This is a genomic window from Streptomyces sp. NPDC031418, assembly GCF_055581605.1.
Genome location: NZ_JBVIJC010000005.1, coordinates 1 through 56,829 on the forward strand (window position 1 = coordinate 1; position 56,829 = coordinate 56,829).

Sequence of the window (56,829 nt, forward strand, 5' to 3'; positions counted from 1 at the left end):
CTCCTCCTCCCCCCCCCCCCCCCCCCCCCCCCCCCCCCCCCCCCCCCCCCCCCCCCCCCCCCCCCCCCCCCCCCCCCCCCCCCCCCCCCCCCCCCGGCCCTCGGCGTGTGCACGCTGAGAGCGTCACGGACCGGCTTGGTGAACCCGGCGGGCCGGCGCCACGGACGGAGAAAGAGACATGAGCGCACAGACCTACCTCGCGTACGACTATCCGCTGCTGAGCGCCTTCTGGACCATGCTGGTGTTCTTCCTGTGGATCATGTGGTTCATCCTGCTGTTCCGGATCATCGTCGACATCTTCCGCGACGACGACCTGAGCGGCTGGGCCAAGGCCGGCTGGACGCTCTTCGTGATCGTGCTGCCCTTCCTGGGCGTCTTCGTCTACCTGATCGCCCGCGGCAAGGGCATGGGCGCCCGGGAGATCAACGAGGCGCGGACCCGGCAGGAGGCCTTCGACTCCTACGTCCGGGAGACCGCCCGGGGCGGCCCCAGCAGCGCCGACGAACTCAGCAAGCTCTCCGACATGCGCTCCCGCGGTGACATCACCGACGAGGAGTTCCGCAGGGCGAAGGAACTCGTCCTCAGCGGCGCCGGACCGCAGCAGCGGTAGTCCGTTTCCCACCCCTCACGGGCGCTGACCCGCGCCCCGTGTGAATCGAGGCATGCACATGGCTACGACGCACCACACCCACGGCCACACCTCCTCCGCCAAGCAGGCGTGGGCGGGCGGGCTCACGATGTTCGCGGGCGTCATGCTGATGGTCGCCGGGATGCTCGGTGTGTTCCGCGGCATCATGGCGATCGCGCAGGACGACGTCTTCGTCACGACACCCAACTACGTCTTCAAGTTCGACCTCACCAGCTGGGGCTGGATCCATCTGGTGCTGGGCGTGATCGCCCTGGTGGTCAGCTTCGGGCTGTTCCAGCCGTCGCTGTGGGCACGCGTCGGCGGCATCACCATCGCCGGGCTGGTCATCATCGCCAACTTCCTCTCCCTGCCGTACTACCCGGTGTGGTCCGTGGTGATGATCGCCCTGTCCGGCTTCATCATCTGGGCCCTGTGCGTGGTCCAGCGGGACGAGTTCGCCGAGAGCCCGTAGCGGCACGAGCAGCTCCGGCACCGTCGCCCCGCGCCGGCGGGCCCCGAAAGGGGCCTGCCGGCCGCCGACGTTTTCAGGCCGCTCCGCCGCCGACGCCCTGGCCCGACCGCTGCTGGGGGATCACCACCGCTCCCTGCTGGAGGGAGACCGAACGGGTCGGGGCCGGGACGGAGATGCCCTCCTGCTGGAAGCGCCGGTGCAGACGCTTGATGAACTCGTGCTTGATCCGGTACTGGTCGCTGAACTCGCCGACGCCCAGGACCACCGTGAAGCCGATGCGGGAGTCGCCGAAGGTGTGGAAGCGGATCGCGGGCTCGTGCTCCGCGACGGCGCCCTCGACCTCGCGCATGGTCTCCGCGACGACCTCCGCCGTGACCCGCTCCACGTGCTCCAGATCGGCGTCGTAGCCCACGCCCGCCTGGACCAGCACCGTCAACCGCTGTTCGGGGCGGGTGTAGTTGGTCATGTTGGCCTTCGCCAGCTGGCCGTTGGGGATGACCACGAGGTTGTTGGAGAGCTGGCGGACCGTCGTCTGGCGCCAGTTGATGTCCACCACATAGCCCTCCTCCCCGCTGCTCAGCCGGATGTAGTCGCCCGGCTGGACGGTCCGGGAGGCGAGGATGTGGACGCCCGCGAAGAGGTTGGCGAGCGTGTCCTGGAGGGCCAGCGCGACGGCCAGACCGCCCACGCCGAGGGCGGTCAGCAGCGGCGCTATGGAGATGCCGAGGGTTTGCAGCACCACCAGGAAGCCGATGGCGAGGACCAGCACCCGGGTGATGTTGACGAAGATGGTCGCCGAACCGGCCACGCCGGAGCGGGACTGGGTGACCGTCTGCACCAGACCGGCGATGACCCGGGCGGCGGACAGGGTCACCACGAAGATGACCCCGACCTCGAGGATCTGGTTCACATGGTGCTGGACGGGCCGGGTGAGCGGCAGCACGGCCGCGGCCGCCGCCGCGCCGCCCGCGATCGCCGCCCACGGCACGACCGAGCGCAGCGCGTCCACGATGACGTCGTCGCCGCTCCAGCGGGTCCGCTTGGCGTGCTTGGCGAGCCACCGCAGCACCGCCCGGGAGAGGAAGGCGAGCAGCAGGCCCGCGGCCAGGGCGATGCCGGCGAGGACCAGGTCGTCCAGGGTCAGGGCGCGGTTCACCGGTCACCTCCGAGGCGCGGAGCGGCTGCGGGGAGCCTGGTGTGAAGTCTCGTCACGGTGTCACCTGCTCGATGTCCGGGATGTGCGATCGCGCCGGCCCGGAACTCCGGTGACCGGCGCGATCGCTCATCCTGCCGTATCCGGCACACCAGTTCGCACCCGGACCGGCGCTTGCCGGACAGCCGCTCAGATGATGCCCTCCGCGAGTTCCTCCTGGTCGCGGCCGCTGCCATAGGCGGCGGTGGGGGTGCCGTACGACCGGCGGGCCACGTACCACCAGACGCTGGCGAGGACCAGGACCACGGCGAGCGCCAGCGACGCGTAGTTCATCGTGTCGACCGTGACCGGCGAGGACTGCGGCAGACAGAACAGCACCGTCACACACGCCACCCAGACCACGGCGATCCAGCCGACCGGCCGGCTCCAGCGGCCCAGGTGCCACGGACCCGGCCGGAACCGGTCCCCGGCGCGCAGCCGCAGCAGTACCGGGATGGCGTAGGCGGGGGTGATGCCGATGACGTTGATGGCGGTCACCGCGTTGTACGCGGTCGACGAGTACAGCGACGGCAGCGCGAGGACGCCGGCCACGACCACCGACAGCCATACGGCGGCCACCGGGGTCTGGGTGCGGCCGCTGACCGTGCGCCACAGGTGGGAGCCGGGCAGCGCGCGGTCCCGGCTGAACGCGAACACCATCCGGCTGGCCGCGGCGACTTCGGCGTTCCCGCAGAACAGCTGGGCGATGATCACGACGAGCAGCAGCGCGCTCGCGCCGTTCGTGCCGAGGCCGTCGAGCAGGATCTGCGCGGGCGGCACCCCGGTGGCGGTGGTGCGGGTGGCGTCGTAGTCCTGGATGGCGAAGGTCAGCCCGGCGAGCAGGACGAAGCCCGCGAGCCAGGAGACCCAGATGGACCGGACGATGCCGCGCGCGGCGGCCACCGAGGCACGCGAGGTCTCCTCGGACAGATGGGCGGAGGCGTCGTAGCCGGAGAAGGTGTACTGCGCGAGCAGCAGCCCGATCGCCGCCACGTAGAGGGGGTTGTGCCAGCCGGTCTCGTTGGCGAACTTCCCGAAGACGAAGGACGGCGACTGGTGGTGGTCGGGGACGATGGCGAGCGCGCCGACGATCAGGGCGACACCCGCCAGATGCCACCACACGCTGACCGAGTTGAGCAGGCTGACCAGGCGGACCCCGAACAGGTTCAGCACGGCGTGCAGCAGCAGGATGGCGCAGAAGATCAGCATGGTCCGGCCCGGTGTCGGCGTGAAGCCCCACCGCAGGTTGGCGAAAGCGCCGGTGAACAGCGCGGCGCCGTAGTCGATGCCGGCGATCGCGCCGAGCAGGCCGAGCAGGTTCAGCCAGCCCGTGTACCAGCCCCAGCGGCGCCCGCCGAGCCGGTCGGCCATGTAGTACAGGGCGCCGGAGGTCGGATAGGCGCTGGTGACCTCGGCGAGCGCGAGCCCGACGCACAGGACGAACAGGCCGACCCCCGCCCAGCCCCACAGCATCACGGCGGGCCCGCCGGTGTTCAGGCCGAAGCCGTACAGGGTCATGCAGCCGGACAGGATCGAGATCACCGAGAAGCTGATCGCGAAGTTGCCGAAGCCGCCCATCCGGCGGGCCAGCACCGGCTGGTAGCCGAGTTCGCGCAGCCGCTGCTCCTCGTCCTGGGGCGGCGGCCCCGAGGCGGGCACGGGGTCGGAAGTGCGGGGGGACATGCGGAAACCTCCGGAGTCAAGGGGCCTGCGATCAGGGGGAGTTCACGGACGGGGGTCGTCGGCGGCCGCCCGGCAGCGGTCCCGGGCCTGGGTGAAGACCTCCACGGCACGGCCCCGGTCCGGGGTGCGGTACATCCAGGGCGCGGGGGTGACATAGGGGCCGATCGCCTCGAACACCCGGGCCGCGTCCGGGAAGAGCAGCGCACCCCACAGGGCGTGCGCGAGGTGGTTGAGGTCCAGCGGCGAGGCCTCGGCGTGCGGCGCCCGGTCGAACCAGGAACGCAGCCCGTGCCGTGCCTCGCGGGTCGCGTCGTCGGCCACCCAGTGCAGATCGAGCGCCGCGTCGTACCCGCTGCTCCGGCGGTAGCGCTCGACCCGGACGTACAGCGGCAGCAGATGCACCGCGGAACCCGGCGGGGCCTCGGCGGCGGCCCACTGGGCGTAGCCGGCGGCCTCCGTGAGCCGGTCCGAGCCGCCGCGCGCGTACAGGAACTGGAGCATCCGGTGGTGGGCCTCACGGTTGTACGGGTCGCGGGCGTGCGCCTCGGCCAGCAGCCCCCACGGACCCGGCGGCAGCAGCGGCCCGGGCGGCGCGGCCCGGTGCTCCTCCCAGCGCTGCTCCGGATCGAGCTGGGCCAGCGCCAGCAGGCATATCCAGGGCACCGGGTCCCGCGGTGCGATGCGGGTGGCCGTCTGCGCGGCGTCCCAGGCCTCGATCCACAACTCGTGGGTACGGCGGTGCCGTTCGCGCTGCGCCCGCAGCGCCCGCTCGACCCCCACCCGGGCCTGCATCACCGCCGCGTGGACGCTGTCCGGTTCCTCCGTGAGCCAGGCCCGCACCACGTCGCTGCCGGCCGCGACGGTCGCGAGGACCTGGGTGCGCCGGGTCCACTCCCAGCCCCGCGTGGTCTCCGCGAGCAGCGCGCGCATGGCCATCCAGCGGCCGGTGCGCAGCTCCTGGAGCGCGGCGCGCAGGGCGTGGTCGGGGCCCGCGGGGTCGTAGGAGAGGCGTGCTCCTTCCCTGGCCATCAGCCGTCGGCCCCGTGGCCCGGGGGCGCGGGCGAGGCGGCGGGGTGACGTGGCAACAGCCCTCCCCTGGGCGGTGTTCGTGATGTTCCTGGTCCTGGTCGGCGGTCACTATAGAGGGGTCGCCGGAACCCCGCCATTGTTATCAACTCAACTAACCAGCCATGTGAGTTGATAACCCGTCAGTAGCGCTTGACGCTGGGCGCGGCACGGCGGCAGGCTGACGCGGTGATCTTCACAGCGAAGTGCGGGAGGACGCGATGACCGGGCCGGTGCTCGCCGTCGACCAGGGCACGTCCGGCACCAAGGCGCTCGTCGTCTGCCCGGACCGCGGTGTGCTCGGCACCGGCTTCGCCGAGGTACGGCCGCGCCACCTGCCCGGCGGCCTGGTCGAGGTGGACCCGGCCGAGCTGTACGCCTCGGTCCTCGACGCCGGCCGGCAGGCGCTCGCCGCGGCGGGGGAGGACGTCGTCGCGCTGGGCCTGGCCAACCAGGGCGAGACCGTCCTCGCCTGGGACCCCGGCACCGGCCGCCCGCTCACCGACGCTCTGGTGTGGCAGGACCGGCGCGCCGCCACCGTGTGCGAGGAACTCGCCGAGCACGCCGAGGAGTTGCACCACCTCACCGGGCTCCCGCTGGACCCGTACTTCGCCGCGCCCAAGATGGCCTGGATTCGCCGTCACCTCACCCGCGACGGCGTCGTCACCACCTCCGACGCCTGGCTGGTCCACCGCCTCACCGGCGCCTTCGCCACCGACGCCGCCACCGCCGGCCGCACCCAGCTGCTCGGCCTCGACGACACCGAGTGGTCCCCGCGCGCCCTCGACCTGTACGGCCTGACCGGTGAACGCCTCCCCGAGGTGACCGACGTCGCCCAGCCGGTCGGTACGACCACGGCGTTCGGCCGGGAGATCCCGCTCACCGGACTGATCGTCGACCAGCAGGCCGCCCTGCTCGCCCAGCGCGTCACCGCGCCGGGGGCGGCCAAGTGCACCTACGGCACCGGGGCGTTCCTGCTCGCCCACACCGGCGAGCGCCCGCTGCGCAGCGCCTCCGGCCTGGTCGGCTGCGTGGCCTGGCGGCTGGCCGGAGCCACCGGCTACTGCCTGGACGGCCAGGTGTACACGGCCGCGTCCGCCGTCCGCTGGCTCACCGACCTCGGTGTCCTCGCCTCCGCGGCCGACCTCGACCGGGTCGGCGGCTCGGTCGCCGACAGCGGCGGCGTCACCTTCGTCCCCGCCCTCGCCGGGCTCGCCGCCCCCTGGTGGCGCGGCGACCTGCGCGGCTCGCTCACCGGCCTCGGCCTCGACACCACCGCCGGGCACCTGGTGCGCGCCCTGTGCGAGGGGCTCGCCGCCCAGGTCGCCGAACTCGCGGACGCCGCCGCGGCCGACCTGGGCGGCCCGCTGGAGGTGCTCCGCGTGGACGGCGGGCTGACCCGTTCCGCGCTGCTCATGCAGGCGCAGGCGGATCTGCTCCAGCGCCCGGTGGAGGTCTCGGCACTCGCCGACGCCACGGCCCTGGGCGCGGCGGCCCTGGCCCGGGTGGGGGCCGCCGACGGGCTGAGCATCGAGGAGGCGCTGCCCGAGTGGAAGCCGGCCGCGGTGTACGAGCCGCGCATCCCGCCGGAGACGGCGGAGGAACGCCGGGCGGCTTTCCGGGCGGCGGTCGCTTCCATGCTGGGCGGGGGCTGAGCGGGGGATAGGGGGCGACGGCGGCGTGGGGAGCGGGGGCCGGGGGCGACGGCTGGTGTCCGGAGCGGGGGCCGGGGCAACGGCCGGTGTCCGGAGCGGGGGAGAGGGACACGGTCGCGGACCGGAGCGCCGGTCCGTGGGAGCCGCACGCCGACCTGGGCGGCCCGCCGGAGGCACTTCGCGCGGACGATGCTGAGCCGGGGAGAGGGGGACGGCCGGCGTCCGGATCGCCGGTCCGGCGGGGCTGGTCGCGTCCATCCGGCGGAGCCGTATGCCGACCTGGGCGGCCTGCTGGGGGTGCTCCGTGTGGACGGCGGGCTGACCCGTTCCGCGCTGCTCATGCAGGCGCAGGCGGATCTGCTCCGGCGGCCGGTCGGGGTCTCGGCGGCGGTCTCTCACCTGCTGGGCGGGGACAGGGGAGCGACGGAGGCGTCCGGAATGCCGGCCGGCGGGGCTGGTCGCGTCCATCCGGCGGAGCCGTTCTGCGCCTCAGATCACCTTCAGCCGGACCAGTGCCCCCAGCGTCAGCGCGCCCGGCACCAGGGGGAGCCACACCGTGATGATCCGGTAGGCCAGGACCACCGCCAAGCGCCAGCCCGGCGGGGCTGGTCGCGCCCGCCCGGCGGAGCCGTTCTGCGCCTCAGATCACCTTCAGCCGGACCAGTGCCCCCAGCGTCAGCGCGCCTGGCACCAGGGGGAGCCACACCGTGATGATCCGGTAGGCCAGGACCACCGCCGTGGCCACCGCCACCGGACCGCCCACCGCGACCAGCGCCACGATCAGTGACGCCTCGACCGAGCCCAGGCCGCCCGGCGTGGGTACCAGCGCCACCGCGGCCGTGGCGGCGAGATAGGCGAGCACCATGTGCGCGGGCGGCACCGGCAGCCGCAGCGCCTGGCCGACCGCCGCCAGACCGGCCGCCTGGAGCGCCGGGAAGGCCAGCGAGCCGCCCCACAGGGCCAGCGCCCGGACCGGCCGGGTGTGCACCGAGCGCGCCTCGCCGAGGGCGTCCCGCACGAACCCCGAGACGCGCCGGCGCAGCGGTCGTACCCAGGCCAGGGCGGCCGCCCCGCCCGCCAGCAGACCGGCCGCGCCGAGCAGCAGCGGGAGCGCCGACCCGCCCGGGAGCAGCGGGCCGAGCCGCAGCGCGTCCGGGAAGGCGATCAGCAGCGTGGCCAGCAGACCCAGCCGGCCCACGCACTCGGCGAGCAGATACAGGGCGAGCGCGGCCGAGGAACGGGCGAGCGGCACCCCGCACACGGTCATGAATCGCAGGTTCACCGCGCTCGCGCCGAGCCCGGTCGGCAGCAGATGGTTGGCGGCGGCCGCCGCGAACTGGGTGGCCAGCAGCCGCCCCTTCGGCAGCGGCTGCACCACCGCGCCCTGCCGGGTGCACGCGGCCGCCACCCAGGTCAGACAGGTCGCGCCGGCCGCGGCCAGCAGCCACGGCCAGGAGGCGGTACGCAGCTGGCCGAAGCCCTCGGCGAGCACCGAGCGGTTCCGTACGGCGGCCACGGCGACCAGCAGGACCGGCAGCAGGCACAGCACCTGGCGCAGCGGGACGCGACGGGGGAGTCGTCCCCGGGACAGCGGCGGCAGCGGAGGGAGCGGGACGGCGGTCATATCCGCAGAGGTTCTCCCGGCCGCGCCAACGGCGGGTGGCAGCAGCGGGGACGGCGGCTTACAGACGGGGGTCATCGGGGCCTTCGCGAGAGTCGGGGCCTGCACGGGCGCGGTCGCCGGGCGGGGTGAAAAGGCAGGAACATTGACCTCAACGATGCTTGAGGTTCTACGTTCTCTCCCATGAGCATGGAGACCACCGCCTGGACGCAGCTGCACAGCGTGATGAACGCGCAGGCAGACCGCCGTCCCCTCGCCCGCGCCACACTGCGCCGCATCGCCGCCTTCGCCCGCCCGCACCGCGCGGGCATCGTCCGGTTCGTCCTGCTCGGGGTGGTGACGGCACTCCTCGCCGTGGCCACCCCCGTGCTCGCCGGCCGCGTCGTCGACGCGATCGTGGCGGGGCACGACTCCGGCAGGGTGATCCGGCTCTCCCTGCTCATCGCCCTCGTCGCGTTCGCCGAGGCAGGGCTCGGCATCCTCGGCCGGCGGCTGTCGGCGACGCTCGGGGAGGGACTCATCCTCGATCTCAGAACGGCTGTGTTCGATCATGTGCAGCGCATGCCCGTCGCGTTCTTCACACGGACTCGTACGGGAGCGCTGGTCAGCCGTCTCAACAACGACGTGATCGGCGCCCAGCGCGCCTTCGCCAACACCCTGTCCGGCGTGGTGAGCAACCTGGTCACGCTGCTGCTCACGCTCGCCGTGATGCTCACCCTGTCCTGGCAGATCACCCTGCTCGCGCTCGTCCTGCTGCCGGTGTTCGTGCTGCCCGCGCGCCGCATGGGCAGCAGGATGGCCCGGATGCAGCGGGAGGCGGCGGCGCTGAACGCGGCCATGGGCACCCGGATGACCGAGCGCTTCTCGGCCCCCGGCGCCACCCTGGTCAAGCTGTTCGGCCGCCCCGAGGAGGAGTCGGACGAGTTCGCGGCCCGCGCCGCCCGGGTCCGGGACATCGGCGTCCGCACGGCCACCGCCCAGTCCGTCTTCATCACCTCCCTCACCCTCGTCTCCGCCCTCGCCCTGGCCCTCGTCTACGGCCTCGGCGGCTGGTTCGCGCTGCACGGCACCCTCCAGCCGGGCGCCGTCGTCTCCCTCGCCCTGCTGCTGACCCGCCTGTACGCCCCGCTGACCGCGCTCGCCGGGGCCCGGGTCGAGGTGATGAGCGCCCTGGTCAGCTTCGAGCGGGTCTTCGAGGTGCTGGACCTGAAGCCGCTGATCGAGGAGAAGCCGGACGCGGTCCCGGCGCCCGAGGGCCCGGTCGCCGTCGAGTTCGACGACGTCCGCTTCGGCTACCCCGCGGCCGACCAGGTCTCGCTGGCCTCCCTGGAGGAGGTCGCCGCGCTCGACACCCGGGGCGGCACCGAGGTCCTGCACGGCATCTCCTTCCGCGCCGAACCCGGCCAGACCGTCGCCCTCGTGGGCTCCTCCGGCGCCGGCAAGTCCACCATCGCCCAGCTGCTGCCGCGCCTGTACGACGTCGATTCCGGCGCCGTCCGGATCGGCGGCGTCGACGTCCGGGACCTGACCGCCGCCTCGCTGCGCGGCACCCTCGGCATGGTGACCCAGGACGGTCACCTGTTCCACGACAGCGTCCGCGCCAACCTGCTGCTGGCCCGGCCCGACGCGTCGGACGCCGAGCTGTGGGACGCCCTGGAACGCGCCCGCCTCGCCGAGGTCGTACGGTCCCTGCCCGACGGCCTGGACACGGTCGTCGGCGAGCGCGGCTACCGGCTCTCCGGCGGGGAGCGCCAGCGCATGACCATCGCCCGGCTGCTGCTGGCCCGGCAGCGCGTGGTCATCCTGGACGAGGCCACCGCACACCTGGACAACACCTCCGAGGCGGCCGTGCAGGAGGCCCTCACCGAGGCCCTGGAGGGGCGCACCGCCGTGGTGATCGCCCACCGCCTGTCCACCGTGCGGGCCGCCGACCAGATCCTGGTGGTGGAGGCGGGCCGGATCGCGGAACGCGGCACGCACGAGGAGCTGCTGGCGGCGGACGGACGCTACGCCGAGCTGTACCGGACGCAGTTCGCCCAGCGCGAGCCGGCCGAGCCGGCGGGGGAGGCGGCGGCGATCTGAGCCCCGGACGTCCGGATCACCCCTCCCGACGTGTGAGCACCGCGGGTCTGGATACGCGGTCGTACGGCAGCACGCCTGACGGGACGGGGAATCCATGCCATGACCAGCGAACACCAGTCCGGCCACCGCTCCCACCACTCCGAGGTCACCCTCAGGGTGAACGGGAAACCGCACACACTGCTCGTCGACCACCGGCGCGTCCTGCTGGACCTGCTGCGCGAGGACCTCGGTCTCACCGGGTCCAAGAAGGGCTGCGACCACGGCCAGTGCGGCGCCTGCACCGTGCTGGTCGACGGCCGCCGGCTCAACAGCTGTCTGCTGCTCGCCGTCGCCCTCGACGGCAGCGAGATCACCACCGTCGAGGGCCTCGGCGGCGACGGCGAGGGGCCGCACCCGCTGCAACGGGCCTTCCTGGACCGCGACGCCTTCCAGTGCGGCTACTGCACCCCGGGACAGCTCTGCTCCGCCGTGGGCATGATCGCCGAGGCCCGGGCCGGCCACCCCTCCCAGGTCACCGACCCCGCGGCCCCCTCCGGCCGGCCCGTCCCGCTGGACCGGTCCGAGATCCGGGAGCGCATGAGCGGCAACCTGTGCCGCTGCGGCGCCTATCCGCGCATCGTGGAGGCGGTGGAGGACGTGATCCCGTGAACGGCTTCGGATACCTCAGGCCCGCCACCGTCCAGGAGGCCGTCGAGGCCTGCGCCGCCCACCCCGGCGCCCGCTTCCTGGCCGGCGGCACCAACCTGGTCGACCTGATGAAACTCGGCGTGGAACGCCCCGCCGTCCTCATCGACGTGAACCGGCTGCCGCTGGACACCGTCGAGGAACTGTCCGACGGGGCGCTGCGGGTCGGCGCCACCGTCCGCAACAGCGACCTCGCCGCCGACCCCCGGGTCCGCGACCGCTACCCGGTGCTGTCCCAGGCCCTCCTGGCCGGCGCCTCCGGGCAGCTGCGCAACGCCGCCACCACCGGCGGCAACGTGCTCCAGCGCACCCGCTGCCCCTACTTCCAGGACCTGGACAAGCCCTGCAACAAGCGCGAGCCGGGCAGCGGCTGCGGCGCCCGGGAGGGCGTCCACCGCGACCACGCCGTCCTCGGCCACTCCGCGCACTGCATCGCCACCCACCCCTCCGACCTGGCTGTCGCCCTCGCCGCCCTGGACGCCCAGGTCGAGCTGTACGGCACCGAGGGCCCCCGCACCGTCCCGGTGGCCGACTTCCACCGGCTGCCCGGCGACCACCCGGAGCGGGACACCGAGATCCGCCCCGGCGAGCTGATCACCGGCGTGCTGCTCCCGGCCGCCCCCGCCGGTGCCCCCTCCGCCTACCGCAAGGCCCGGGACCGGGCGTCGTACGCCTTCGCGCTCGCCTCCGTCGCCGTCGTGCTGCGGGTGACGGACGGGACCGTCGAGCACGTCGGACTCGCCTTCGGCGGCCTCGCCCACCGGCCCTGGAAGGCCCGCCACGCCGAACGGGCCCTGCACGGCGCTCCCGCCACGCCGGCCGCCTTCGAGGGAGCCGTCGACCTGGAACTCGACCACGCCGAGCCCCTGCGCGACAACGCCTACAAGGTGCCCCTGGCCCACAACCTCGCCCTGGACGTCCTCAACCGCCTCGCCCCCACGCCCGCCGGCGTCTGAGCCGGCCGGCCCACCCCGGGAGGAACCCATGACCGGAACTGCCCTGGGCGCCCCCGCCGAGCGGCGGGAAGGACGGCAGAAGGTCACCGGCGCCGCCCGCTACGCCGCCGAGTACCCGCAGCCCGGCCGCGCCTACGGCTGGCCGGTGCCCGCCGCGGTCGCCCGTGGCCGGGTCGCGGCCGTGGACACCTCCGCCGCCCTCGCGCTGCCCGGCGTCCTCGCCGTCCTCACCCCCGGCGACGCGGCGCGCCTCGCCGAGCCGGAGGACGCCACCCTCGCCGTACTGCGGGGGCCGGACGTGCCGCACCGGGGCTGGTGCGTGGCGCTGGCCGTCGCCGACACCCTGGAGACGGCCCGCGCCGCGGCCCGGGCGGTCCGCGTCACCTACGCCACCGAACCCCACGACGCCGTCCTGGACCCCGATCACCCGGACGCCTTCGAGCCGGAGGAGGCCAACGCCGGCTATCCCGGCCGGGTGGAGCAGGGCGACCCGGAGGCCGCCTTCGCCGCCGCCGAGGTCCGGGTCGACGCCGTCTACCGGGTGCCCACGCTGCACAACCACCCCATGGAGCCGCACACCAGCACCGCCCACTGGGACGGGGACCGGCTCACCGTCCACACCTCCAGCCAGGGCGGTACGACCGTCCGCTCCGTGCTCGCCGAGATGTTCGAGCTGCCCGAAGAGCAGATCACCGTCGTCACCGAGCACGTCGGCGGCGGCTTCGGCTCCAAGGGCACGCCCCGCCCCGACGTCGTGCTCGCCGTGCTGGCGGCGCGCCGCACCGGCCGCCCGGTCACCGTCGCCTGGCCCCGCCGGTATCTGCCCGTCACCGTCGGCCACCGCGCGCCCACCCTCCAGCGGCTGCGGCTCGGCGCGGACCGCACCGGCCGGCTCACCGCCCTGCTGCACGAGGCGACCACTTACACCTCCCGGGTCAAGGAGTTCGTGGAGCAGGCCGCGGTGCCGGCCCGCGTCATGTACGCCACCGAGAACCTGCTCAGCGCCCACCGGGTCGTCCCCCTGGACGTGCCCACACCGTCCTGGATGCGCGCCCCCGGCGAGGCTCCCGGCATGTACGCCCTGGAGTCGGCGATGGACGAACTCGCCGACGCGCTCGGCATGGACCCGGTGGAGCTGCGGGTCGCCAACGAACCGGACCGGGAGCCCGGCAGCGACAGGCCGTTCAGCAGCCGGCACCTGGTGGAGTGCCTGCGCGAGGGAGCCCGCCGCTTCGGCTGGGCCGACCGCGACCCGCACCCCGGCACCCGCCGCGAGGGCCCGCTGCTGATCGGCACCGGGGTGGCCGCGGCCACCTACCCGGCCTCGGCCGTCCCGGCCACCGCCACGGCCGAGGCCCGCGCCGACGGCAGCTTCGTCGTACGGACCAACGCCACCGACATCGGAACCGGCGCCCGGACCGTGCTCGCGCAGATCGCCGCCGACGCCCTCGGCGTGCCCCTCGGCCGGGTGAGCATCGAGATCGGGAACAGCGACCTGCCCTCGGCATGGCTGGCCGGCGGCTCCATGGGCACCGCGTCCTGGGGCTGGGCGGTGCACCAGGCGTGCACCGACCTCGCGGCCCGGCTCACCGGCCCGCCGCCGCCCGAGGGAGTCACCGCGCGCGCCGACACCAACGGCATCGCCGACGCGGACAGCCCCTACGCCCGGCACGCCTTCGGCGCGCACTTCGCCGAGGTCGCCGTCGACACGGTGACCGGCGAGATCCGGGTGCGGCGGCTGCTCGGCGTCTTCGCCGCCGGGCGGATCCTCAACGCCCGTACCGGCCGCTCCCAGTTCGTCGGCGGCATGATCATGGGTCTGGGCATGGCCCTCACCGAACACAGCACCCTGGACCGGGCGTTCGGCGACTTCCCGGAGGCCGACCTCGCCTCCTACCATGTGCCCGCCCACGCGGACGTGCCCGACGTCGAGGCCTACTGGGTGGACGAGGACGACCCCCATCTCAACCCCATGGGCAGCAAGGGCATCGGCGAGATCGGCATCGTCGGCACGGCCGCCGCCCTCGGCAACGCCGTGCACCACGCCACCGGCATCCGGTTCCGCGACCTGCCCCTGACCCCGGACCGGATCCTCACGGCGCTGCTGTCCGAGGGGTGAGGGCCGGCCGGAGGAGCGTGGTACGGGAGGGCGGGCCTGGGTGTCGGGGGGCTAACCCGCCTTCGATCTGTTGGGGCGTCACGCCGGGCCGGGCGGCAGGTGCACCGTCATGATCAGATGGCAGGTCCCGGTGCCCGCGCCACGGTAGGTGTGGGCGGTGTCGCCGTCGAACGTCGCCGTCTGTCCCGCCGTGACCGGGTACTCGGCGCCGTCGACCACGAGCACCATCCGCCCGGCGGTGACGCTGACCGTTTCGGTCACGCCCGCCTGGTGGGGGTGGCTGGGGTACTCCTCGCCGGGCTCCAGGGTCCAGCGCCAGACCTCGGTGGCCGCCGGGCCGCCGGTGGTCAGCATGAGCCGGGCCTCGCTGCCGTGCTCCCCCTTCCACAGAGGCGGGACGGCGTCGGCGCTCACCACCCGGACGCGTTCCTCGGCCCGGCCCTCCATCAGGGCCGAGACGGAGACGCCGAGGGTGTCGGCGAGGCGGACCAGGGTGGCGAAGTTCGGGTTGCCCTGGGCCTTCTCGAGGGCGACCAGGGCACCCTTGCTCACCTTGGCGCGGCGGCCGAGTTCGTCCAGGGACAGCCCGGCGCGGGTGCGGGCCGCGCGAACGTTGTGCGCCAGCGTCCGCAGGGCCGCCTCGGTCCCGGTCATCGCTCTCACCCCTCCAGGGCGGTTCAGTGGACTGCACCACGCGGTCGTTCAGTTGACGGATGGCGGTCGGTGCGTTGTACGGTGTGGTCGTTCCATTGATGGTAAGGGATGTGCCGTGATCGCTCTGCTGCTGGCCCTGGGCAGCTCGCTGGCCTACGGATGCGCCGACTTCCTGGGTGGTCTGGGCGCCCGCGAGGCCCACGTGCTGCGCACCGTGCTGATCGCCGCCCCGGCCTCGCTCACCGTCGAACTGCTGCTGTGGCCCTTCCTCGACGCCTCCTTCGCCCCCGCCACCCTCGCGTGGGGCGCCGCGTCCGGGGTGGCGTCGGCGGCCGCGTTCGCCCTGCTGTACCGCACGCTCGCGATCGGCCCGATGAACGTCCTGTCCCCGGTCACCGCGCTGGTCTCGGCGATGCTGCCGGTCGCGGTCGGGCTGGTGCAGGGCGAGCAGCTGGGGCCGGCCGGCCTGACCGGCCTGCCGCTGGCGCTGGCGGCGGTGGTGCTGGTCAGCGCCGGACACGGGGCGAAGTCGGCCCGCCCGTCGCGCACCGCGCTGCTGCTCGCCCTCGGCGCCGGGGCCGCCATCGCCCTTCAGCTCGTCTTCCTGCACCAGGCTCCCTCCGACAGCGGCGTCGGCCCGCTCATCGTCGGCCGCGCCGTGTCCTCGGCTGTCACCCTGGCCGCGGCCGGGCTGCTGTACCGGCGGCTGGGCCCGGAGAAGCCGGCGTACGCCATCTCGGCGACGGCCGGCGTGCTGGACTCGGTGGCCAACCTGCTGTTCCTGCTCGCCGCCCGCGGCGGCGACCTGGCCGTCGTCGCCGTGATCACCGCCCTGTACCCGGCCGGCACCGTCCTGCTCGCCCGCAGCGTGCTCGCCGAGCGCATCCACCGCGGACAGCTGATCGGCCTGGGCGCGGCCGCCGTCGCCGTCAGCCTGCTCGCCCTCGCCTGACCCCGCCCCCGCCCCCGCCCGGAGGAAACCGCGCATGTTCATCCTCAGCGTCAACGGCCTGCCCGGCCGGGCGCCGACGTCCCGCCCGGCTCCTACGTTCACCTGCCAGGCCACGATCGGCGACGATCCCGAGCGCGAGGCCGAGGCCGAGCTGCTGCGCGGCAACGACGCCGTCTCGACCGTATAGAGACCTGGAAGCCCTGACGCGCCCTCCCTTCCCCGCCCGCCCCTTCCCGGAACGGACCCCCTGTGACCACCTTCCGCATCAGCCCCGCCGTCGTGGACGCCTTCCCCGACACCCTGATCGCCGTCGTCACCGCCGTCGGCCTGCGCGGCCACGAACCCTGGCCCGCCACCACCGCCGCCCTCCAGGAGCTGGAAGAGCAGCTCGCCGCCGGCGCCTGGCAGCCCGCCGACGAGAGCGACCCGCGCATCGAGGCCTGGCACACCGCCTACCGCTCCTTCGGCACCAACCCCCGCCGCATCCGCCCCAGCGTCGACGCCCTCGGCCGCCGCCTCGCCAAGAGGGGCACCCTGCCCCGCATCAACCCGGCCGTCGACTCCTACAACGCCGTCTCCGTCCGCCACGGTCTGCCCGCCGGCGCCTTCGACCTGGACCAGGTCACCGGTGCCGTAGAGATCCGCCCTGCCGACGGCACCGAGACCTTCACCCCGCTCGGCGAACCCGACACGGTCGAGAACCCCAGGCCGGGCGAGATCATCTACACCGACACCACCGACGTGCTCACCCGGCACTGGAACCACCGCGACGCGCACCGCACCCGCGTCACCGAAGACTCCACCCGGGTCGCCTTCGTCCTGGAGACCGTCGCCGCCGCCCGCGACGGGCACCTGCTCAAGACCGCGGCCGACGACCTGCTGACCCTGCTCCAGCCGCACTGCGAGACGAGTACCGTGCACTACCTCGGCCCGGCACAGCCCACCGCCACCGTCTGACCCCGCGCCACTGCGGCCCCGGTCACGCGCCCGCACGCGGACCGCGCAGGTGGCCTCGACGGCGGCGGCCGGGGGCGGCACCATGCACACGGTCGACGGGGAAGGGAGTTGCCGGTATGAGCGCGACCGGCCGGTGGGCGCAGGCACAGGGCGACCGGCTGCGGGTGCTCGCGGTGGACGACGAGGAACCCGCGCTCGAGGAACTGCTGTACCTGCTGGGCGAGGACCCCCGGGTCGGCGGTGTCGTGCCCGCCTCCTCGGCGACCGAGGCGCTGCGCCGGCTGAGCCGGGCCGTGGCGGCGGGCCCGGACGGCACCGAACGCGTCGACGTCGTCTTCCTCGACATCGACATGCCCGGCCTCAACGGACTCGAACTGGCCGCGCTGCTCGGCGGGTTCGCGGACCCGCCGCTGATCGTCTTCGTCACCGCCCACGAGGACTTCGCCGTCCGCGCCTTCGACCTCAAGGCCGTCGACTACCTGCTCAAGCCCCTGCGCAAGGAGCGCTTCGCCGAGGCCGTACGGCGGGTCGCCGAGCTGACCCGGACCGGCCCCGCTCCCGCGCCCGGACCCGGCCGCGGCGACCACGTCCCCGTCGAACTCGGCGGCGTCACCCGGTTCGTGCCCATCGCGGACATCACCTACGTCGAGGCGCAGGGCGACTACGCGCGGCTGCACACCGGCGACGGCAGCCATCTGGTGCGCGTCCCGCTGACCGCGCTGGAGGAGCAGTGGCGCCCGCACGGGTTCGTCCGGATCCACCGCAGCCGCCTCGTCGCCCTCGGCCGGATCGAGGAACTCCGCCTGGACGGCGGCAACGTGACCGTCCGGATCGGCGACCGGGTGCTCGCCGTCAGCCGCCGCAACGCCCGCGAACTGCGGGACCTGCTGGCCAGCCACGCGGCGGGCCGGGCCCGCCGCGCGGACGGCACCGCGTCGAGGTGACGGACGTGTAGCGATTCTCGTACGGCGGCTGTGCCGGCGGTGGCGCTCTGCGTACACTCGCCGCACACAAGGTGATCACCGCGGCGTCGGGGAGAGCGTGATGGGTGCGGAGTCCGTCCCTCGCAGAGAGGTGGTCACCGGACGGCCGCACACACTGCACACACCGGACGGTGTGCCCGGCGCGCCGCACCCCACGGCCCCCGCGTCCCGGCCCGGCGTGGACGACCTGATGAGACGTCAACTCCGGCCGGCGATCGCCGTGTCGGCCGCACTGGCCGTCCTGCTCGGCCTGCTCCCGGTTCTGCTGCGGCTGCTGCCGGCCGCCGCCGACGCCTCCCCCCGGGTCCCGCTCGCCGTCTGGCTGCTGCTGGGCGTCGCGCCGTACCCGGCCCTGCTGGCCATCGGCGCCTGGTACGTGCGCCGGGCCGAACGCAACGAGATCCGTTCTGCCGCCCCGGCGGAGCGCCCCTGACCATGCGCCGCGCACCCGCCGGGACCCGCCCTTGAACCAGACGTACGGCATCGCGGGCGTCACGGCCGTGGTCCTCGCCACGGTCCTCGTCGGCGCGCTCGGCCTGCGGATCTCCCGCACCACCTCCGACTTCTACGTCGCCTCGCGCACCGTCGCGCCCCGGCTCAACGCCTGTGCCGTCAGCGGCGAGTACCTGTCCGCCGCCTCCTTCCTCGGCGTCGCCGGGCTCGTCCTCGCACAGGGCGTCGACATGCTGTGGTTCCCCATCGGCTACACAGCCGGATTCCTGGTCCTGCTCGCCTTCGTCGCCGCCCCGCTGCGCCGCTCCGGCGCCTACACCCTGCCCGACTTCGCCGAGGCCCGGCTGGAGTCCCGGGCCGTCCGCCGGGTCGCCGGTGTGCTCGTCGTCGGCGTCGGCTGGCTCTATCTGCTGCCCCAGCTGAGCGGCGCCGGACTGACCCTGCGGCTGCTCACCGGTCTGCCCGGCTGGCTCGGCGGGCTGGTCGTCGCGGGCGTGGTCACCGTGGCCGTGGCCGCCGGAGGCATGCGCAGCATCACCTTCGTCCAGGCCTTCCAGTACTGGCTGAAACTCACCGCCCTGCTGGTGCCCATAGCGTTCCTGCTGCTCGCCTGGCGCGCCGACCGGACCCCGGCCCCCTCCTGGGACGAGCGGCCCCTGTTCCACCGTTCCACCGAGGTGCGCGTCGACCGGCCGCTCACCCTGACCGTGCGCCGGCCGGTCCGGGTGACCGCCTCCGGAACCGTCGACGGCCGGGCCCTGCACGGCAGTTCCCTCACCCTGCCCGCGGGCCGCCACCGCATCGGCACCGGCACGGCCCTGCGCTTCCCGGCCGGAGCCGAGGTCCCCCTGCCGGACCGCCCGCCCCACGACACCGCGCCCACCAGCTGGGGCAACCCGCTTTCGGCGGACCGCGCGCAGCACAGCCTCTACGCCACCTACGGGCTGATTCTCGCCACCTTCCTCGGCACCATGGGCCTGCCGCATGTCGTCGTCCGCTTCTACACCAACCCCGACGGCCGCGCCGCCCGCCGCACCACCGTGATCGTGCTGGCCCTGCTGGGCGCGTTCTATGTGCTGGTCCCGCTGTACGGCCTGCTGGGCCGCCTGTATGCCCCCGACCTGCTCCTCACGGGCGACACCGATGCGGCCGTCCTGGTCCTGCCCGGGCGTCTGGTGGGCGGGGCCGCGGGCGATCTGCTGGGCGCGCTGGTGGCCGGCGGGGCGTGCGCGGCGTTCCTGTCCACCGCCGCCGGGCTCACCATGTCCGTGGCCGGGGTGCTCGCCCAGGACGTGCTGCCCAGCCTGGGCATCCGGCATGTGCGGCACTTCCGGCTCGCCACCGTGCCCGCGATCGCGGTGCCCACCGTCGCGGGCGCGCTGGTCGGCGATCTGCCCGTGGCCGACGCGGTCGGGCTGGCCTTCGCCGTCTCGGCGTCCTCGTTCTGTCCGTTGCTCGTCCTCGGCATCTGGTGGCGCGGCCTCACTCCGGCGGGCGCCATCGCCGGGCTCCTGCTGGGCGGCGGGTCGGCGTTCACCGCGGTGACGGCCACCATCGCCGGTATCGCCCGTTCGGGCTGGCTGCACACGCTGCTGGCCTGGCCCGCGGTGTGGTCGGTCCCGGTCGGCTTCACGGCCATGATCGTGACGTCCCTGGCCACCCGGCACCGCGTTCCGCCCGGCACCGCCGCCACCATGACCCGCCTGCACCAGCCCGAGCCCCTCCCCTGAGAAGGAGTGCCCGCATGCCCACCGCCGCCCCTCCGCCACGGCATCCGCCGGTGCCGGCCGACGCAGCGCAGCGGGACACACCCGTGCCGGCCCCATGGCGCGGGCGCGGGGGGTCCGGGTGAGCGTGTCGCCCATGACCGTGCTCGTCACCGCGGGGCTGGTGCTGACGGGGCTGGCCCTGTTCGCGCTGGGGGCCGCGCTCGGGCACGCCGCCGCCCGGCGGCAGTCGGAGCACACGGCCGGTGCCGACGGGCTGCGTGCCGTCGCGCACGCCCTGCACGGCGCCGCGCTCGCCGCCGCTCCGCTGCGGGCCGGTCTGACCGAGGAGACCGCGCGCAGAGCGGCCCGCCGGCTCCGCCCGCTGCTGGGGGTGCCCGCCCTCGCACTGACCGACGGATCGGCGGTGCTCGCCTGGGACGGCGCCGCCGAACACCACCGCGATCAGCTCACGGCGCAGCTCGCCCACGGTCTCCGCCCCCGGGGCTTCACGCTGTCCTGCGCCACCGAGGAGTGCGCCGTCCGCTGGGGCGCCCTGGTGCCGCTCGCGGCCGACGGCGAAACCGCGGGCGCGCTCGCCGTGTTCACCGGCACCGAGTCCGCCGCCGCCCTCAGGGCCGCCGAGGAGGTCGCCCGAAGGCTCGCCGTGGAGCTGGACCTCGCCGGTCTGGACCGGGCCCGGTCCAGCGCCCACGAGGCGGAGGTACGGGCCCTGCGCGCGCAGATCTCCCCGCACTTCATCTACAACTCCCTCGCGAGCATCGCCTCCTTCGTCCGCACCGACCCCGAGCGCGCCCGTGAACTCCTCCAGGAGTTCGCCGACTTCACCCGCTACTCCTTCCGCCGCAACGGCGACTTCACCACCCTCGCCGAGGAGTTGCGCTCCATCGAGCAGTACCTGGAACTCGCCCGCGCCCGCTTCGGCCGCCGCCTGCGGGTCACCCTGCGCATCGCGCCCGAGGTGCTGCCCGTGACCCTGCCCTTCCTGTGTCTCCAGCCCCTGGTGGAGAACGCCCTCAAACACGGTCTGGAGGAGTCCGTCGAGCGCAGCAGCATCACGATCGCCGCCGAGGACGAGGGCACCGAGGCCCGCGTCGTCATCGAGGACAACGGCGTCGGCATGGAACCGGAACACCTGCGCGCCGTCCTGGCGGGCACCGCCGGTCCGGCGACCGGCATCGGCCTGCGGAACGTGGACCGCAGGCTGCGCCAGGTGTACGGCGACGACCACGGCCTGGTCATCGAGACCGGCGTCGGCGCCGGCACCAAGATCACGGTCCGGGTCCCGAAGTTCCGCCCCGGGATCCAGGCACCGCCGCCCTGACCGGCCCGGGGCCGCGCAGGTCCGGGCTCGTATCCGCGGCCGAAGGTGTGTAGGTTCGCTCGCGAGACGTCCGCGCGCGGGCCGTCTCGGCTGTACTGGTGTTGTTGCTGGAGGTGTGTGGGCTGTGCTGATGACCGGCAAGGTGCTGCGTTTCGACGAGGTCCGGGGGTACGGGTTCATCGCCCCGTCGGAGCCGGGCGAGGACGTGTTCATGCACGCGAACGACCTGCTGGACGAGAAGTACCTCTACCGTGAGGGCAGCGAGGTCGAGTTCCATCTGGAGATGGGGGACAAGGGCCCGAAGGCCTCGCAGATCCGGTTGGTCTACCAGCCGTCCCCGAATCGGCTGCCCAGCCGTCCCGTCCTGGCGGAGGAGCCGGTCGCCGCCCGTTTCCAGGCGCCCGGGGAGGCCACGAGCGCCGCCCTGTTCCGTACCGAACTGACCGAGGCGCTGGTCGAGTCGGTCGACTCGCTGACCGCCGCGCAGATCCGGCAGATCCGCGGCTGCGTCCTCGAACTGGCCCGCGGCAAGGGCTGGCTGAGCGCCTGACCCCGGGCCGCTCCGCGGCTCAGCAGGGGTGGCCGGCCGCGTCCTGCGCGGCCGGCCGTGCGGAGTCTCAGAGGGCGGCCGGCTCCGGGTGCCGCGCCGTCAGCCGTCCCCGCCGTTCGAGTACGGCCACGAAGGCGGCGCACACCAGTCCGGTGGCCGTCAGCGCCGTCCAGGTCAGCCGGAGCGCGTCGTGCCGTACGGCGAAGTCCCACAGGGCGCCGACGCCCAGGTTGCCCACCGTGATGCCCAGGCCGGAGACCGTGTTGTACAGGCCGTAGTGCGTGGCGACGAGACGGCCGCCGGACAGCGCGACCACGGTCTCCATCTCGAACGGGTAGACCACCGCCGAACCCGCCGCGAGGAGCACCACCGCCGTCACCAGGGCGACGAGCACCGCGAGCGACGAGTCGGGCGGGGCGGCGATGAGCGGCAGGAACGCGAGCCCCAGCGCCGCCAGCCCGTACACCAGCGCCTGCTCGGGCCGCCACCGGCGCTTCGCCCAGCCCGTCAGCCGCAGTTGACCGGCCACCGCCACACCGGCCGAGACCACGAAGAGCCCGCTGGTGACCGCCGTACCGTCGGAGCCCAGGGCGTCGGCCGCGGCGAGCGGCAGCGCCAGGTACACCTGGAACGTCAGCACATAGGAACCGGTCATCGCGGTGGCGAAGAGCAGGAACGGCCGGTTCGTGACGACTCCGCGCCACTGGGCGGCCACCCCGCCCGCCCCGGAACCGGCCGGGCGGCCGTGCCGGGCGGGCAGGGCGCGCCACTGGAGCAGGGTCAGCCCGGCGAATACGGCCGCGGCCGTCGTGCACACCAGCCGGAAGTCGGCCGCCAGCAGGGCGAGTCCGACCAGCGGCCCGAGCAGCATGCCGGCCTGGTAGTACACGTTGAACACGGCGAACGCGTCGACGCGCCGCTCGCCCGCCTCCCCGGCCAGATACGCGCGGACGGCCGGGTTGAACAACGCCCCCGCGAAACCGGTCGCGGCGGAGGCGGCGAGCAGCGCGGGCAGGTCGTCCACCCAGCCGAGCAGGCCGAAACCGACGGTGCGCAGCAGGCACCCGGCCATGATCGGCGCCTTGTAGCCGAAGCGGTCGGCGAGGGTCCCGCCGATCAGGAACATCCCCTGCTGGGAGAAGTTCCGCACCCCCAGCACGAGCCCCACGGCCCAGGCGGCGAGCCCCAGTCCGTGCGAGAGATGCCCGGCCAGGTAGGGCATCAGCATGTAGAAGGCGAGGTTGATGGCGAACTGGTTCACCATCAACAGCCGGGCCGGCGCCGGGAAGGAACGGGTCTGCCGCCACAGGCTCCTCATCGGGCGGCCCCCTGCGGCGGCGTCGGGTCGGTGACCCGGGTGCAGCGGGTCCAGCGGGTGACGGTGCGCTCGCCGGGGTGCGCGATCTCGTCCGGGTCGTCGGCGGGCGGCCGGTCCAGCAGCTGGTGGACCCGGCAGTAGGCGTCGTCGTAGACGGTGCCCACATACCGCTGGGGCCCGTCGGGGAAGACGGCGACGATACGGTTCCCGGCGGGCAGGGTGCGGGCCAGCCAGCGCGCGACCAGGGCGACGGCGCCGACGCTCCAGCCGCCGGTGGCGTAGTGGTCGCGGGCCAGCCGCCGGGCGGCCCAGACCGCGTCGGCGGCGGCGACCCAGTGCACCTCGTCGAAGAGCCGGTGGGCGACGTTGCGCGGGTGGATGCTGCTGCCCAGGCCGCGCATCAGCCGGGGCGCGGCGGGCTGGCCGAAGATCGTCGAGCCGGTCGCGTCGACGCCGACCACGCGCAGCCCCGGGAAGGAGCCGCGCAGCACCGAGGCGACGCCGGCGGAGTGGCCGCCGGTGCCGACGGAGACGACGAGGGTGTCGACACGGTCGAGCTGGGCGGCCAGTTCACGGGCGAGCGGGGCGTACGCGGCGACGTTGTCGGGGTTGTCGTACTGGTCCGGGTGCCAGGCGCCGGGGTGCCGGGCCAGGAGCTGCCCGACGCGCCGGCGCCGGGCCTGCTGCCAGCCGCCGACCGGGTGCGCCTCGGTGACCACGTCGACCTCCGCGCCGTACGCCGTGAGCAGCCCGGTCAGCAGGGGCTCCATACCGGGGTCGGTGACCACGGTCACCGGGTGGCCGAACGTGGCTCCGGCCAGCGCCAGACCGAGGCCGAGCGTGCCCGAGCTGGACTCCACGATCCGGGCGCCGGGCCGCAACTGCCCGCGCTCCCGGGCCGCGCGCACCATGTGCAGGGCGGCGCGGTCCTTGATACCGCCGGGATTGTGTCCCTCCAGCTTGGCCCAGAAGCCGCGGCCGGCGGCGGTGAAGGGCTCTCCGATCCACAGGACCGGGGTGTCGCCGACGAGCCCGGCCGGCGTGCGCAGGGGGTGCCTGGCGGGGGTGGGCAGGGGTGTGTGGTTCATGGCGTGCTGCTCCTGCGGCCGCTCGGCCGAATGCTGAGCGCCGTGAGGTGGGGGCGAGATGAACGGAGACGGCGGCCGCGCCCCGGCGGGTCCCGAGGGACGGCCGGGGTCACTGCCGGGGGCCGCTCAGGTCCGCCACACCCCGAGCCGGGCCGGTGACGGCCCGGTCGACCGGCCCTCCGCCCGCCTGTCCGATGCCCTGCCGGGCCCGGACGACGTCGCCGCGGGGACGTGCGCCGGTCCGGCCAGGGTGGTCGCCTCGTGCCCGGTCGGCCCCGGCCCGGCGGTGCCGCGGGGCGCCTGGAGCGTCGGCTCGTCGCCGTCGCAGCAGTGCGGGTCGGGAACCGAACCGGGCGCGCCGGAAGTGGCCGCGGCCGCGACGGGCCCGCCGGCCCGGGGCGGTGACACGAGGTCGTGTCCGCACACCGCGAGATGCGTGAGGACGGCCAGGAGCAGCACGACCGCCGCGCCGGCACGCAGCACGGCGCGGCGGGTGCGCGAGGCGGGGCCGTTCCTCATGGCCGCCTAGAGTAACCGATCAATTGCACAGAGTTGCGATCTCGGGTCTCCGGGTTTCAGCTGCGCTGACGGAACTCCACCTCCGCGACCGCGACATGACGGCCGGACGTCAGCCCCGTGACCGACCGCAGCACCAGCCGCACCCTGACGACGTCGCTCACCCCGGTGGGGAAGGTCTGGGGCCCCGGTGTGTCGCTGAGCGAGAGCGTGCTGCGGTGCACCGTGCCGTCCGCCGAGGTGACCTCCGCATCCATCCGGAGCGCCCGGGCCTCGCGGGCGTACTGCTCCGGTGCCGTGGCCGCGCCGTTCGTGATGATGAGGTCGACCAGCCGGAACGGTTTGTCGAAGGTGTACGTCACCGAGGCGCCCACTCCCGGCGCCCCCCAGTAGCGGTTGTTGAGACCGTCCGTCGTGTCCGCCGCCGGATGCCCGGGCACCTGGGCGCTCGCCGTGACACGCGCCGGGGTGACGGCCTTGGCGTTGCCGAGTTTGTCGCGGGTGTCCTCGACCAGGGCGCGCCCGGCGGGCAGCAGCAGGAAACCGGCCACGCACAGGCCCACCACCACGGCGAGGATCACCAGCAGTCGTACCGCCCGGCCGGAGCCGGCCCGCACCCGGCGGCGCAACGGCCAGATGGTGCGCCACCAGGGCAGCGGGGCGGCGGCTTCCGTCGGGCGCAGGGGGGCGGCGCAGCGGCGGCAGAACCGGCGGTCGGGCGGGTTCGGCGTGCCGCACACCCGGCAGGGCGGCCCGGTGGCCTCCTCGGGTGCGGGTGCGGCGGGACGTACGACAGGACGCGGCGCGACCGGCTTCGCGGGCTGCACGGGCAACACCGGCCCGTCGTGCGGCCCGCTCTGCTCGATGGACGCGGGAGCCCGGGGGCCGGGGAAGGCGCGTGCGGGGGGTGTGGGGGTGGAGGGGCGGGTGGGTGAGGGGCCGGGTGTGGAGCGGCTCGGTGCCGGGTTGTCGGTGGGTGGGGGTTCGGAGGTCGGGGCGCCGGTCGCCGGGGCACGGGTCGACGGAGATGCCGGTCCGGATGCGGCCGGGCGGTCCGTTCGGGTCGTATCGGGGCGGTTGCGGTCACCGGCGCTGCCGCCCGCCGGGACGGCCGGGCTCGACGCCGAAGCAGTGTCAGGAGCCGTGGGGGAACCGGAATCCCGGGCTGCCCCCGCCGCCGGAGGCCCGGGGTTCCGCTCCGGGCTCGTGCGGCGCGCGTTCTGTGGCTCCCGCCGGGCACGGTTCGTCAGCCGGTCCCGCAGGGACGGGGAATGGTCGGGGGCGGTCGGGGACACGGCGGACCCGCCGTCCGCCGCGGACGCCGACGAGGGGGCATCGGCCGACGGGCCGTCCGGCGGCCGGCGGTCCGGCGACGGGGCGTCAGCCGAGGGCGCACCCGTCGATGAGGCGTCATCCGACGCCACGTCGTCCGACGGCAGGTCGGCCGGCCGCGCGTCGGCCGATCGGCTGCCCGTCGGCCGGTCCGGCTGCGGGGCCGGGGGATCCGGCCGCGGAGCCGGGGAATCCGCGGCCGGGGACTGCGCCGGCAGGGTACGCCCTTCGGACCAGCCCAGGTAGGAGCCGCAGTTGCGGCAGAAGTCGTCCCCGGGATCGTTGGACGCCCCGCACGAGGGACAGCTGCGCACGACGTCACCTCCCTCCGTCGTCGACGGGCGGGCCGGGCAGGACCTCCACCCGGCACGAGACATGCACCGGACACAGGGCCCGGACCACCTCGCGGACCCGGGCCTCGTCCACCTCGGGGTCCCGGCCCGGCCAGACCCGGACGACCACCTCACCGGACGGCTCCGGTGGCAGCTCGGCGCCCGCGGTACGGGACCAGACCGCCCCGCCGTCACCGGTGACCTCGGCGTGCACGCCGAGAGTGAGCCACAGCCGGTCGACCAGGCCGCGCCGGGTGCCGCGCCGGCGGTGCAGTTCCACCGCCCGAAGTACGGCCTCTCGGCGCAGCGCGGCCGGCCGGTGCGGGTCGTCCTCGGCGCCCACCCACGACGCCAGCCAGGCCACGAAGTCGAGCGGCGCCACCCGCGGGTCCAGGTAGGCGGGCAGGTTGTCGAGGGTCGCGAACACCGGGGCGAGGACGGTGTCCAGGCCCGCGGTGAACCGCTGCGCGAAGTCGTCCTCGGCGTACAGCGCGGGCAGCAGCGCCCCGATCGGGTGCCGGCTCGGCAGGCCCGGAACTCCCGCGCGGCTCATGCCCCGGCCTCCGGCTCGACCGGCTGTACGACGACCTGGTGCTGGTACGAGAACACCAGCGTGCCGGGCCCCACGTCGATGCGGTCCACCGGCGCGCCCCGCCGCCCGGTGATCGGGTCGGCGGGGAACAGCCGGATCTCCTCCACCAGCGCGTTGCCGGTGGCCTGTTGGAGCACGCCGAAGACCTCCCCGTACTGCACCGGCCGCCCGAACGGCCATCCGGTGCCGTCCGGCCCGCCGCGCAGCGGGTTGAGGTGCCGGAACAGCGCGGCGAGGGCGGCTTCGCGCACCCGGTCGGTGTCGCCGGGCGCCGCCGCGAGCCGGGCGACCACGGTGACGCCCTGGTAGGCGGGCGGTTCCACCACCAGCCGGGTGCCGATCAGCCGCCGCTCGTCCAGGCTCGCGGTGATCGTCTGGAGTACCTGGTCGGAGGGGATCAGCTGCTCGAAGCGGAGCCGGTCGCCGTCGTCGGCCACGGCGTCCGGCACGACGAGCACCCGCACCGCGCCGGCCGCGTCCGCGGCGGGCAGACAGCGCACCCGGCGCACCGAGGGCGCCGCCTGCCGGCTGATGGTCTCGTAGTCCTCGGCCGTGACCGCGCGCTCCTGCATCCGCAGCGCGTCCGGAGCCCGCAGCTTGGCGTTGGCGACGGTCTCCCCGTCCACCCCGCCGCGGGCCGCCTCCCGGTTGCCGACCCGCGCGATGTACGGCACGGAGCTGCGCAGCACCGAGATCGCGCCGCGGGCCACGTTGCCCGCCGGGCCGCCGCCGGTGCGGTAGCGGGCCACCCGGATGTGCGCGCCCTTCTCCGGCACCGCGCCGCACGGGCGCAGCGTGCCGTCGGGTTCGCGCAGCGCCGGCGGGAAGATGAACTCCCCGGTGGTGGCGTCCACTTGGACATGCCGGTCGGTGGGCTCCGAGCGGCCGAAGTGCTCCACGACCTGCCACGGGAGCCAGCCGTCCGCGGAGGAGACCTCCACCACCGGCGGCTCGCCGTCCAGCAGCACCGGCGGGCGGCCGAGCCGGAACGTCTGGCCCGGGACCCCCTCCGAGATGCCGAGCGGGACATCGGTGACGGTCTCGGCGTGCTCGACCGAGGTGGTGCCGCCCACCGTGAACACCGACGCCTCCCGCACCGTCGGGGACTCCGAGTAGAACGGCTGGCCCGGCTCCGGCTCGGTGACCCGGCAGCGCAGCCAGCCCGCCCGGTGCCCACCGATCACCGACGCCGTGTGCCCGGCCGGCACGAACACGGTCACCTCGCCGGGCCGGTTCAGCCCCCCGGTGGTGTCCGCACCGGTCTCGCACCGCTGCCAGCGGCCGCCGTCCCACGCCTCCCAGACCAGCGGCGGCTGACGCGGGTCCACACCGACGCCCTCCACCCGGCTGTCCAGCCGCACCGCGAGCACACAGCGCGGCACCGCCGATGGCAGCCCGAACAGCAGGGCGTCCCCCGGCTCGGGCGCCGCCTGGAAGCAGGGCACATCGAGGCCCTCGGCGAGCCGGCCGGTCCGGTCGGTCTGCTCACCGGAGCGGGGCGCCGTCACCAGCCGGACCAACTCGCTCGGCACGATGCGCAGTTCCTCCGTGGTCGCGAACACCACGGGCTCCTCCGACTCGCCGTCCGCCGTGGTCACCTCGGTGCCGGCGGGCAGCGTCACCGTGTCCGGCTGCGGTGCCGACAGCCAGAAGTCGACCTCGGCCGAGGCCGCCGCCGGCGGGAACAGCCGGATGCCCAACAGGTCCAGGAACGCGGTGTAGTTCTTGTCCGGCACCCGGTTCAGCCGGTACAGCAACTGGTCCACCAGGTAGGCGAACGTCTCGATCAGGGTGACGCCCGGGTCGGAGACGTTGTGGTCGGTCCACTCCGGCGCGCGCTGCTGCACGTACCGCTTCGCCTCGTCGACGAGTTGCTGGAACCGCCGGTCGTCCAGGTTGGGGGAGGGCAGGGCCATCAGTTCGCGACCGTTTCCTCGGCCCCCTCCTCGGAGGGGATCGTGTAGAAGGGGAAGACCAGGTTGCGCCGGTCGTTGGTGGAGCGCACCGTGTAGTGCACATCGATGTAGAGGGTCCCGGCGTCCACCTCGTCGAAGGCCACCACCACGTCGTCCACCGCGATCCGCGGCTCCCAGCGCTCCAGCGCCTCGCGCACCGCCTGCGCGATCCGCCCCGCGGTGGCGCCGTCGCCGGGCGCGAAGACGAAGTCGTGGATGCCACAGCCGAACTCGGGCCGCATCGGGCGCTCACCGGGTGCGGTGCCCAGCACCAGCCGGATCGCCTCCTCGATCTCCCGTTCCCGTTCCACCATGGCGATGCCGCCGGTCGGCCCGACCCGCAGCGGGAACGCCCAGCCGCGTCCGATGAACCGTTCACTCATCACAGGCCCCCGATCTGCACGTTGAGCGCGCCGATCTGCACCGTCGCACCGCACGCGGTGGAGTCGCCCGCCCGCGCGGCCGGCAGCCCGCCGATGAGGACCTGGCCCGACAGCAGCGCGGCCGGGGAGGGCAGGATCACATTGGCCGGTCCGAGGGCCGCGTGCGGGGGCATGACACAGGTGTGCAGGCTGCCCACGACGGCGGCGGGCCGGCCGCCGATCAGCACGCGCGCCACCGTCGCGGCGGCGCCGGGCGGCGGGGTGGCGATCACACCCCCGTGGCTGGTGGGATCGCCGGTACGGGCTGCGGCGGGCATATCCGGGCTCCTCGCGAGAACGGTACGGTACGGCCCTCAACGGGCGTGTCGGACAAGTGAGTTGACGTCAGTTGATGCGGACGAGATCCGCCTTCAGCACCCCCAGCAGACCGCCGTCGACCGTGACGTCCGTCCGGCCGGTGATGTGCACGGACGGAGCGCCGACACGGACCGCCGTGGTGCCGTCGATCTCCACGGTGCCGCCCTTGACGCTGACCTTTCCGGTTCCCGCGTCGAGCGCGATGCCCCGCTCGTCCAGCCGCACCGAGGACAGCGGCCGCCGGCCGCCGGGCGCGAACACCGTCAGCTCGATGGTGTTCTCCCGGTCGTGCAGCAGCACCTCCAGCCGCCCGTCCCCGGTGCGCAGCCGCACCCCGGACGGCCCCGGCGCCCTGGCGTCGAGCAGCTCCACCCGATGACCCGAACGCGACACCACCGAACGGCGGTTGACCCTGCCGCTGGTCGCGTCCACCAGCGGCACGTCGTGCGGCGAGGGCCGGTCCACGCCGTTGTACAGACCGCCGATGACATACGGGCTGTCCAGCAGCCCCTGCTCGAAGCCCACCAGCACCTCGTCGTTGACCTCGGGGCTCACCACGCCCCCGCCGCCCTTGCCGCCCCACTGCACCGTGCGCACCCAGTCGGTCACATAGGTGTCGTCCAGCCAGGGGAACCGGAGCCGGACCCCGCCGCTCTGCGCGCCGCCCGGCTCCCGTACGTCCGTCACCACACCGATCGCCAGACCCGGCATGCGCGGGCCGCGGCCGGGCGCGTTCGCGCCGGTCACCAGGCCCGCGAGGGACCGGTCCGGGCTGGCGCTGACCCACACCGTCGTCCGGTAGCCGCCGTGCGGCTCCAGACTGTGCCGCACCGCCGTCGCCGTGTACCGCCCGGAGAACGCCGGCCCCACGTTGCCGAGCGCGACCGGCCGGCCCGCACGCAGCCGCGGATTTCCCTCGGCCACCGCCTCCAGCTCGCCGAACCCCGAACTGACCTGCGCGGCGATCGCGTCCGCCGCCGCGGTCGTCTCGGCCTGGCTGCGGTACGGGGTGTCCGTCACCGTCAGCTTCGCCGTCGCACCGAACCGGGCGGCCAGCGCCGGGCTCAGCCCCGGCAGCACGGTCTCGCTGTGCACGGCGGGCTGCCGCGCCACCAGCGGGGTCTTGGTGGTCGCGTCCCAGCCCCGTACCTCGACCGAGCCCGCGCCGTCCGCACCCGACAGGGCGGCCCGCAGCGCGAGCAGGTTCCGCCCGTACTCCAGCACCATCGGGTTCTGGGTGGCGGGCGTCGACGGCGCCGGCGCGCCGGACGCCTTCTCGGGCCGGGTGAACTGGAGCACCCCCTTGTCGTCGACCCGCACCAGCGCCCCGCTCTCCCCGGCCAGGTACTGCAAGAAGTCCCAGTCGGAGACGTTGGCCTGCGACAGCTGGCGGTAGGTGACCGGCGCGGCCTCCACCTTCCCGCAGGGCAGGCCCGCCCCGGCGGCCACCTTGCGGACGATGGCGGCGGCCGTCATGTTCCGGTACGCCACCACCTTCCGGCCCCGCTGGAGCCGGTGCGCGGCCGAGTAGGCCCGCACCACCGTGAACGACCCGGTGCCGTCCCGGTCGATCTCCACCGCCGTGACCTCGCCGTTGAACAGCCGCTCGCGCGCCTGCCCGGCGACCGTCACCACGGACACCCGAAGCGGTGTACCGAGCGTGATGCCGGTCGACTTCAGGAACTCGTGGTCGGGGTCGCGGTAGGTGAGCACCGCGGTGTCCGGCAGACCCACGTTCTCGTCCACCACACAGCTCACCAACTGCGCCGCCCAGACCTGCGGCAGCTCGCCGGGCGCCTCCACGACGGGGTCCGCCGCGAACGACCGGCCGCCCCGCGCCTCCGGTGTGGTCACCGTTCCTCCTCCGCGCCCGCGTCCCCCAGCGCCGGCACCACCAGTTCGGTGCCGGGCACCAGGGCCATCGGGTCGTCGATCCCGTTCGCCTCGGCGATGACCCGCCAGGCCGTCGCGTCGCCGTACTCCCGCCACGCCAGCAGCGCCAGGCTGTCCCCGGCCACCACCGTGTGCGTACTGCGGGCCGTGCGCGCCCCCGAGGTCGGGTTCTGCCCCGGCGGGTCGACGCTCGCCTCCTCGACCGACAGCGCACAGGTCGCCCGCAGCGGCCTGCCGTCCACGTCGAACAGCGTGTACGTCACCGACAGGCTCGACAGCACCCCGTCGAACGACGTCGTCCGCGCGGTGCCCCACTCGAACCGCACCCAGGGGCTGGCCGGCTTCTTGCGGGCGAGACTCGCCGGCGTCGGCACACACGCCTTCATCAGCTTCTCCACCGCCTGCTCGACCGAGTTGTCGTGCGTCGAGGTCGCGTCGAGGAAGACCTCCAGGCTCAACTCCCGCGGGCCGCTGCCCACGAACTCGGGCAGCGCCGACTGCCCGGCCATCCGGGACGGAGTGCGCCGCCACTCGGTGGTCTTGCGCAGTTGCAGCGTGGTCGGGTTGAACTGGAGGTTCAGCCGCGCGATCGTCCCGCCGGGCTTGGCCCCGACCGCGGTCGGCGGCTCCTTCAGTGTCAGCTGGGCCCTGGCCCGGCTGGTGCGCAGGGACGGCATCAGGAAGGCCTCAGTCCCTCGTGGGCGATCTCCAGCGTCTCCACCGCCGGCTCCGAGGACGACGGGTCGAAGGACGGCCCCTGCCAGCGCACCGGCACGATGCCGAGCACCTGCCAGCTGATGATCCGGGTCAGGTCCGGCCTGAGCGCCACGATCTCCCCGTCCTTCGGCTCCACGCGCCGCAGCGTCTCGTCGAGCCAGCGGCCGATCTTCGCCGTGTCGGCGGTGACCGGCCGGGTCAGCGTGATGTTCGACCAGCTGACGCGGCCGGGCAACTGCCAGGTGAAGCCGTTGTTGCCGCCCTCGGCGTACGTCTCCATCTCCACCTCCGCCCCCATGCCGGAGCAGGTGTGGAAGGCCCCCAGGTCGTTGCCGCCGATCGCGAGCCGGAAGAACACGCTCGTCGCGAAGATGTTGTCCGTCATCCGTGGTTCATCCGTTCCCTGTCCTCGGCGTCCTGAGCGTCCTGCTGCCTCAACGTGTCTTCAACGTGTCTTCAACGGCGGCCGTCGTAGGGGCGGCCCGCGCGTTCCCGGCCGCGCCGCAGGTCGGCCCGGAGCAGCCGGGACATCGGCTCCAGAAGCCGCCGCGCCAGGTCGTCCAGGTCGATACCGGCGTCCTGCGGTGCCGGTGCCGGTGCCGACGCCGGGGCCCTGCCGGGCGCGGGCGGTGCGGAGGCCGACCGCTGTCTCCCGCGCGCGGGCACCGCCGCCCCCGGAACCCCACCCGCCTTGCCGGCCCCGTCCCGCTGGACGACCGGCGCCGTCGCCGTGCGGCCGGCGCGTACCACGGGCACGGGCGGTCCGGGCGAGGCCACCGGCACCGGGCGGTCCGGCAGGTGCAGCGGCCCGGCCGACGACTCGGCCAAGGGCAGCACCGGCGGCCGCGACACCGCATCCGCCCCGCCCACCGCCCGCTGAACGGGAGGCTCAGGCCGTACGACGGGAAGGGCCCGCCGAGCCGCGGGGCGGCCGGGGCCGCCGGGTGACGGGGGGTCGGTAGCCGGGGTCGCCGACGGGGAGGGATACGGCAGCGCTGCCGGGGGCGTGCGGCTGCCCGACGGCGGGAGCGCCGTCACCGGCCCGGCATCGGCGACCGGGGCGGGATGGGTCGGCGGGGAGACGGAGGAGGCCGCTGGCATCGGTGCCGGGCCGTCTGATGACGTCCGGTGCGGGAGCGCCGGCGCGGGGCCGGGGCCGGGGGCGGCCCGCTGTACCGGCGGTGCGGCGGCATGCGCGGGGACACTCCGGGCCGGTCGCGCGGATGGGCCCGATCCCGCGTTGCTCGGTACGGCGGGTGGGGGAGCCGGTGCCGTCGGTTCGCGGCGCCAGGACGCGGCCACCACTGGGCGCACGGGGGTGCGGGGCGTGGCAGGCGGCGCGAAGCCGTGCGGCGCACGGGTGTTGAGCGTCAGCGGACGCGCGGCGAGCAGCGACAGGGCACGGGGCGCGCCCGGCGCGACGCCCGCGCTGCGCCGCTGCACGGTGTACGGCGGCCGGCCGATGACACCGGGCGTTTCCGCGGTGCCCGGACCCGCAGGCCGCGCCGGTCCCGAGACCGCACGGGCGACGACGACCGGGCCCGGCGCGTCGTGACCACCGGAGCGCGGACGGTCCGCCGGTGACGCACCGCGCGCACCGGGGGCCGCCCGGTCGGCCGGCGAGGGCTCCGGGGCGGACAGGGACTGCGCCGGTCCGGGCCCTGCTGTGACGACCGGCGGAGTGCCGTCAGCCGTCGAGGGACCCGGCAGCACGGCCGAGGGGTCGCTGGACGCGCGTGAAACCCCGCTGTTCTTCCCAGAGTTGACGGCCAGTCCGGAACGTCCGGTGTCCGCCGCGCCCAGCAGGGGCGCGCTGCCGGAGCGCACGGTGACCGGCCGCCCGCTGGAGCTGGGGGAGTGGGGTGGAGCGGCAGTGGGGGGCATCGCGGGCAGCGGCGCCCCCAGTCCGCCCCGGTGCCGGGCATCGGCCGGCGCGGGGGCAGGGGTCTCCGGCTGTCGCCCGGTGAGCGGGAGTGCGGGTGGTGCCGTGGGGTGGTGCGGGTCTGTGGGTCGGCCGGTGGCCGAGGGGTGTGCGGTGGGCGGCACCTCGGTCAGGGGTGCGCCCAGTGCGCTCGGGTGTCGGGTGTCGGACAGCGCGGGACCGGCTGGTGCGGGGGCAGGGGTCTCCGGCTGTCGCCCGGTGAGGGGGAGTGTGATTGGTGCCGTGGGGTGGGGTGGGTCTGTGGGTCGGCCGGTGGCCGAGGGGTGTGCGGTGGGCGGCAGTTCGGTCAGGGGCGCGCCCAGTCCGGCCCGGTGTCGGGTGTCGGCTGGCGCGGTGGCCGGGCCGGAAGCGGGGCCGGGGGTGTGCGCCTGCTGACCGGTGAGGGGGAGCGCGGGTGCTGCCGTGGGGTGGGAGGGGTCTGCCGGTCGGCCCGTGGCCGAGGGGCGTGTGGTCGGTGGCATCGCCGGCAGCGGCGCCCGCACTCCGCTCGGGTGCCCGGCGTCGGCTGGCGCGGGGCCAGGTCCGAGGGGGAGCGCGGGTGGTGCCGTGGGCTGGGGCGGGTCTGTTGGTCCGCCGGTGGCCGAGGGGTGTGCGGTGGGCGGCAGTTCGGTCAGGGGCGTGCCCAACGGGGCTCGGTCGATCCGTCGCTCCGGGGAGGCGGGGCGAGAGGTGTCCTTGGGGGCCGGCTCGGTGGTGATCGAGGGCGTCGCGTCCGTGTCCGTGGTGCTGTCCGTGCCCCTGCCAGGGGCTGCGCCACGCCGGACCTCGGGCTTCAGGGCCGGGATCCGGCGTACGGGTTCCGCCGACCGCCGGGCAACCGTGAGTGAGGGACCCAGCGGCCGGGGCCGTACGGCATCGGCGCGTTGGGCGGTGATCGTGGCCCTGTCCGGGCCGTCCGCCGGAGCCGGGCCCGCCGTTCCGCCGCGCGGGGCGACCGGTACCACGGCGATCCGACGGACCGGTGGAAGTTCCGGCCCCGCCGCCGGGCGGCCGGGATCGGCGGGGCGGACCACCTGACCGGCGGGCCCCGCTGCGGCCCGCTGGACGGCCGCCGCGCCGGGCGCGTGACGGTTCGCGGTCGGGGCCGAGCGCTGCGGTGCAGCAGGCGCCGTACGGCGACGCGCGGGGGCCGTCGTACGAGAGGAGTCGCCCGGTCGGCCGGCGGATTCGGCCGGTTCCTCGGTGTCCGGGCGGGCGGCGGCCCGCAGCAGCAGTGGACCGCCGTCGGCGTGGTGGCGGGTGGCGGGGGCGGTGGCCCGCTGGGTGACGCCGTGCAGCAACCCCGCCGGGGCGGAGGGCAGCAGCGCGTGGCCGAGGCCCGCGTCGAAGGCCGGGTTCTGCCAGGAGGCGAGGCCCGCGCGGAAGGCGAGGCCGTCGCTGACGCCGATCGGGGCGCGGGCGACGGTCAGCGTCGGCGGCGGGGCGCTGCGCCACCCGCCGTCCCAGTCCCCCGGTACGGACGCGGACGCGGGCGCGACGACGGAACCGGAACCCGCATCGGACTCGGGGGCGGGGACGGTGCGCTCCGCCGTGCCGGTCGCCGCCGCGGCCCGGCGGCGCAGGGCGTGCCACCATGCCATGAACTCAACCGCCCTCGTTCATCCGGGTGTTGATACGGGCGATCTCGGCCACCCAGGTCTGCCGCTCGGCGTGGGTGAGGTCGAGGATCTCCTCGCGCTGCCAGTGGAAGTGATAGGCGACGTACGCGATCTCCTCCCGGAGCCGGGGGAGCGCGTACGTCACGATTCCCCCAGGCGCCCACCCGAGAGGTCCACCTCGAAGGCGCCCTCGCAGTGCGGACAGGTCACCGCGGCACGGGTGTGCCCCTCACTGTTGACCCGGCGGTAGAAGTCCTGGAGGAACGCCACATCGGTGGCGTACATCCGTTCCACGATCCCCGCGTGCACATCGGTGATGGCGCCGAGCCGGGTGATCACCTGGCTCAGCAGCACCACGCTCAGATACGCCGGGTTCTCCTTGACCCGCAGATCGATCTGCGGCCGCAGCTCGTCGCGGGCGGTCGCCAGCCGCATCGCGCCGTGCCGGTGCAGGGTGCCCGCCTCGTCCACGTACCCGCGCGGCAGCTCGAACTCGAACTCCGTGCGCAGGCCGTGCTCCCGTGGTGTCGGGGAGGGGGTGGCGGCGGGCGGGGTGGGCGGCTGCTCGGCGGCCGGGGCGGGCGCCGTCGCCTCCAGGATCTCCTCCAGGCTGCCCGCCGTGACGGTACGGCGCCTCATTCGACGACGATCTCCTCGAACACGATCGTGACGGACTCGGTGGCCGCGGCCGACTCACCGGCCTTGAGGGACGGCCCCTCCCAGCGGGAGGCCCAGCCGTTCATCAGCTGGATACGGCGGACCGTCTCGCCCTTGCTGTCCTTGATCTCGATGGTCAGGTTCTGCCGGGCGGTGTCGACGGCACCGTTGTTGAGCGTTTCCTTGATCCACTTGGTGAACTCGCTGCTCTTGTCGAGTCCCCGGGTGATCGTGATCTCGCCGGCCTGGCGGGCGCCGGGCTGCTTGCGGATGATCTGCTTGCCCTCCGAGCTGACCTGCCGTACCTCGACGACCTCCTCCTCGACGGTCAGCCCGCTGATCTCCTGGATGGACTCCACCAGGTATCCGCCGAGCTGCACGCCGAAGACGTGGGTGGAAAGAGCATCGCCCTCTGCCATGACTGTCTGTCACCTTTCCTTGGCCGACCCGCGGGTCACTCGTCGATGAGGCTGGTGCTGTCGGAGAACTGGGCCAGCCGGAACACCACGAACTCGGCGGGCTTGACGGGGGAGACGCCGATCTCGCAGACGACCCGGCCCTGGTCGATGGAGGTCTGCGGGTTGTTGTCGCGGTCGCACTTCACATAGAACGCCTCCTCGGCGGTGCGGCCGAAGAGCGCGCCCCGGCGCCATTCCTCGGTGAGGAACGCGGTGACGTTGCGGCGGATGCTCGACCACAGCCGGTCGTCGTTCGGCTCGAAGACCACCCACTGGGTGCCCAACAGGATGGATTCCTCGAGGTAGTTGAAGAGACGCCGTACGTTCAGATAGCGCCAGGCCGGGTCGGAGGACAGGGTGCGGGCGCCCCAGATCCGGATGCCGCGGCCGGGGAAGGCACGCACGCAGTTCACCCCGATCGGGTTGAGCAGGTCCTGCTCGCCCTTGCTGAGCCGGATCTCCAGGTCCACCGCGCCCCGGATCACCTCGTTGGCGGGCGCCTTGTGTACCCCGCGCTCGGCGTCGCTGCGCGCCCACACACCGGCGATGTGTCCGCTCGGCGGAACCGTCGCGGTGCGGCCGGCCGCCGGGTCGAAGACCTTCACCCACGGGTAGTAGAGGGTGGCGTACCGGGAGTCGTAGCCGGCCTCGTCGTTGCGCCAGGTCCGCACCTGCTGGGCGGTGAGCCCGGGCGGGGTGTCGAGGACCGCGACCCGGTCGCCCATCTGCTCGCAGTGCGAGATGACCGCGAGCTGGACGGTGCGCACGCCCTCGGCGTCGATGTCACCGCGCTGGTAGGCGCCCATCAGGTCCGGGACCGCGACCATGGTGATCTCGTCGATGGCCTCCAGCCCGGCGAAACCGGTGCGGGCGGCGGCGTCGCCGACGTACTCGGCGGGGTCGGTCCGGGAGACCTCGCCGGCGGCGGGACCCGCGGGAGCGGCCGGCGCGTCGGGCACCGCCACCGTCTGGCTCGCGGGCCGGGCCGGGGCGGCGTCCTGCTGCTCGGTCACCTCGACCAGCCGGGAGGCGCGCAGCTGGGTGACCACGTACCCCTTGACGTTCTTGCGGGTGGAGACGTCGTACGACTCCACCACCTGGTCGCCCTGACGGACCAGCAGCTTGAACCGGTCCTCGGGCGGGTTCTCGCCGTCCGCGTCGGCGACCTCCACCGACACCCCGGTCGCGCCGGGCCGCGCCGTCACCAGGAAGCCGCCGAGCGCGACGGGCTCCGCCGCGCGGATCTCCCGGGGCCGCCGGCCGCCGTCTCCCGCGGCCTCGGAGCCGGCCCCGGGTCCGCCGATCCGCACCACGTAGGCCGCGCCGCCGCCGTTGGCGAAGTAGCCGTACACGGCGTGCGCGAGGTAGGCGCCCTCGACGAAGCCGCCGAACAGCTGGACGTACTGGTCCCAGGTGGTGACCAGGGTCGGTTCGTGGAACGGCCCGGTCCCGGCGAACCCGACGAACGCGGCGACGGCGGTGCCGACCCCCTCGATCGGGCGGGCACCGGACTGCACCTCCTCCACGTACACGCCCGGGGTGAGGTACGTCGGCATGCTCGCTCCTTTGTGGTCCAGCGTGGTCACCTGCGTCGATGCCGAGTCTCCGAGGCGGGTCGGGCGCGGCGACAGGTGCGCGGGTACCTCGCCGGGGGCAACCGCGCTGCCTTTCCGGACGCCCGCCCGGGCCGTCCGGGCAGCGCGGCCGCCGCGCAAGGAGCTCCGGGCGGCACTCGGCGGCGGATGTGTGCAGGACCGGCCGGAGGGCTGTGGTCAGCCCTCGCTCAGCACATCCCGGGTCCACGGGCCGAACTCGCTCTCCAGCACCAGCCGGCCGAGCTTGCGGTACTCCTGGGCCACCGCCGTCACCAACTGCCGCATGCCGAGCGGCTGTCCGGACTCCGCCGTGAGATAGGCGGCGGTCACCGCGCAGGCCCGGATGGAGCCGCCGGCCAGCTCGAAGCGGTCCGCGCAGAAGCCGAGGTCCAGATCGGCGGCGCGCGGCAGCCGCTGCCCGAGACACCGCTCCCACAGGGCCAGCCGCTGGGCGGCGTCCGGCACCGGGAAGTCCGCCACCACGTCGAGCCGCCGGGTGAACGCCTCGTCCAGGTTGGCCCGGAGATTGGTGGTCAGTACGGCGATGCCGTCGAACGACTCCATCCGCTGGAGCAGGTACGCCGACTCGATGTTGGCGTGCCGGTCGTGCGCGTCCTTCACCTCCGCCCGCTTGCCGAAGATCGCGTCGGCCTCGTCGAAGAGCAGGACCGCGTTGACCGCGGAGGCCTCGGTGAAGATCCGCTCCAGGTTCTTCTCGGTCTCGCCGACGTACTTGTCGACGACCGTGGACAGATCGACCACGTACAGGTCCATCCCGAGGTCCGCGGCGACCACCTCGGCGGACATGGTCTTGCCGGTGCCCGACTCGCCCGCGAACAGCGCGATCACCCCGCGTCCCCGGCCGCCGCCCGGACGCATCCGCCACTGCCCGAGCACCTGGTCGCGGTGGCGGGCGCGCACCGCGAGCTCACGCAGCCTGCGGTGGGTCGGCGCGGGCAGGACCAGGTCGTCCCAGCCGACGCCGGGCTCCACCCGGCGGGCCAGCCGGGCGAGCCCCGCGCCGTTCTGTGCCCGTACGGCGGACCGCAGGTCGTCGGCGGTGACCGGGCGGCCCGCCAGCGCGGCGGCGCGCACCGCGGCCCCGGCGGCGCGGCGCAGCTGCCCGCCGTCGAGACGGTGCGCGGCGACCGCCCCGGCGAGCGTCTCCGTGTCCCCGACGACGCTGGCGCCGGCCCGGTCCAGGGCGTGCCGCCAGCGTGCCGCCCGCTGTGCGGCGGAGGGCGGGCCGACCGGCAGGACGACCGGGGTGTCGACCGCCCACGCCGGGTCCCAGCCGTCCACCCCGTGGGTGAACAGCGGGATGCCGCGCAGTGCCGTGCACAACTCCCGCACCGCACCCGCCCGTTGGGACGGCTCCGGCGGCAGCGCCGTCAGCGGGCCGAGGACGACGCCCGCCCCGGTGAGCCGGGCCTCCAGCGCCGCCACCCGGGCGAGCACGGGCAGGTCGCCGGCCCGTCGGGCGAGTGCCGCCGCGTCGAGCACCAGCGGCCGCAGCCCGGCCGCCCGCAGCGCCGCGACGGCGAGGCCCTGCGGATCCCCGCCCCGATCCAGCAGATGCACGAACTCCGCCCCCGACCGAACGGCCGCAGCGGCCCGCCCCACATCCCCCGACTCCCCGCTTCCGGCTTCGGTCCCTGCCGGATCAGCGTCGACCACCTCTTCGAGGGAACCCTCCCCGTCCAGCACCCCCGTGAGCCGGGTGTCCGGGTGGGTGTCACCCAGCAGATGGGCGGTGACCCGGTCCGGGACGGTCAGGGTGCGGGACAGCACCGGGCGGTCCGGCTCGGTGATCTCCAGCAGGCCGTTCGCGATCAGGGGCGCCGCGGGGGAGAGCCGGAACCGGGCGGTCGACGCGGCGGCGCACCCGCACAGTTCCAGCGCCAGCCCGACCGTCGGCCGGCGGCGCGTCAGATCGTCGTTGAGATAGCCGTACAGGCGCTCGAACCGGGCGTCCAGATCGGGGGCCACCGCGACCAGCAGCAGATCCAGGTCCAGCGGCGACAGCGCGAACCGCGCGGCGAGCGTGCCGAGCACGGAGCCGGTCGGCGCGGGCAGCGGCGTGTGTCCCGGCAGGCCGGGGCCGGCCGGCGGGTCCAGGATCCGCTGCACTGCCTCGGGGGAGAGGTACTGGCCCCGGTACGGATCGTCGGGGTCGGGATCGACGGCGCGGCGGGCCGCGACGGCCTCCCGCACCCGCTCCTCCACGAGCCGCAGCCGCGCCCACAGCGGGTCCACGGAGACGGCCGTGCTCGCGTCGGCGAGGTCCGTCACGGCTGTCGTCCCCTCCGGCGCCGGGCGGGGGCCGGGCGGCGCTCGCGCGGGCTGCCGAAGCCGTCCCGGCCCGGGTCGCTCACGTCCCGGTACCGCAGCCGGCGTCCGGCCTCCGGATCGCCCGTCTCCTCGCCCCGCAGCCCGCGCCCCGCCTCCGGATCGCCCGTCTCCTCGCCCCGCAGCCCGCGCCCCGCCTCCGGATCGCCCGTCTCCTCGCCCGTCAACCTGCGTCCGGCCTCCGGATCGCCCGCCTCCGCATCGCTCTCCCCGGTGCGGTCGGCGGAGCGCATCACGAGGCCCTCCGTCACCGGTGGCGCGGCCGCCCTGCTCACCGCGGCGAGCGGGGCGCGCACCCGTACCCCGAGCGACGCCCGCAGCTCGCCGCCGAGCGCCGACCACACATCGCAGGCGGCGGGCGCGTCGAGTTCGGCGCCGGAGGTGTCCAGGGACACGGTCAGGCCGAGTTCCGCGAGCGTCCCGGTGAGCAGCCGCTCGGGCAGCGTGTCGGTGGCCACGAGCGCGGCCAGCACCTGCGAGAGCAGCCGGTGTTCGTCCTGCGGGCGGCTCGCCCACGCCGTGACCAGGTAGGTCAGCTCGAACCAGCGGGGCGGGGTGCGCCGCGCCACCACATACCCGTCCGCGTCGTACACCTCCCCCGCGCCGCTGCCGCGCCGGGACGTGTCCTCCCGGATGTCGTAGAGGAAGGCACAGACGGTGGGCGCGGTCCGGCGCGCCGCCCAGTCGCGGGTGGGCGCGTCGAGGACGACCTCGACGCCGGACGCCTCCAGCCCGGACTCGGCGAGCAGTCCGCGCAGTGCCTCGTCGACCTCGTGGATCACCGGCGGGTCACCTCGTCGGGCGGCTGCACGCTGCCGGTCACCACCAGGAAGTCCGTCTTCACCGGGGAGAATCCGGGGCCCCGCGCGGTGATCGTGCGCGGCCCGGTCTGGTCCTTGGCGAGGATGAGCAGCTGGCCGATGAACGTGCCGTCCGGCTTCGGCACGGTCGGTACGGCGGCCGCGGTGATCCCCGGCTTCCAGGTGAACCGCACGGGCACCCCGGGCGGGAAGTCCTTGCCGCGTACCGAGGTGACGAAGCCGGGCTTGCCGATCGGCGGGACGGCGACGATCCGCGGCTGGAGGATGCGCAGCGTCGTACGGGCCGTGTTGTCGCTCCGGTCGGCGTCCGTGCCGGTGGTGGTGAGGACGCCGGTGACGCGGCCGGTCAGCGCCCGGTCGGGGGCGAGCACCACCTGGACGACGGTCCGGCCGCCCGGTGCCAGGTCGGGCAGCGCGCACCTCCACGAGGTGTCGCAGCCCGGCGGGGGCCCGCCGTTCGGTATCCCGGCGGGCAGCCCGAGCCGCAGCCGCAGCCCGGTGGCGAGCGCGTTGCGCCCGTTGCGCACGGTGTACGTCACCACGACCCGGCCGCCGACGTAACCGGGGTTCGGCTGGGCGGTGACCTGCACCCCGGGTCCGGCCTTGGGCGCGGGCGGAGCCGGCGGCGCGGGCTTCGGCGTCGGCCTGGGCGACGGGGGCGGGGTCGGAGTCGGGTGCGGCGGGGTGACCGGGCGCACCGGCACCACGGTCCGGGCGGTGTTGTCGCCGGGCGCGGGGTCGATGACGCTGCCGGTGACCGACCAGTCCACCGGCTGCGCGCCGGGGGTGTGCCCGGTCAGGGTCACGGTCACCGGCACGGTCCTGCCGGGCGGCACCACCCCGAGGTTGCACTGGAGGGTGATGGCGGCACAACTGCCGCCCGGGAGACGTACCTTGGTGACCGTCACACCCGGCGGGGGAGCGATGGTCAGCCGGGTGCCGGGGGAGGCGGCCGGGCCGTTGTTGACCACGTCGACGCGGACGTCCCGGGCGGTGCCGACACGGGTCGAGGGCACCGCGACCGGGGCGTGCACGGCCAGGTCCACCGACTGCTGGACGCTCGGCTCCTTCTGCCGCCCCGGCAGCTCGGTCGTGATCGGTGACACGCGCCCGGTCCTGATGTTCAACCGGTAGAGCTTCTCGGGGCAGTTGACCGGCTGCTTTTCGCGGGCGGTGAAGACCAGGTTGGTGCCGTCCGCCTTCCAGGCCGCGTCGCGCGGCTGGTGCGGGCCGGTGACCGTGGTGTCCGGCAGCTCCCGGTGGCAGCCGTCGGCGGTGTTCCGCGCGGCCTCGGGCAGCAGCACCCGGCAGTCGGTGCCGGACACCGAGGTGAGCAGCAGGCCGTTGCGCTCGTCGACCAGGCCGCCGCCGTTCTTCCGGTTGAAGGCGATGAGACGGCCGTCCGGGGAGAAGGCCGGGCTGTCGTCGATGACCGCGCACGTGCCGGGGCAGATCGCCGAGCTGAGGTCCCGCTGCCGGTCGAGGGCGCTCACCGGCACGGTCCAGATGTGCTTGTTGCCGCCGCGCCCGTCGATCACCTCGTTGCGGGTGAAGGCGAGGGTGGTGCCGTCGGAGGACCAGGTCGGCTGGGCGTCGCCGCCGGTCTGTTCGCCGGCCGGCGGCACGATCTCGTGGACGATCGCGCCGGTTTCGGCATCGGCGATCAGGACGCGGCTGAGACCCGGGGCGGAACCGGAGCCGCCCGGCGAGATCCGGGTGAAGGCGAGGTACCTGCCGTCAGGGGAGAACGCCGGGTCGGTGTCCCGGTCCTGCGGCCCGCGTCCGGCCAGCGGCATCGCCATCTGGTGGGTGCCGTCGGCGTCGACCGTCCAGATCCGTTCGATCCGCCCGGCCGCCCCGTCCTCGAACCGGGTGACCACGATGCGGCGGCCGTCCGGGGTGTAGGTCTGCCGCTCGGTCCACGGGTCGTACCCGGCGGCCGGCTGGAACAGCGGGTCCTTGGCCGGGTCGGTGTTCGTGTCGGCGGCCGGGTCCTCATTCAGCAGGGTCAGCCCGAGGTCGCGCGGATCGCTGCCGTCCCGTCGTACGTCCTGGAGCGTCACCACGTGCGGGCCGAGCGCCGAGATGCGGTCCACCACCGCGTATCCGCCGGACGACGGGCCCACCCAGGTGGCCGTGCCGACCGCGCGGTCCTCGCTGAGCACCAGCTGAGGGGTGTCCGCGGAGTGCGCCGGCACCCGGAACACATGGTCCCAGTCGCCCTCGCAGGAACAGGTGCGGTTCGGGCTGAGGAACAGCACCCCGTCCCCGTCGGGCAGCCAGGTCGCCCCATGGGTCCGCCACTGTGCCTGCTCCCCCGCGAGGAGCGGCTGGTCCCCGCCCGCTCCGCCGGTCACCCGCAGCCGCGGACCGGTCGTCCGGTCGGCGGTGAAGGTGTACGCGACGAGGTCCCGGTGCGCCGCGTCGCCCACCGGGTTCCACACGGGCTCGGTCGCCTTGCCGCCGAGCGTCCCGGTGATCCGGGCCGGGGTGCCCCCGGTCAGCGGCCGGACATAGATCTGCGGCCCCGCCGCCGGATCGGCGTCGGCGGAGTAGGCGAGCCGCCGCCCGTCCGGCGACACGGTCGGACTCTCCTCGTCGTACGGCGTGTCGGTGAGCCGGGTCAGATGGGTGCCGTCGGTGTGCACCAGCCAGAGGTCGCGCTGCTTCCTGCCGTCCGGGCCGCCGGGCTCCGCCGAGTCGAACACCACCGCCCCGCCGTCCGGCGTGAGCCGTGGATGCGCCGCGTCCCGGCCGTCGGTCAGCTTGCGCACCGTCCCGTCCGGGGCCCGCAGATAGATCTGCGGGCGCTTGTCGTCGCGGCGGCTGGCGAACACCAGCGTCTCGCCCAGCGCCGACGGCTGGATGTCGAAGTGTGCCGGGCCCGTCCCGAACAGGGGCTCGCTGGACGTCGTCTTGACGACCCGGCCGAGGCTGCGGTGCGCGGTGCCCGCGTAGGCGATCCGGGTGGCGGACGCGTCGGCCGGCGCCGCCGCCGGCTGCGGTTCGGCGTGGCCCGGCCCCGAGGCCGCCGTCACCGCGCACAGCGGGACCAGCAGCAGCAACGACGCGCCGAACCTCCGCAGCCGGTGCCGTCCGCCGGGGTCAGCGGTGCCGTTCACGGTCCACCTCGCAGTCTCGGAACACCTGGGTGCGCCCCGCCACCCTGCCGCGCACGTGGCGTACGCGGCAGGGCGGCGGGGCCGTGCCGGAGGGAAGCGTGCCTGCGCTTTCGGGCAGCGCCCGGGTGACGGGCGGCCGTCAGATCAGCCCGTTGCGCAGCGCGTAGCCGACGGCGTGCGCCCGGTTGCGCAGTTGCAGGCGCGTGGTGATCTCGTGCAGCACGTTCTTGACGGTCCGTTCGGAGTACGCGGTCTTCTGCGCTATCTCGGCGGTGTCGAACCCCTCCGAGACCAGGCGCAGCATGTCGGCCTCGCGCGCGGTGAGCGTGGACAGGGACAGGGCGTGCGGGTCGAGCCCGGCGCGCTGGAGGCTGCCGACCTGCGCCAGCAGGGTGGCGAGCAGGTCACCGGGGAGCACTCCCTCCCCGTTGGCCAGCGCGAGCACCAGGTGCAGCAGCCGGTCCTGGTCCGCCTCGGCGCGCCGCAGCACCGCCGCGACACCGCACTCGAGCACCCGCTGGAGCGCCGCGGAGTCGAACGCGCCGGCGACCAGGCCGGTGCGGGTGGCGGAGCCGCGGTGTAACCGTTGCAGCAGGGCGATCACCTCGTCGTCCACGGCGTCGACGACCACGAGCGAGGTCTGCGCCCGGTCAGCCTCGGCCGCGCCGACCAGCTCCACCTCGGGGCGCTGCCGCAGCTGATGGACGATGCCGATGTGCAGGACCGGGTCCTGGGCGTAGACGGCCACGGTCACCCGACGCGGGCCGTCGGCCGGGGTGTGGGGGGACGCCGTACGGGCAGGTGTACCCGTGCGCGGCGTGCCGGTGGTCATGAAAGGAATGTCTTTCGTGGAGCCGGACATGGTGGATTACTCGTTTCCTGGACGGAGGCGGGAACACAAGGACACCGGGGGAACCTCCGCCGGCGGCGGTGCGCGCGCCGTGCACCGGCTCAACCAGCTGCCCGCACGGCCGAGTCGGCCTTGACCGCGCGGGGCACGGCGATTGCCCGGGTGTTGCCCTCGCGTCTCTCGTCGCGTCCCGCCCCCCGCCCTACGGTCGTGGCGTGACGCCATCTGCTGCCTCTTCCGGCCCCGGAGCCCCCGGCCTCGACATACCGGCCGTGACGGTGACGCCGGGCGGTACCGCCGCCACCAGCCTGACCGTCCGCAACGACAGCGACATCGTCGAGGCGTACGCGCTGGAGGTGGTCGGCGACTGCGCGCCATGGGCCACCGTGGAACCCGAGCGGGTCTCGCTCTACCCCGGCACCTCCGAGACGGTGACCATCCGCCTGAACCCTCCGCGTTCCCCGGAGGTCCGCGCGGGTGACGTGCCGCTGGCCGTACGGGTGCTGCCGGCCGAACACCCCGAGTCCGTCACGGTGCCCGAGACCACCGTGCACGTCGAGGAGTTCCACGAGCTGCGCGCCGAGCTGGCCCCGCGCCGCCGGCGCGGCTGGCTGCGCGGCCGCTACCGACTGGCGGTGCGCAACGAGGGCAACTCCCCGGCCCGGGTGTCCTTCACCCCGGAGCAGGCGGGGGAGGAGCTGCGGTTCGGCTTCACCCCGGCCGAGCTGACGCTGGAGCCCGGTGAGTCGGCGGAGACGCGGCTGCGGGTGCGCACCGGCAAGCCGGTCTGGTTCGGCAAGCCCGCGACCTGGCCGTTCACGGTACGCACCCAGGACGCCGGCGCGGTGGAGGCGGAGCGGGCCGGGACCGTCGTACGACCGCCCCTGGAAGCCGAGTTCGTCCAGATCCCGGTGTTCCCGAAGTGGCTGCTGGCGCTGCTCGCGGCGCTGCTCGCGCTGCTGCTGGCCTGGTTCGCGCTGGTCCGTCCGGCGGTGCGCAGCACGGCCAAGGAGGCCGCCGACGAGGTGGTGCACCCGAGGCCGACACCCGGCGCCCGGCAGAACGCCGGGGCGCCGGGTACCGGGACGGGCAACGGCTCGGCGGAGCAGCAGGGCGGCCAGGGTAAGGCGGCCGTGCCCTCGGGCGGCACCACGGGCGGCGGGAGCGGAGGCGGGAGCGGAGGTGGCACCGGCGGCGACGCCGGTCTCGCCGGTGGCCAGCAGAGCTCGGCCACCATCGATCTCCAGACCTCCGGCGGCCAGACGAAGACCGGCACCTATGTGGTGCCCGCCGGAAAGATCTTCGGGGTCACGGACCTGGTGGCCGCAAACTTCCAGGGCGACGAAGGGGTGATGACCATCAGCTTCGGCGACCGGAAGATCACCACGATCGCGCTGGAGACCTTCCGCAACCAGGACTACCACTGGGTCACCCCCATCAAGATCCCCCAGAACGCCACCGTCACCGTGAACGTCACCTGCGCCAAGCCGGGCACACCGGCCACCGGCCGGCAGGCACAGCAGTGCCACGAGGTGCTGAACGTGAGCGGTCTGCTCGGTGACACCCAGCGATGAGACGTATCGTTTCTCGAAACATCGTTCGCCTGGTGGGACACAAGAGAAAGAGGCGACTCCTATTCCGTCCGAAAAGTGCCGCGAATTGTGCCGGTGAACGTCACTTCTCCGGTGCGGACCGGGTACTGCGCCGCTCGCGCCGCTCGGCCCCCAGCCGGGCGAAGTGGTCCAGGAGGTCGGGGCGGTCGACCGCCGCGGGGTTGACGACCTGCTCGGCGGGAGCGCCCTGGAGGAGCCGCTTGACGGGGACCTCCAGCTTCTTGCCGGTGCGGGTGTGCGGGATCCCCGGCACGACGAGGATCTCGTCGGGGACATGGCGCGGCGAGGCCCCGGCGCGGATCGCCTCCCTGATCCGCTCGCGGAGCGCGTCGTCCAGGACCACTCCGTCGGCCGGCACCACGAACAGCGGCATCCAGTAGCCGCCGTCGGGCTCCTCCGCGCCGATGACCAGGGCCTCGGCGATCTCGGGCAGGCGCTCGACGGCGTCATGGATGTCGGCGCTGCCCAGCCGCACGCCGTTGCGGTTCAGCGTGGAGTCGGAGCGGCCGTGGACGATCACCGAGCCGTGCCCCGTGACCGTGATCCAGTCGCCGTGCCGCCACACACCGGGGTAGGTGCCGAAGTAGGCGTCGCGGTAGCGGGTGCCGTCCGGGTCGTTCCAGAAGTACAGCGGCATCGACGGCATGGGCCGGGTGACGACCAGCTCACCGACCCGGTCCACCACCGGCAGCCCCTCGGCGTCGTAGGCGGCGAGCGCCACACCCAGGTGGGGCGCGGACAACTCGCCCGCCCAGACAGGGGCGTTGGGCGCGCTGCCGACGAAGCCGGACACCACGTCCGTGCCGCCGCTGGTCGACGCGAGCAGGACGTGTGCGCCGACGTGGTCGCGCACCCAGGGGTAGGCGGAGGCCGGCAGGGCGGAGCCGGTGCAGCCGAGCACCCGTATGGACGACAGGTCGTGCCGGGACGGTTCGATGCCGGCCTTGGCCATGCCCAGCAGGTACTGGGGGCTGGTCCCGAACACCGTCACCCGGTGGCGCGCGGCCAGCTCCCACAGGACGTCGAGCCTGGCGGCGGGCGCCGGACTGCCGTCGTAGGTACACGTCGTGGCGCCGGTCAGCAGGGCCGAGACGACCATGTTCCACATCATCCAGTTGGTGGTGGTGTACCAGAGCAGACGGTCGCCGGGGCCGACGTCGGAGTGGAGAGCCAGGGTCTTCAGGTGCTCCAGCAGGACGCCACCGTGGCCATGGACGATGCCCTTGGGCCGGCCGGTGGTGCCGGACGAGAACACCACCCACAGCGGGTGGTCGAACGGCACCGGGGTGCAGACGAGTTCCTCGCTCCGGGTGGAGGCCTCCTCCCACGGCACCACGAGGGAGGGGCCGTCGGCCTCGGGCCAGGGCAGGCCCACGTGGCCCACCAGCAGCGTCGCCTTCAACGTCGGGAGCGACCGGGCGAGTTCGAGCGCGGCCTCCCGGCGGTCGTGGATGGTGCCGTTGAAGAGGTAGCCGTCGGCGGCGACCAGGACGGTCGGTTCGAGCTGGGCGAAGCGGTCGGCGGCGGCCCTGGGGGCGTAGTCCTGGCCGCAGACCGACCAGACGGCGCCGAGACTCGCGGCGGCCAGGAACGCGACGATCGCGTGCGGGGTGTTGGGCAGGTACCCCACGACCCGGTCGCCCTGCCCGACGCCCAGCTCGCGCAGGGTCGCGGCCACCGAGGCGACCTGGGAGCGCAGCCGGGCCCCGGTCACCTCGTGTGCCGAGCCCGTCTCGTCGAGGGCGATGACCGCGACGCCGTCGTCGGCATGCGGGCGCAGGGCGTGATGGGTGTAGTTGAGGGTGGCGCCGGTGAACCAGCGGGCACCCGGCATGGTCTCCTCGGCCAGCACCTGCTCGTACGGCGTCTGCCCGTCGATGCCGAAGTAGTCCCACACCGCGGCCCAGAAGCCCGCCAGGTCGGTCACCGACCAGCGGTGCAGCGCGGCGTAGTCGGTGCCGTCCATCCCGGCGTGACGGGCGAAGTCCGCGATGCGGCTGGCCGCGACGGTCTCCGGATCGAGGGTGAAGAAGGGGGCCGGTGCGGTCATCGTGCGGTCTCCTCGTCAGGTTCTCGGCAGCGTTGCCCGGGGGTCCGTGCGGTGTGCAGCTGGACCGCCCGGTCGGCGGTCGCGGTGGAATCGTGCCCGCCGGACGGGAGGACATCCCTCACGACCCGGTCCGGCCGCAGCAGCGGGGCGTCCGCCCGCCCCTCGCGCAGCCAGGCTCCACTTCTGAGGAAATTCAGCAGGGACAGGTACTTCTGAGGAATCCAGCAGGGACAGGTTGACCATTTCATCAAAAATGTGGTCTCATGGGAGTCATTGGTAGACTTGTGCGTATGCCCACGTCAGCCCCGCCCCGCAACCGCTTCGAGCGGCGCCGCGCCGAGACCCGGCAGGCGCTCGTCCGTGCCGCGCGGCAGATTCTCGCCGAGACCGGCGACACCAGCGCCAGCATCCAGGCGATCGCCGAGCGCGCGGACGTCGGCTTCGGCTCCTTCTACAACCACTTCGAGTCCAAGACGGAGCTGTTCGACGCGGCGGTGCGGGACGCCCTCGAGGAATTCGGCCAGACAGTCGACGAGCATCTGGAGGGTGTCGAGGACCCCGCGGAACTCGTCGCGGCCGGCTTCCGGCTCAGCGCGCGCCTGGCCGACTCCCGGCGGGAACTGATGCAGGTGCTGCGCCGCCGCGGCCTCGGTTACGTCCACTCGGACTCGGGCCTCGCTCCCCGCGCCCTGCGCGATCTGGAGGCCGGTATCGCCTCCGGCCGTTTCACCGTCACCGATCCGACCGTCGCGGTGACCGCCCTGGGCGGCTCCCTGCTCGCCCTGGTGGAACTGCGGTTCGCCCGGCCGGAGCTGGACGGCGACGAGGCCGCGTCCCACCTGGCCGAGATGTTGCTGTGCATGCTGGGTGTCCCGCCGCAGGACGCCCGCGCGGTCGCCCGGCGCCCGCTGCCCGACCTCGGCTGACGACGGATCGGGCAGCCCGTCGGCTGTCGGCCGGACGCCGGCTGCGGTTATGCCCTGTCGGGCAGATCGGTGCGGTGCTGTTCGAGATCGGTGACACCGTCGAGGTCCACCGTGGCCGTGTACCGGGTGTGCACCCCGTCGGGGCCCGTCTCCGCGGTCAGCTGCCAGTTGTCCGCGAAGCCCCAACTGCCGCCCGTGTAGACGCCCTTGATCTTTCCGTCCACCGTTCCGACGGCCTCGAAGGGGCCGCCCTGCCAGCGGAAGGTCCAGTGGATGCGGTACCAGGCCTCCAACTGCTCCGGCGCGGCCAGGAAGTGCCCGCCGCCCGGGTGACGGGGATCGGCGACGAGATCCTCGGGCCGGTCCTGCCCGGTGCTCAGCGCGACCAGGCCCGAGGCGTCGGCCTCGGCGGCTGCCGGATAGGTCCGGCCGCGGTGGACCGCGTAGGCCTTGGGGCGGAAGTGGTCGACCTCGGACAGGCGTCGTACCAGCTCGCGCAGCGGCTGGAGCAGATCCTCGCGGTGCTCCGCCAGCTCGGTGACCTCCTGGCGGGGGAACGTACCGCGATACCCGATCACCCGGCGCTTGAGGTGCTCCTTGGCGAAGTGCTCGTCGGAACCGAGGTAATTGCCGGAGAGCGTCGTGGGCGTCGCGGCGGTGCACTCGAAGAGCTCACCGCGCCAGCGGAACGTCCATGTCACGGCGTACCAGGCTTCGAGGTCGTCCGGCGCAACCGGGTAGCCCACCGACCCGTCGGCGGCCTCGCGCGGCGCGACGTTCGCGGGTGCGGGGCGGCCGGGCTCCGGCAGCAGCTCGACGTGCGGCCACAGACCCGCGGCCGCACGGGCCGGGTAGAGGTCGCCATGGAAGACGGCGACCTCCCCCTTGACCGGGAAGGGGGAGCCCGCGGGGTCAGTCATAGTAATGCCACAGCCCTTCGTTCTTGTCGAAGAAGCCGACCGCCTCTTCGGATCCGTCATCGTGGAGACGCCAGATCTCGGCATGGTCCGGCAAGCCGGTGGGCTTGGCCTCCCACTCGGGGATGCCCCCGCCGGTGTAACCGGTGCCGAGGAACGGGTCGTCCCAGGCCCGTCCCGGGCTCTGACCGGCCATGCCGGCCACGCTGTCGGCCAGATCCTGGTCGCCGACGGCGCCGAGGGTCGGGTCGGCGCGCATGTCGGGCGGTGCGGGGAAGCGCAGCTGGTACGCCTCGGTCGCGCCCGGTGGGACGGGGGACCAGTCGGCATCCCCGAGAGCGAGCCCGTCGCGCAGTTGGTCCATGGTGCGCAGGTCCGCGGTGTCGCAGCCGCGCGCGATGGAGCCGCGGAACTCGCCGGGATTGAAGTCGTCGCTGCCGAGCTTCGTGGCGTTGTCCAGGTAGGCCTCCGCGACCTCGGGCTTGACCACCTTGGTCACCATCTGGCCATCGTCGAGCTTGATCCCGTCACGGACCCCGACGACCTCGCGGGCCTGCGGCTCGGTCAGCTCGTTGGTCGGTGTGAGCCGGAGCTTGTCGTGCTCGGAGCGGTCCAGGCCGCGTGCCGCGAGCTGGTCGTCGATCTCCTTCTGATAGCCGGGGCCGTCGCGCAGCGCTGCGTTGTCGTACCGTCCGGCACCCACCTCGGGCGCCTCGGCCTCCGGCTTGGCCTCCGGCTCGGCCTCTGTCGTGGTCTCGGGTGCGGGTGATTCGGGGGCGTCCGTCGGTGCCGTGGGTTCCGGGGCATCGTCGGCAGAGCGCGCCGCGTCCGCGGGGGACTGCGGCGTCTCATCGGCCGACTCCCGTCCGTCCAGGGCCGGTTCCGGGGCTTCGTCGGTCGACTCAGGGCTGTCGATCGTCGGCTCGGGCGCCTCCGCGGCCGATTCCGGGCTGTCGAGGGCCGGTTCCGGGGCGTCATCAGTCGACTCCCGTCCGTCCGGGGCCGGTTCCGGGGCTTCGTCGGTCGACTCTGGGCTGTCGATCGTCGGCTCGGGCGCCTCCGCGGCCGATTCCGGGCTGTCGAGGGTCGGTTCCGGGGCGTCATCAGTCGACTCCCGTCCGTCCAGAGCCGGTTCCGGGGCCTCATCGGTCGACTCAGGGCTGTCGATCGTCGGCTCGGGCGCCTCCGCGGCCGATTCCGGGCTGTCCAGCGTCGGTTCCGGGGCCTCGTCAGCCGACTCCGGGCTGTCCGTGGTCGGTTCCGGGGCGTCATCAGTCGACTCCGGGCCCTCCCCAGCCGGTTCCGGCGCCTCATCCGCCGTATCCGAAGCCTCATCCGCCGTATCCGAGGCGTCAGCCGGTGGCTCCGAAGCGTCGGAAGCCATGGGCGGCTCGGGCGCCTCGTCGGACGAGTCCGATCCCTCGTCGGCCGAATCCGAAGCCTCGTTGACCGGGGCTGCCTGCTCCGGCTGCTCCGGCTGCTCCGACTGCTCCTGCTGTTCCTGCTGTTCCGGTGTGTCGCTCGGTGCCGCCGGCTCCGGGGCTTCCGCGGTCGGGTCCAGGATGTCCGCGGGCGGCTGAGCGGCTTCGGTGCGTTCCGGATCGGCCTCCGCCGTGGGCTCGGGCGCGGACGGTTCGGGGGCGTCCGTCGGTGCCGTCGGTTCCGGGGCCTCCTCGTCCGAACCGGCGGCTTCCGTAGGTGACTTCGGGGCCTCGGCACCCTGGTCCTGACCGCCCGCACCGGGCTCCGGAGCCTCGTCGGACGAGGGCGCGGGCGTGGGCGCGGTGTCGCTGGAAGGTTCCGGAGCCTCGTCGACCGGTGCAGCCGGTTCCGGTGCCTCATCGGCCGGCCGCGGAGCTTCGGGTGCCGGTGGCGGCTCCTCGCGGGGGCGGTCACTCATGAGGTGGCTTCCAGGACTGCGTGTGTGCGGTAAACGGCGGACCCAGGACAGCGCTTGCGCTGCCGGGAGGTGTGTCTTCTCGGTCACCGTGACAGGGGCCGACGCCACCTCCGGGCAGCGTAGCAGTTGCTCAACTGGCCGTCGGGCACAGGTCGCCGGACGGGTGTTCCCGCCCGGCGACCGGGCGGGTTCAGGCCACCGCGGGTGTGTAGTGGGAGGCGTCGTCGCCCTCGATGGTGTGGCTGAGCCTGCCGTCGACACCGGCGGGGACGTCGCCCGCGACGGTCACCCGGTGCAGCAGGCGCGGGAGGTCGCCGTAGTCGTCGGGGGCGTAGTGCTGGGTGATGCGGTTGTCGAAGAGGACGAGGTCCCCCGGCGTCCAGGCCACCCGCACGATGTTCTCCGGGCGGGTGACGTACGACTGGAAGATGCGCAGCAGGTCGCGGGAGTCGGAGGGACCGAGGCCGACGATGCTCTGGGCGAAGCCGCCGATGAACAGGCCGCGCTCGCCGGTCTCGGGGTGGACGCGGACGACGGGGTGCGCGGTGCGGTACTTCCGGGAGACGAACTGCCTGCGGTGTTCGGCGGCCTTCTCGCTCTTGGGGGCGGCGTAGTCGTAGTCGTTGGTGTGCACCGCCCACAGCTTGTCGGCCAGCTCGCGCAGCGGCTCGGGCAGGTCGCGGTACGCGGCGGCCGAGTTGGCGATGAGGGTGTTGCCGCCGTAGGGCGGGACCACGATGCCGCGCAGCGTGGACGCCTTCGGAGGCGTACGGACGAAGGTGACGTCCGTGTGCCAGTGGTTGGCGCGGATGCCTTCGTCGCCGTCGACGGGCAGGATCTGCGGCCGGCCCTCGACGGACGGCACGGTGGGGTGGGCGGTGGTGAGCTCGCCGAAGAGGGAGGCGAAGCGGAGCTGACCGGCGTCGTCGAGGTCCTGGCCGCGGAAGACGAGCGCCTTGTGTTCCAGGAGCGCGGAGTTGATCTCGGTGACGACGGCGGGGTCGAGGTCGGTGGAGAGATCCACGCCGAGGATCTCGGCGCCGATCCGGCCGCCGATCCTGCGGATGTCGAAGCCGGGGCTGGTGGTCATGCGCGGGTGTCCTTTCGAGAGCGATCGGTGCATGCGATCGACCGGTCGGTGATCAGGAGGTGATGGGCAGGCTGGTTTCGGTGGAGCCCGGCGGTGCGAGGGGCGGACCGACGGCGCGCAGGGCGCCGGGTGTGCGGCCTTGTCCCCAGCCGATGTGCCGGCGGTAGCTGCCGAGCTGACCGGTACGGCTCAGGTACTGCTCGTCGCGGGCGGCGGAGTCGTCGGGCAGCGGGTGTGCCAGGGGCGAGACGTAGAGGGCGTCGGCCGGGCAGTTCGCCTCGCACTGGAAGCAGGTCTGACAGTCGTCGCGACGGGCGAGGACGGGGATGCCGTCCGCGCCCCGGTCGAAGACGTCGGTCGGGCAGACCTTGATGCACTTGTCGCAGGCGATGCATCGTCGTGCCGAGACCAGTTCGATCACGAAGCCACCTCCAGCGATGACGCGGGGGCCAGGGGTGCGGCCGGCGCGCAGGGCAGGGGTTCGGTGCGGGTCCATACCCGGTCGAGGCCGCCGGTGACGATGCGGTGGTGCTGCCCGGGGTCCTGGGCCGGGAAGTCCAGCCGCTTGGCCATGCCGCGCGTCTCGGTGCGGGCCAGGGCGGCGGTGTACATCCAGCGGGCGTGCGCCGTCATGGCTGCCGCCTGCCTGGCCCGTACGACGTCCCCGCCTCCGGCGTACAGGGAGGCGCGCGACTCCTCCCACACGGTGTCGAGCACCCTCAGCGAGGCCGTGAGCAGGTCACCATGGCGCAGGTAGTTCTTCTCGTACGGGAGCACTTCGGCCTGGACGGCGGCGATGACGTGCCGGAAGCCGTCGGCCGGACCGGGTGCCCCGGTGGGCCGGAGTCCGGCTCCGCCCGCCGCCACCAGGCGCCTGGTACCGGCGCGCGCGCCCAGGGAGCGGGCGTGGCGGGCCGCGCCCCGGCCCGCCCAGGTGCCGGAGGAGATGGCCCAGGCGGCGTTGTGGCTGCCGCCGCCGGTGAAGCCGCCGCAGATCAGCTCGCGGGTCGCGGCGTCCCCGGCCGCGTACAGCCCGGGGACGGTGGTGGAGCAGTCGTCCCCCGAAATGCGGATGCCGCCGGTACCGCGCACGGTGCCCTCGGCGAGGAGCGTGACGGCGAAGAGCTGGGTGAAGGGGTCGATGCCGAGCCGGTCGAAGGGGAGGAAGAAGTTCGGCTGGGCCAGCCGCATCGCCCGCCGGGCGGCCGTGTCGGCCCGGTCCAGCCGGCAGTACACCTTCTCGCTGAGCAGCGTTCGCGCGATCACGGACCGGCCGCCCTGGGCCGTCGCGCCCTCCAGGACGGAGCCGTCCGCCCGGTAGAAGGTCGCGAAGGAGTAGAACGCGGTCTTGGTGACGGAGGTGCCCTCGGGTGCGATGCCGTACGCGTTGGAGAACTCCATCCCCGACAGCTCTGCCCCCGCCTCGGCGGCGAACAGGGCACCGTCGCCGGTGTTGACGTTGCAGCCGAGCGCGCCGCTGAGGAATGCGCAGCCGCCGGTGGCCAGGACGACCGCCCCGGCGCGCACCCGGTACGACTGCCCGGCCTGCCGCCGGTGGCCCCTGGCACCGGCGACGGCGCCGGAGGGGTCGGTGAGCAGTTCGGTGACCGGGCTGTGGTCGAGGATGCGCGCCCCGGCCCGCTGGACCCGGATCCGCATCCTGCGCATGTATTCCGGCCCCTGCAACCCGTTCCTGAGCTGCTTCCCGTCGGGCCCGGTCGGGAAGGGGTAGCGTGCGGCCGCCGCGAGTTCGTTGACGCCGGCGTACGTCTGGTCCAGGACCCGGGCCATCCAGCGTCGGTCGGCCAGGTGTCCGCCCAGGGCCTCCCTGCTCGCCATGGCCGCCTCCCGTGCCGCGGGCTCCGCCGGGACGTACCAGACGCCGGTACCGGCCGAGGCGGTGGCGCCGCTGGTGCCGCAGTAGCCCTTGTCGGCGAGGATCACGTCGGCCCCGTCCTGCGCCGCCTTGAGCGCGGCCCAGGTGGCCGCGGGGCCGCCGCCGACCACCAGGACGTCTGCGGTGAGGTCCAGCCCGCTCATACCGGTTGCCTCTCTTCGGCGGCTGCCGCGACCAGCCGGTTGGCGGGGCGGGCCAGGCCGTAGTGGTCGCGCAGGGTGCGGCCGGTGTACTCGGTGCGGAACAGCCCGCGCCGCTGGAGGAGCGGCACCACGTGGTCGACGAAGTCGTCCAGGCCGCCCGGCAGATGGGGCGGCATGATGTTGAAGCCGTCGGCGGCGCCCTGGGTGAACCACTCCTCGAGCTGGTCGGCCACCTGCTCGGGGGTGCCGGCGAAGACGCGGTGGCCGCGCCCGGCACCGAGCCGGGCGATGAGCTCGCGCAGGGTGAGGCCGTCGCGCCGGGCGAGTTCGGCGACCAGGGTGAACCGGCTCTTGTTGCCGTTGATGTCCCGTTCCTCGGGCAGGTCGGGCAGCGGTCCGTCCAGGGGCAGCCCGGTCAGGTCGGTGCCGAGCATCCCGGAGAGCTGGGCGAGCCCGTACTCGGGGACCTGGAGTTCGGTCAGCTCCCGCTCCAGCGCCCGGGCCTCGGCCTCGGTCGAGCCGATGACGGGGGCGATGCCCGGCAGGATCAGCAGCTGGTCCGTCGTACGGCCGTAGCGGGCCAGCCGGGACTTGAGGTCCTTGTAGAAGGACTGGCCGTCGGCGAGGGTCTGCTGGGCGGTGAAGACCGCCTCGGCGTACC

49 protein-coding genes and 1 pseudogene (1 of these 50 only partly in view) are annotated in these 56,829 nt (G+C 74.3%); 17 read left to right on the forward strand and 33 right to left on the reverse strand.

All coding sequences use genetic code 11. From position 1 onward, the window contains the following. Positions 1-178 precede the first annotated feature (178 nt). Positions 179-610 carry an SHOCT domain-containing protein gene (locus ACZ5CZ_RS07760; RefSeq protein ID WP_385846257.1) on the forward strand — a complete coding sequence of 144 codons (432 nt, stop codon included), beginning with the start codon at positions 179-181 and terminating at the stop codon, positions 608-610. Positions 611-668: 58 nt separating this feature from the next. Next, positions 669-1,100 carry a DUF7144 family membrane protein gene (locus ACZ5CZ_RS07765; protein WP_468940189.1) on the forward strand — a complete coding sequence of 144 codons (432 nt, stop codon included), beginning with the start codon at positions 669-671 and terminating at the stop codon, positions 1,098-1,100. A 73-nt stretch (positions 1,101-1,173) separates the two neighbouring features. Here the strand turns inward: ACZ5CZ_RS07765 and ACZ5CZ_RS07770 are convergent, their stop codons facing one another. The 3 genes from ACZ5CZ_RS07770 to ACZ5CZ_RS07780 form a co-directional block, all read right to left on the reverse strand. Further along, complete coding sequence (locus ACZ5CZ_RS07770) at positions 1,174-2,256, reverse strand: mechanosensitive ion channel family protein (protein WP_385846259.1); 1,083 nt, start codon at positions 2,254-2,256, stop codon at positions 1,174-1,176. Positions 2,257-2,442: 186 nt separating this feature from the next. Continuing rightward, entirely contained in the window at positions 2,443-3,975 is a 1,533-nt protein-coding gene (locus ACZ5CZ_RS07775; protein WP_450784084.1) for an amino acid permease, read from the reverse strand. A gap of 42 nt (positions 3,976-4,017) precedes the next feature. Then, positions 4,018-5,004, reverse strand: a complete 987-nt coding sequence (locus ACZ5CZ_RS07780; RefSeq protein ID WP_385846261.1) for a hypothetical protein — start codon at positions 5,002-5,004, stop codon at positions 4,018-4,020. Between the two features lie 257 nt (positions 5,005-5,261). On the opposite strand from ACZ5CZ_RS07780, the gene ACZ5CZ_RS07785 reads away from it, so the two are divergent. Beyond that, positions 5,262-6,695 carry an FGGY family carbohydrate kinase gene (locus tag ACZ5CZ_RS07785; protein ID WP_468940194.1) on the forward strand — a complete coding sequence of 478 codons (1,434 nt, stop codon included), beginning with the start codon at positions 5,262-5,264 and terminating at the stop codon, positions 6,693-6,695. 640 nt (positions 6,696-7,335) lie between these two features. On the opposite strand, the gene ACZ5CZ_RS07790 is transcribed toward ACZ5CZ_RS07785, so the two are convergent. Continuing rightward, positions 7,336-8,319 (reverse strand): lysylphosphatidylglycerol synthase transmembrane domain-containing protein, encoded by a 984-nt coding sequence (locus ACZ5CZ_RS07790; protein WP_385846263.1) that lies wholly within the window; start codon positions 8,317-8,319, stop codon positions 7,336-7,338. A gap of 186 nt (positions 8,320-8,505) precedes the next feature. Here ACZ5CZ_RS07790 and ACZ5CZ_RS07795 point away from each other — a divergent pair, with 186 nt between their 5' ends. The 4 genes from ACZ5CZ_RS07795 to ACZ5CZ_RS07810 all read left to right on the forward strand — a co-directional run bounded on the left by ACZ5CZ_RS07795 (position 8,506) and on the right by ACZ5CZ_RS07810 (position 14,157). Further along, positions 8,506-10,398 (forward strand): ABC transporter ATP-binding protein, encoded by a 1,893-nt coding sequence (locus tag ACZ5CZ_RS07795; protein ID WP_468940731.1) that lies wholly within the window; start codon positions 8,506-8,508, stop codon positions 10,396-10,398. 99 nt (positions 10,399-10,497) lie between these two features. Then, positions 10,498-11,046: a (2Fe-2S)-binding protein gene (locus ACZ5CZ_RS07800; RefSeq protein WP_468940197.1), complete on the forward strand. Its 549-nt coding sequence runs from the start codon at positions 10,498-10,500 to the stop codon at positions 11,044-11,046. Then, positions 11,043-12,038 carry an FAD binding domain-containing protein gene (locus ACZ5CZ_RS07805; RefSeq protein WP_468940199.1) on the forward strand — a complete coding sequence of 332 codons (996 nt, stop codon included), beginning with the start codon at positions 11,043-11,045 and terminating at the stop codon, positions 12,036-12,038. Before ACZ5CZ_RS07800 ends, ACZ5CZ_RS07805 begins: the two co-directional genes overlap by 4 nt. Positions 12,039-12,066: 28 nt before the next feature. Further along, complete coding sequence (locus ACZ5CZ_RS07810) at positions 12,067-14,157, forward strand: xanthine dehydrogenase family protein molybdopterin-binding subunit (RefSeq protein WP_468940202.1); 2,091 nt, start codon at positions 12,067-12,069, stop codon at positions 14,155-14,157. Between the two features lie 78 nt (positions 14,158-14,235). On the opposite strand, the gene ACZ5CZ_RS07815 is transcribed toward ACZ5CZ_RS07810, so the two are convergent. Further along, positions 14,236-14,811, reverse strand: coding sequence for a helix-turn-helix domain-containing protein (locus ACZ5CZ_RS07815; RefSeq protein WP_468940205.1), 576 nt, complete (start codon positions 14,809-14,811; stop codon positions 14,236-14,238). 115 nt (positions 14,812-14,926) lie between these two features. Here ACZ5CZ_RS07815 and ACZ5CZ_RS07820 point away from each other — a divergent pair, with 115 nt between their 5' ends. From ACZ5CZ_RS07820 to ACZ5CZ_RS07855, 8 genes are all read left to right on the forward strand, one after another. Continuing rightward, positions 14,927-15,763 carry an EamA family transporter gene (locus ACZ5CZ_RS07820; RefSeq protein ID WP_468940208.1) on the forward strand — a complete coding sequence of 279 codons (837 nt, stop codon included), beginning with the start codon at positions 14,927-14,929 and terminating at the stop codon, positions 15,761-15,763. Positions 15,764-15,797: 34 nt separating this feature from the next. Beyond that, on the forward strand, positions 15,798-15,950 hold the full coding sequence (locus ACZ5CZ_RS07825) for a hypothetical protein (RefSeq protein WP_385846269.1): 153 nt from the start codon (positions 15,798-15,800) through the stop codon (positions 15,948-15,950). A 62-nt stretch (positions 15,951-16,012) separates the two neighbouring features. Further along, positions 16,013-16,720 (forward strand): B3/B4 domain-containing protein, encoded by a 708-nt coding sequence (locus ACZ5CZ_RS07830; RefSeq protein ID WP_468940212.1) that lies wholly within the window; start codon positions 16,013-16,015, stop codon positions 16,718-16,720. A gap of 116 nt (positions 16,721-16,836) precedes the next feature. Continuing rightward, a complete protein-coding gene (locus ACZ5CZ_RS07835) occupies positions 16,837-17,664 on the forward strand; it encodes a LytR/AlgR family response regulator transcription factor (protein WP_468940215.1) in 828 nt (275 codons plus the stop codon). Positions 17,665-17,893: 229 nt separating this feature from the next. Further along, a complete protein-coding gene (locus ACZ5CZ_RS07840) occupies positions 17,894-18,136 on the forward strand; it encodes a hypothetical protein (protein WP_468940218.1) in 243 nt (80 codons plus the stop codon). Positions 18,137-18,167: 31 nt separating this feature from the next. After that, positions 18,168-19,886, forward strand: a complete 1,719-nt coding sequence (locus ACZ5CZ_RS07845) for a sodium/solute symporter (protein ID WP_468940221.1) — start codon at positions 18,168-18,170, stop codon at positions 19,884-19,886. 133 nt (positions 19,887-20,019) lie between these two features. Beyond that, complete coding sequence (locus tag ACZ5CZ_RS07850) at positions 20,020-21,207, forward strand: sensor histidine kinase (protein ID WP_468940224.1); 1,188 nt, start codon at positions 20,020-20,022, stop codon at positions 21,205-21,207. A gap of 124 nt (positions 21,208-21,331) precedes the next feature. Further along, a complete protein-coding gene (locus ACZ5CZ_RS07855; protein ID WP_385846275.1) occupies positions 21,332-21,757 on the forward strand; it encodes a cold shock domain-containing protein in 426 nt (141 codons plus the stop codon). A gap of 67 nt (positions 21,758-21,824) precedes the next feature. Here the strand turns inward: ACZ5CZ_RS07855 and ACZ5CZ_RS07860 are convergent, their stop codons facing one another. The 21 genes and pseudogenes from ACZ5CZ_RS07860 to ACZ5CZ_RS07960 form a co-directional block, all read right to left on the reverse strand. Continuing rightward, a complete protein-coding gene (locus ACZ5CZ_RS07860; protein WP_468940227.1) occupies positions 21,825-23,075 on the reverse strand; it encodes an MFS transporter in 1,251 nt (416 codons plus the stop codon). Next, positions 23,072-24,163, reverse strand: a complete 1,092-nt coding sequence (locus ACZ5CZ_RS07865) for a PLP-dependent cysteine synthase family protein (protein WP_468940230.1) — start codon at positions 24,161-24,163, stop codon at positions 23,072-23,074. The genes ACZ5CZ_RS07860 and ACZ5CZ_RS07865 overlap by 4 nt, the downstream gene beginning before the upstream one ends. A 126-nt stretch (positions 24,164-24,289) precedes the next feature. After that, positions 24,290-24,682: a hypothetical protein gene (locus tag ACZ5CZ_RS07870; protein ID WP_468940232.1), complete on the reverse strand. Its 393-nt coding sequence runs from the start codon at positions 24,680-24,682 to the stop codon at positions 24,290-24,292. Between the two features lie 56 nt (positions 24,683-24,738). After that, positions 24,739-25,506 carry an NADase-type glycan-binding domain-containing protein gene (locus ACZ5CZ_RS07875; protein ID WP_468940734.1) on the reverse strand — a complete coding sequence of 256 codons (768 nt, stop codon included), beginning with the start codon at positions 25,504-25,506 and terminating at the stop codon, positions 24,739-24,741. Positions 25,507-26,259: 753 nt separating this feature from the next. Continuing rightward, positions 26,260-26,388, reverse strand: a pseudogene (locus ACZ5CZ_RS07880) (DUF7577 domain-containing protein); the annotation flags it as partial. After that, the gene (locus tag ACZ5CZ_RS07885; RefSeq protein ID WP_467544513.1) at positions 26,330-26,896 is read right to left on the reverse strand and encodes a phage tail protein; all 567 of its coding nucleotides are present in this window, start codon (positions 26,894-26,896) and stop codon (positions 26,330-26,332) included. The gene ACZ5CZ_RS07885 and the pseudogene ACZ5CZ_RS07880, both read right to left, overlap by 59 nt. Continuing rightward, the gene (locus tag ACZ5CZ_RS07890) at positions 26,893-28,851 is read right to left on the reverse strand and encodes a putative baseplate assembly protein (protein ID WP_385846280.1); all 1,959 of its coding nucleotides are present in this window, start codon (positions 28,849-28,851) and stop codon (positions 26,893-26,895) included. The genes ACZ5CZ_RS07885 and ACZ5CZ_RS07890 overlap by 4 nt, the downstream gene beginning before the upstream one ends. Further along, positions 28,851-29,273 carry a GPW/gp25 family protein gene (locus ACZ5CZ_RS07895; RefSeq protein ID WP_385846281.1) on the reverse strand — a complete coding sequence of 141 codons (423 nt, stop codon included), beginning with the start codon at positions 29,271-29,273 and terminating at the stop codon, positions 28,851-28,853. Before ACZ5CZ_RS07895 ends, ACZ5CZ_RS07890 begins: the two co-directional genes overlap by 1 nt. Continuing rightward, positions 29,273-29,590, reverse strand: coding sequence for a PAAR domain-containing protein (locus ACZ5CZ_RS07900; RefSeq protein WP_468940237.1), 318 nt, complete (start codon positions 29,588-29,590; stop codon positions 29,273-29,275). Before ACZ5CZ_RS07900 ends, ACZ5CZ_RS07895 begins: the two co-directional genes overlap by 1 nt. A gap of 67 nt (positions 29,591-29,657) precedes the next feature. After that, a complete protein-coding gene (locus tag ACZ5CZ_RS07905; protein ID WP_468940239.1) occupies positions 29,658-31,484 on the reverse strand; it encodes a VgrG-related protein in 1,827 nt (608 codons plus the stop codon). Then, positions 31,481-32,203: a CIS tube protein gene (locus tag ACZ5CZ_RS07910; protein ID WP_385846346.1), complete on the reverse strand. Its 723-nt coding sequence runs from the start codon at positions 32,201-32,203 to the stop codon at positions 31,481-31,483. Before ACZ5CZ_RS07910 ends, ACZ5CZ_RS07905 begins: the two co-directional genes overlap by 4 nt. Next, positions 32,200-32,625 carry a phage tail protein gene (locus tag ACZ5CZ_RS07915; protein WP_385846284.1) on the reverse strand — a complete coding sequence of 142 codons (426 nt, stop codon included), beginning with the start codon at positions 32,623-32,625 and terminating at the stop codon, positions 32,200-32,202. Before ACZ5CZ_RS07915 ends, ACZ5CZ_RS07910 begins: the two co-directional genes overlap by 4 nt. Before the next feature lie 71 nt (positions 32,626-32,696). Then, complete coding sequence (locus ACZ5CZ_RS07920; RefSeq protein WP_468940242.1) at positions 32,697-35,762, reverse strand: hypothetical protein; 3,066 nt, start codon at positions 35,760-35,762, stop codon at positions 32,697-32,699. Between the two features lie 4 nt (positions 35,763-35,766). After that, the gene (locus ACZ5CZ_RS07925; RefSeq protein ID WP_385846286.1) at positions 35,767-35,925 is read right to left on the reverse strand and encodes a DUF6760 family protein; all 159 of its coding nucleotides are present in this window, start codon (positions 35,923-35,925) and stop codon (positions 35,767-35,769) included. Next, entirely contained in the window at positions 35,922-36,419 is a 498-nt protein-coding gene (locus ACZ5CZ_RS07930; protein ID WP_385846287.1) for a hypothetical protein, read from the reverse strand. The genes ACZ5CZ_RS07925 and ACZ5CZ_RS07930 overlap by 4 nt, the downstream gene beginning before the upstream one ends. After that, positions 36,416-36,856, reverse strand: coding sequence for a phage tail protein (locus ACZ5CZ_RS07935; protein WP_385846288.1), 441 nt, complete (start codon positions 36,854-36,856; stop codon positions 36,416-36,418). The genes ACZ5CZ_RS07930 and ACZ5CZ_RS07935 overlap by 4 nt, the downstream gene beginning before the upstream one ends. A gap of 35 nt (positions 36,857-36,891) precedes the next feature. After that, complete coding sequence (locus ACZ5CZ_RS07940; protein WP_385846289.1) at positions 36,892-38,451, reverse strand: phage tail sheath family protein; 1,560 nt, start codon at positions 38,449-38,451, stop codon at positions 36,892-36,894. Positions 38,452-38,667: 216 nt separating this feature from the next. After that, a complete protein-coding gene (locus ACZ5CZ_RS07945; protein WP_468940247.1) occupies positions 38,668-40,782 on the reverse strand; it encodes an ATP-binding protein in 2,115 nt (704 codons plus the stop codon). Further along, positions 40,779-41,621 carry a Pvc16 family protein gene (locus tag ACZ5CZ_RS07950; RefSeq protein ID WP_468940250.1) on the reverse strand — a complete coding sequence of 281 codons (843 nt, stop codon included), beginning with the start codon at positions 41,619-41,621 and terminating at the stop codon, positions 40,779-40,781. The genes ACZ5CZ_RS07945 and ACZ5CZ_RS07950 overlap by 4 nt, the downstream gene beginning before the upstream one ends. Beyond that, positions 41,618-44,782, reverse strand: a complete 3,165-nt coding sequence (locus tag ACZ5CZ_RS07955) for a hypothetical protein (RefSeq protein WP_468940253.1) — start codon at positions 44,780-44,782, stop codon at positions 41,618-41,620. Before ACZ5CZ_RS07955 ends, ACZ5CZ_RS07950 begins: the two co-directional genes overlap by 4 nt. A 139-nt stretch (positions 44,783-44,921) precedes the next feature. Further along, entirely contained in the window at positions 44,922-45,614 is a 693-nt protein-coding gene (locus ACZ5CZ_RS07960; protein ID WP_468940255.1) for a helix-turn-helix transcriptional regulator, read from the reverse strand. Positions 45,615-45,847: 233 nt separating this feature from the next. Here ACZ5CZ_RS07960 and ACZ5CZ_RS07965 point away from each other — a divergent pair, with 233 nt between their 5' ends. Next, on the forward strand, positions 45,848-47,206 hold the full coding sequence (locus tag ACZ5CZ_RS07965; RefSeq protein WP_468940258.1) for a COG1470 family protein: 1,359 nt from the start codon (positions 45,848-45,850) through the stop codon (positions 47,204-47,206). A gap of 100 nt (positions 47,207-47,306) precedes the next feature. Here ACZ5CZ_RS07965 and ACZ5CZ_RS07970 read toward each other — a convergent pair whose 3' ends face one another. Further along, a complete protein-coding gene (locus tag ACZ5CZ_RS07970; RefSeq protein ID WP_468940261.1) occupies positions 47,307-49,295 on the reverse strand; it encodes an acetoacetate--CoA ligase in 1,989 nt (662 codons plus the stop codon). Positions 49,296-49,585: 290 nt separating this feature from the next. Between ACZ5CZ_RS07970 and ACZ5CZ_RS07975 the strand changes: the two genes are divergently transcribed. Continuing rightward, entirely contained in the window at positions 49,586-50,221 is a 636-nt protein-coding gene (locus tag ACZ5CZ_RS07975) for a TetR/AcrR family transcriptional regulator (protein WP_468940263.1), read from the forward strand. A 47-nt stretch (positions 50,222-50,268) separates the two neighbouring features. On the opposite strand, the gene ACZ5CZ_RS07980 is transcribed toward ACZ5CZ_RS07975, so the two are convergent. The 6 genes from ACZ5CZ_RS07980 to ACZ5CZ_RS08005 all read right to left on the reverse strand — a co-directional run. Next, positions 50,269-51,141, reverse strand: a complete 873-nt coding sequence (locus tag ACZ5CZ_RS07980; protein WP_468940266.1) for a hypothetical protein — start codon at positions 51,139-51,141, stop codon at positions 50,269-50,271. Next, the gene (locus ACZ5CZ_RS07985; protein ID WP_468940268.1) at positions 51,134-53,125 is read right to left on the reverse strand and encodes a DNA polymerase III subunit gamma/tau domain-containing protein; all 1,992 of its coding nucleotides are present in this window, start codon (positions 53,123-53,125) and stop codon (positions 51,134-51,136) included. The genes ACZ5CZ_RS07980 and ACZ5CZ_RS07985 overlap by 8 nt, the downstream gene beginning before the upstream one ends. Positions 53,126-53,228: 103 nt before the next feature. Next, positions 53,229-54,128, reverse strand: coding sequence for a TauD/TfdA dioxygenase family protein (locus tag ACZ5CZ_RS07990; protein ID WP_385846299.1), 900 nt, complete (start codon positions 54,126-54,128; stop codon positions 53,229-53,231). A 52-nt stretch (positions 54,129-54,180) separates the two neighbouring features. After that, entirely contained in the window at positions 54,181-54,549 is a 369-nt protein-coding gene (locus tag ACZ5CZ_RS07995) for a 4Fe-4S dicluster domain-containing protein (RefSeq protein ID WP_468940271.1), read from the reverse strand. Further along, positions 54,546-56,168, reverse strand: a complete 1,623-nt coding sequence (locus ACZ5CZ_RS08000) for an FAD-dependent oxidoreductase (protein ID WP_468940273.1) — start codon at positions 56,166-56,168, stop codon at positions 54,546-54,548. The genes ACZ5CZ_RS07995 and ACZ5CZ_RS08000 overlap by 4 nt, the downstream gene beginning before the upstream one ends. Continuing rightward, positions 56,165-56,829, reverse strand: partial view of an LLM class flavin-dependent oxidoreductase gene (locus ACZ5CZ_RS08005; protein ID WP_468940276.1) — the 3' portion only. 691 nt of this gene lie beyond the right edge of the window; only the last 665 of its 1,356 coding nucleotides appear in the window; its start codon lies beyond the right edge, outside the window; it ends in the stop codon at positions 56,165-56,167. The genes ACZ5CZ_RS08000 and ACZ5CZ_RS08005 overlap by 4 nt, the downstream gene beginning before the upstream one ends.

Coding starts and splice junctions, on each gene's coding strand:
- ACZ5CZ_RS07760 (WP_385846257.1), top strand. CDS start 179: ATGAGCGCACAGACCTACCTCGCGTACGACTATCCGCTGCTGAGCGCC.
- ACZ5CZ_RS07765 (WP_468940189.1), top strand. CDS start 669: ATGGCTACGACGCACCACACCCACGGCCACACCTCCTCCGCCAAGCAG.
- ACZ5CZ_RS07775 (WP_450784084.1), bottom strand. CDS start 3,975: ATGTCCCCCCGCACTTCCGACCCCGTGCCCGCCTCGGGGCCGCCGCCC.
- ACZ5CZ_RS07780 (WP_385846261.1), bottom strand. CDS start 5,004: ATGGCCAGGGAAGGAGCACGCCTCTCCTACGACCCCGCGGGCCCCGAC.
- ACZ5CZ_RS07785 (WP_468940194.1), top strand. CDS start 5,262: ATGACCGGGCCGGTGCTCGCCGTCGACCAGGGCACGTCCGGCACCAAG.
- ACZ5CZ_RS07790 (WP_385846263.1), bottom strand. CDS start 8,319: ATGACCGCCGTCCCGCTCCCTCCGCTGCCGCCGCTGTCCCGGGGACGA.
- ACZ5CZ_RS07795 (WP_468940731.1), top strand. CDS start 8,506: ATGGAGACCACCGCCTGGACGCAGCTGCACAGCGTGATGAACGCGCAG.
- ACZ5CZ_RS07800 (WP_468940197.1), top strand. CDS start 10,498: ATGACCAGCGAACACCAGTCCGGCCACCGCTCCCACCACTCCGAGGTC.
- ACZ5CZ_RS07810 (WP_468940202.1), top strand. CDS start 12,067: ATGACCGGAACTGCCCTGGGCGCCCCCGCCGAGCGGCGGGAAGGACGG.
- ACZ5CZ_RS07815 (WP_468940205.1), bottom strand. CDS start 14,811: ATGACCGGGACCGAGGCGGCCCTGCGGACGCTGGCGCACAACGTTCGC.
- ACZ5CZ_RS07825 (WP_385846269.1), top strand. CDS start 15,798: ATGTTCATCCTCAGCGTCAACGGCCTGCCCGGCCGGGCGCCGACGTCC.
- ACZ5CZ_RS07835 (WP_468940215.1), top strand. CDS start 16,837: ATGAGCGCGACCGGCCGGTGGGCGCAGGCACAGGGCGACCGGCTGCGG.
- ACZ5CZ_RS07840 (WP_468940218.1), top strand. CDS start 17,894: ATGAGACGTCAACTCCGGCCGGCGATCGCCGTGTCGGCCGCACTGGCC.
- ACZ5CZ_RS07850 (WP_468940224.1), top strand. CDS start 20,020: ATGACCGTGCTCGTCACCGCGGGGCTGGTGCTGACGGGGCTGGCCCTG.
- ACZ5CZ_RS07860 (WP_468940227.1), bottom strand. CDS start 23,075: ATGAGGAGCCTGTGGCGGCAGACCCGTTCCTTCCCGGCGCCGGCCCGG.
- ACZ5CZ_RS07865 (WP_468940230.1), bottom strand. CDS start 24,163: ATGAACCACACACCCCTGCCCACCCCCGCCAGGCACCCCCTGCGCACG.
- ACZ5CZ_RS07870 (WP_468940232.1), bottom strand. CDS start 24,682: ATGAGGAACGGCCCCGCCTCGCGCACCCGCCGCGCCGTGCTGCGTGCC.
- ACZ5CZ_RS07885 (WP_467544513.1), bottom strand. CDS start 26,896: ATGAGCCGCGCGGGAGTTCCGGGCCTGCCGAGCCGGCACCCGATCGGG.
- ACZ5CZ_RS07890 (WP_385846280.1), bottom strand. CDS start 28,851: ATGGCCCTGCCCTCCCCCAACCTGGACGACCGGCGGTTCCAGCAACTC.
- ACZ5CZ_RS07895 (WP_385846281.1), bottom strand. CDS start 29,273: ATGAGTGAACGGTTCATCGGACGCGGCTGGGCGTTCCCGCTGCGGGTC.
- ACZ5CZ_RS07900 (WP_468940237.1), bottom strand. CDS start 29,590: ATGCCCGCCGCAGCCCGTACCGGCGATCCCACCAGCCACGGGGGTGTG.
- ACZ5CZ_RS07915 (WP_385846284.1), bottom strand. CDS start 32,625: ATGACGGACAACATCTTCGCGACGAGCGTGTTCTTCCGGCTCGCGATC.
- ACZ5CZ_RS07920 (WP_468940242.1), bottom strand. CDS start 35,762: ATGGCATGGTGGCACGCCCTGCGCCGCCGGGCCGCGGCGGCGACCGGC.
- ACZ5CZ_RS07930 (WP_385846287.1), bottom strand. CDS start 36,419: ATGAGGCGCCGTACCGTCACGGCGGGCAGCCTGGAGGAGATCCTGGAG.
- ACZ5CZ_RS07935 (WP_385846288.1), bottom strand. CDS start 36,856: ATGGCAGAGGGCGATGCTCTTTCCACCCACGTCTTCGGCGTGCAGCTC.
- ACZ5CZ_RS07940 (WP_385846289.1), bottom strand. CDS start 38,451: ATGCCGACGTACCTCACCCCGGGCGTGTACGTGGAGGAGGTGCAGTCC.
- ACZ5CZ_RS07960 (WP_468940255.1), bottom strand. CDS start 45,614: ATGACCACCGGCACGCCGCGCACGGGTACACCTGCCCGTACGGCGTCC.
- ACZ5CZ_RS07970 (WP_468940261.1), bottom strand. CDS start 49,295: ATGACCGCACCGGCCCCCTTCTTCACCCTCGATCCGGAGACCGTCGCG.
- ACZ5CZ_RS07975 (WP_468940263.1), top strand. CDS start 49,586: ATGCCCACGTCAGCCCCGCCCCGCAACCGCTTCGAGCGGCGCCGCGCC.
- ACZ5CZ_RS07980 (WP_468940266.1), bottom strand. CDS start 51,141: ATGACTGACCCCGCGGGCTCCCCCTTCCCGGTCAAGGGGGAGGTCGCC.
- ACZ5CZ_RS07990 (WP_385846299.1), bottom strand. CDS start 54,128: ATGACCACCAGCCCCGGCTTCGACATCCGCAGGATCGGCGGCCGGATC.
- ACZ5CZ_RS08000 (WP_468940273.1), bottom strand. CDS start 56,168: ATGAGCGGGCTGGACCTCACCGCAGACGTCCTGGTGGTCGGCGGCGGC.